This is a genomic window from Streptomyces sp. NPDC001222, assembly GCF_042896945.1.
GTDB classification, from domain to species: domain Bacteria; phylum Actinomycetota; class Actinomycetes; order Streptomycetales; family Streptomycetaceae; genus Streptomyces; species Streptomyces gibsoniae.
On sequence record NZ_JBIAXT010000034.1, the window covers coordinates 1 to 56,469 of the forward strand.

At 71.0% G+C, this 56,469-nt stretch carries 48 protein-coding genes and 4 pseudogenes (1 of these 52 only partly in view); 33 read left to right on the forward strand and 19 right to left on the reverse strand.

Going from position 1 to position 56,469, the window contains the following annotated elements:
• Positions 1-126: 126 nt before the first annotated feature.
• From ACFY2Z_RS33265 to ACFY2Z_RS33295, 7 genes are all read left to right on the forward strand, one after another.
• Positions 127-4,134: an amino acid adenylation domain-containing protein gene (locus ACFY2Z_RS33265; RefSeq protein WP_390747774.1), complete on the forward strand. Its 4,008-nt coding sequence runs from the start codon at positions 127-129 to the stop codon at positions 4,132-4,134.
• Positions 4,135-4,229: 95 nt separating this feature from the next.
• Positions 4,230-5,237, forward strand: a complete 1,008-nt coding sequence (locus ACFY2Z_RS33270; RefSeq protein ID WP_390747775.1) for a GHMP kinase — start codon at positions 4,230-4,232, stop codon at positions 5,235-5,237.
• Positions 5,212-6,273 carry a pyridoxal-phosphate dependent enzyme gene (locus ACFY2Z_RS33275; protein ID WP_390747776.1) on the forward strand — a complete coding sequence of 354 codons (1,062 nt, stop codon included), beginning with the start codon at positions 5,212-5,214 and terminating at the stop codon, positions 6,271-6,273. The genes ACFY2Z_RS33270 and ACFY2Z_RS33275 overlap by 26 nt, the downstream gene beginning before the upstream one ends.
• Complete coding sequence (locus tag ACFY2Z_RS33280) at positions 6,270-7,502, forward strand: ATP-grasp domain-containing protein (protein WP_390747777.1); 1,233 nt, start codon at positions 6,270-6,272, stop codon at positions 7,500-7,502. The genes ACFY2Z_RS33275 and ACFY2Z_RS33280 overlap by 4 nt, the downstream gene beginning before the upstream one ends.
• A complete protein-coding gene (argH, locus tag ACFY2Z_RS33285; protein ID WP_390747778.1) occupies positions 7,499-9,010 on the forward strand; it encodes an argininosuccinate lyase in 1,512 nt (503 codons plus the stop codon). The genes ACFY2Z_RS33280 and argH overlap by 4 nt, the downstream gene beginning before the upstream one ends.
• Positions 9,003-10,088, forward strand: a complete 1,086-nt coding sequence (locus ACFY2Z_RS33290) for a GntG family PLP-dependent aldolase (RefSeq protein WP_390747779.1) — start codon at positions 9,003-9,005, stop codon at positions 10,086-10,088. The genes argH and ACFY2Z_RS33290 overlap by 8 nt, the downstream gene beginning before the upstream one ends.
• Before the next feature lie 57 nt (positions 10,089-10,145).
• Positions 10,146-10,358 (forward strand): MbtH family protein, encoded by a 213-nt coding sequence (locus ACFY2Z_RS33295; protein ID WP_390747780.1) that lies wholly within the window; start codon positions 10,146-10,148, stop codon positions 10,356-10,358.
• A 392-nt stretch (positions 10,359-10,750) separates the two neighbouring features.
• Here ACFY2Z_RS33295 and ACFY2Z_RS33300 read toward each other — a convergent pair whose 3' ends face one another.
• On the reverse strand, positions 10,751-12,106 hold the full coding sequence (locus tag ACFY2Z_RS33300; protein ID WP_390747781.1) for a helix-turn-helix domain-containing protein: 1,356 nt from the start codon (positions 12,104-12,106) through the stop codon (positions 10,751-10,753).
• Positions 12,107-12,920: 814 nt separating this feature from the next.
• A complete protein-coding gene (locus ACFY2Z_RS33305) occupies positions 12,921-13,763 on the reverse strand; it encodes an RNA polymerase sigma factor SigF (RefSeq protein WP_390747841.1) in 843 nt (280 codons plus the stop codon).
• Between the two features lie 436 nt (positions 13,764-14,199).
• Here ACFY2Z_RS33305 and ACFY2Z_RS33310 point away from each other — a divergent pair, with 436 nt between their 5' ends.
• From ACFY2Z_RS33310 to ACFY2Z_RS33335, 6 genes are all read left to right on the forward strand, one after another.
• Positions 14,200-14,478: a hypothetical protein gene (locus ACFY2Z_RS33310; protein ID WP_390747782.1), complete on the forward strand. Its 279-nt coding sequence runs from the start codon at positions 14,200-14,202 to the stop codon at positions 14,476-14,478.
• Positions 14,479-14,653: 175 nt separating this feature from the next.
• Complete coding sequence (locus ACFY2Z_RS33315; RefSeq protein WP_390747783.1) at positions 14,654-15,766, forward strand: helix-turn-helix domain-containing protein; 1,113 nt, start codon at positions 14,654-14,656, stop codon at positions 15,764-15,766.
• Positions 15,763-16,311, forward strand: coding sequence for a hypothetical protein (locus ACFY2Z_RS33320; RefSeq protein WP_390747784.1), 549 nt, complete (start codon positions 15,763-15,765; stop codon positions 16,309-16,311). Before ACFY2Z_RS33315 ends, ACFY2Z_RS33320 begins: the two co-directional genes overlap by 4 nt.
• Before the next feature lie 130 nt (positions 16,312-16,441).
• Positions 16,442-17,374, forward strand: coding sequence for an NADP-dependent oxidoreductase (locus ACFY2Z_RS33325; RefSeq protein WP_390747785.1), 933 nt, complete (start codon positions 16,442-16,444; stop codon positions 17,372-17,374).
• A 194-nt stretch (positions 17,375-17,568) separates the two neighbouring features.
• On the forward strand, positions 17,569-18,339 hold the full coding sequence (locus tag ACFY2Z_RS33330) for a DUF4328 domain-containing protein (RefSeq protein WP_390747786.1): 771 nt from the start codon (positions 17,569-17,571) through the stop codon (positions 18,337-18,339).
• Positions 18,340-18,544: 205 nt separating this feature from the next.
• Positions 18,545-19,375 carry a maleylpyruvate isomerase family mycothiol-dependent enzyme gene (locus ACFY2Z_RS33335; protein WP_390747787.1) on the forward strand — a complete coding sequence of 277 codons (831 nt, stop codon included), beginning with the start codon at positions 18,545-18,547 and terminating at the stop codon, positions 19,373-19,375.
• 93 nt (positions 19,376-19,468) lie between these two features.
• Here ACFY2Z_RS33335 and ACFY2Z_RS33340 read toward each other — a convergent pair whose 3' ends face one another.
• Positions 19,469-19,867, reverse strand: a complete 399-nt coding sequence (locus tag ACFY2Z_RS33340) for a hypothetical protein (protein WP_390747788.1) — start codon at positions 19,865-19,867, stop codon at positions 19,469-19,471.
• 826 nt (positions 19,868-20,693) lie between these two features.
• On the opposite strand from ACFY2Z_RS33340, the gene ACFY2Z_RS33345 reads away from it, so the two are divergent.
• The 3 genes from ACFY2Z_RS33345 to ACFY2Z_RS33355 all read left to right on the forward strand — a co-directional run bounded on the left by ACFY2Z_RS33345 (position 20,694) and on the right by ACFY2Z_RS33355 (position 23,417).
• Positions 20,694-21,344, forward strand: coding sequence for a hypothetical protein (locus tag ACFY2Z_RS33345; RefSeq protein ID WP_390747789.1), 651 nt, complete (start codon positions 20,694-20,696; stop codon positions 21,342-21,344).
• 131 nt (positions 21,345-21,475) lie between these two features.
• Positions 21,476-22,672, forward strand: coding sequence for a DUF6545 domain-containing protein (locus ACFY2Z_RS33350; protein WP_390747790.1), 1,197 nt, complete (start codon positions 21,476-21,478; stop codon positions 22,670-22,672).
• A 61-nt stretch (positions 22,673-22,733) separates the two neighbouring features.
• On the forward strand, positions 22,734-23,417 hold the full coding sequence (locus tag ACFY2Z_RS33355; protein ID WP_390747791.1) for a formylglycine-generating enzyme family protein: 684 nt from the start codon (positions 22,734-22,736) through the stop codon (positions 23,415-23,417).
• Positions 23,418-23,467: 50 nt separating this feature from the next.
• Here the strand turns inward: ACFY2Z_RS33355 and ACFY2Z_RS33360 are convergent, their stop codons facing one another.
• Positions 23,468-24,919: an NAD(P)/FAD-dependent oxidoreductase gene (locus tag ACFY2Z_RS33360; protein ID WP_390747792.1), complete on the reverse strand. Its 1,452-nt coding sequence runs from the start codon at positions 24,917-24,919 to the stop codon at positions 23,468-23,470.
• A 137-nt stretch (positions 24,920-25,056) separates the two neighbouring features.
• A complete protein-coding gene (locus ACFY2Z_RS33365; RefSeq protein WP_390747793.1) occupies positions 25,057-25,956 on the reverse strand; it encodes an aminoglycoside phosphotransferase family protein in 900 nt (299 codons plus the stop codon).
• A gap of 122 nt (positions 25,957-26,078) precedes the next feature.
• On the opposite strand from ACFY2Z_RS33365, the pseudogene ACFY2Z_RS33370 reads away from it, so the two are divergent.
• The 9 genes and pseudogenes from ACFY2Z_RS33370 to ACFY2Z_RS33410 form a co-directional block, all read left to right on the forward strand.
• Positions 26,079-26,243 (forward strand): annotated as a pseudogene (locus tag ACFY2Z_RS33370) (inositol monophosphatase); the annotation flags it as partial.
• A gap of 74 nt (positions 26,244-26,317) precedes the next feature.
• A pseudogene (locus ACFY2Z_RS33375) lies at positions 26,318-26,419 on the forward strand (inositol monophosphatase); the annotation flags it as partial.
• 53 nt (positions 26,420-26,472) lie between these two features.
• Positions 26,473-26,799: pseudogene (locus tag ACFY2Z_RS33380) on the forward strand (hypothetical protein); the annotation flags it as partial.
• Positions 26,800-27,017: 218 nt separating this feature from the next.
• Positions 27,018-27,189: pseudogene (locus tag ACFY2Z_RS33385) on the forward strand (histidine-type phosphatase); the annotation flags it as partial.
• Between the two features lie 358 nt (positions 27,190-27,547).
• Positions 27,548-27,760, forward strand: coding sequence for a hypothetical protein (locus ACFY2Z_RS33390; RefSeq protein WP_390747794.1), 213 nt, complete (start codon positions 27,548-27,550; stop codon positions 27,758-27,760).
• 123 nt (positions 27,761-27,883) lie between these two features.
• Entirely contained in the window at positions 27,884-28,555 is a 672-nt protein-coding gene (lexA, locus tag ACFY2Z_RS33395; RefSeq protein ID WP_390747795.1) for a transcriptional repressor LexA, read from the forward strand.
• Positions 28,556-29,536: 981 nt separating this feature from the next.
• Positions 29,537-30,541: a helix-turn-helix domain-containing protein gene (locus ACFY2Z_RS33400; RefSeq protein ID WP_390747796.1), complete on the forward strand. Its 1,005-nt coding sequence runs from the start codon at positions 29,537-29,539 to the stop codon at positions 30,539-30,541.
• A 685-nt stretch (positions 30,542-31,226) separates the two neighbouring features.
• Positions 31,227-32,444, forward strand: a complete 1,218-nt coding sequence (locus tag ACFY2Z_RS33405; RefSeq protein WP_390747797.1) for a hypothetical protein — start codon at positions 31,227-31,229, stop codon at positions 32,442-32,444.
• Positions 32,441-34,537, forward strand: coding sequence for a tetratricopeptide repeat protein (locus tag ACFY2Z_RS33410; protein WP_390747798.1), 2,097 nt, complete (start codon positions 32,441-32,443; stop codon positions 34,535-34,537). The genes ACFY2Z_RS33405 and ACFY2Z_RS33410 overlap by 4 nt, the downstream gene beginning before the upstream one ends.
• A gap of 312 nt (positions 34,538-34,849) precedes the next feature.
• Here ACFY2Z_RS33410 and ACFY2Z_RS33415 read toward each other — a convergent pair whose 3' ends face one another.
• Complete coding sequence (locus tag ACFY2Z_RS33415; protein ID WP_390747799.1) at positions 34,850-35,626, reverse strand: hypothetical protein; 777 nt, start codon at positions 35,624-35,626, stop codon at positions 34,850-34,852.
• Positions 35,627-35,970: 344 nt separating this feature from the next.
• Positions 35,971-37,029, reverse strand: a complete 1,059-nt coding sequence (locus ACFY2Z_RS33420; protein WP_390747800.1) for a medium chain dehydrogenase/reductase family protein — start codon at positions 37,027-37,029, stop codon at positions 35,971-35,973.
• Positions 37,030-37,221: 192 nt separating this feature from the next.
• On the opposite strand from ACFY2Z_RS33420, the gene ACFY2Z_RS33425 reads away from it, so the two are divergent.
• Positions 37,222-37,476 carry a hypothetical protein gene (locus ACFY2Z_RS33425; protein WP_390747801.1) on the forward strand — a complete coding sequence of 85 codons (255 nt, stop codon included), beginning with the start codon at positions 37,222-37,224 and terminating at the stop codon, positions 37,474-37,476.
• A gap of 89 nt (positions 37,477-37,565) precedes the next feature.
• Here the strand turns inward: ACFY2Z_RS33425 and ACFY2Z_RS33430 are convergent, their stop codons facing one another.
• The 3 genes from ACFY2Z_RS33430 to ACFY2Z_RS33440 all read right to left on the reverse strand — a co-directional run bounded on the left by ACFY2Z_RS33430 (position 37,566) and on the right by ACFY2Z_RS33440 (position 39,455).
• Positions 37,566-37,979 (reverse strand): SRPBCC family protein, encoded by a 414-nt coding sequence (locus tag ACFY2Z_RS33430; RefSeq protein WP_390747802.1) that lies wholly within the window; start codon positions 37,977-37,979, stop codon positions 37,566-37,568.
• A 148-nt stretch (positions 37,980-38,127) separates the two neighbouring features.
• Positions 38,128-38,925 (reverse strand): polysaccharide deacetylase family protein, encoded by a 798-nt coding sequence (locus tag ACFY2Z_RS33435; RefSeq protein ID WP_390747803.1) that lies wholly within the window; start codon positions 38,923-38,925, stop codon positions 38,128-38,130.
• 185 nt (positions 38,926-39,110) lie between these two features.
• Positions 39,111-39,455, reverse strand: a complete 345-nt coding sequence (locus tag ACFY2Z_RS33440; protein WP_390747804.1) for a cupin domain-containing protein — start codon at positions 39,453-39,455, stop codon at positions 39,111-39,113.
• 310 nt (positions 39,456-39,765) lie between these two features.
• Here ACFY2Z_RS33440 and ACFY2Z_RS33445 point away from each other — a divergent pair, with 310 nt between their 5' ends.
• A complete protein-coding gene (locus ACFY2Z_RS33445) occupies positions 39,766-40,647 on the forward strand; it encodes a polysaccharide deacetylase family protein (RefSeq protein WP_390747805.1) in 882 nt (293 codons plus the stop codon).
• Positions 40,648-40,740: 93 nt separating this feature from the next.
• Here the strand turns inward: ACFY2Z_RS33445 and ACFY2Z_RS33450 are convergent, their stop codons facing one another.
• Positions 40,741-41,508 (reverse strand): GNAT family N-acetyltransferase, encoded by a 768-nt coding sequence (locus ACFY2Z_RS33450; protein WP_390747842.1) that lies wholly within the window; start codon positions 41,506-41,508, stop codon positions 40,741-40,743.
• Positions 41,509-42,096: 588 nt separating this feature from the next.
• On the opposite strand from ACFY2Z_RS33450, the gene ACFY2Z_RS33455 reads away from it, so the two are divergent.
• Positions 42,097-43,041: a GNAT family N-acetyltransferase gene (locus ACFY2Z_RS33455; protein ID WP_390747806.1), complete on the forward strand. Its 945-nt coding sequence runs from the start codon at positions 42,097-42,099 to the stop codon at positions 43,039-43,041.
• Positions 43,042-43,401: 360 nt separating this feature from the next.
• Here the strand turns inward: ACFY2Z_RS33455 and ACFY2Z_RS33460 are convergent, their stop codons facing one another.
• Complete coding sequence (locus tag ACFY2Z_RS33460) at positions 43,402-43,944, reverse strand: AAA family ATPase (protein ID WP_390747807.1); 543 nt, start codon at positions 43,942-43,944, stop codon at positions 43,402-43,404.
• Positions 43,945-44,126: 182 nt separating this feature from the next.
• Between ACFY2Z_RS33460 and ACFY2Z_RS33465 the strand changes: the two genes are divergently transcribed.
• Positions 44,127-44,477, forward strand: a complete 351-nt coding sequence (locus tag ACFY2Z_RS33465; protein WP_390747808.1) for a DUF1330 domain-containing protein — start codon at positions 44,127-44,129, stop codon at positions 44,475-44,477.
• 32 nt (positions 44,478-44,509) lie between these two features.
• Here ACFY2Z_RS33465 and ACFY2Z_RS33470 read toward each other — a convergent pair whose 3' ends face one another.
• The 4 genes from ACFY2Z_RS33470 to ACFY2Z_RS33485 form a co-directional block, all read right to left on the reverse strand.
• Positions 44,510-45,502, reverse strand: coding sequence for a phospholipase D-like domain-containing protein (locus tag ACFY2Z_RS33470; protein WP_390747809.1), 993 nt, complete (start codon positions 45,500-45,502; stop codon positions 44,510-44,512).
• A gap of 321 nt (positions 45,503-45,823) precedes the next feature.
• Entirely contained in the window at positions 45,824-46,393 is a 570-nt protein-coding gene (locus tag ACFY2Z_RS33475; protein WP_390747810.1) for a TetR/AcrR family transcriptional regulator, read from the reverse strand.
• An 81-nt stretch (positions 46,394-46,474) separates the two neighbouring features.
• Positions 46,475-47,212, reverse strand: a complete 738-nt coding sequence (locus tag ACFY2Z_RS33480; RefSeq protein ID WP_390747811.1) for a glucose 1-dehydrogenase — start codon at positions 47,210-47,212, stop codon at positions 46,475-46,477.
• Between the two features lie 147 nt (positions 47,213-47,359).
• Positions 47,360-47,503, reverse strand: a complete 144-nt coding sequence (locus ACFY2Z_RS33485; protein ID WP_390747812.1) for a hypothetical protein — start codon at positions 47,501-47,503, stop codon at positions 47,360-47,362.
• A gap of 475 nt (positions 47,504-47,978) precedes the next feature.
• Between ACFY2Z_RS33485 and ACFY2Z_RS33490 the strand changes: the two genes are divergently transcribed.
• The 4 genes from ACFY2Z_RS33490 (at position 47,979) to ACFY2Z_RS33505 (ending at position 51,550) form a co-directional block, all read left to right on the forward strand.
• A complete protein-coding gene (locus tag ACFY2Z_RS33490) occupies positions 47,979-48,785 on the forward strand; it encodes an inositol monophosphatase family protein (RefSeq protein WP_390747813.1) in 807 nt (268 codons plus the stop codon).
• A gap of 276 nt (positions 48,786-49,061) precedes the next feature.
• Entirely contained in the window at positions 49,062-49,403 is a 342-nt protein-coding gene (locus ACFY2Z_RS33495; RefSeq protein ID WP_390747845.1) for a LysE family transporter, read from the forward strand.
• Positions 49,404-49,488: 85 nt separating this feature from the next.
• Positions 49,489-50,673, forward strand: a complete 1,185-nt coding sequence (locus tag ACFY2Z_RS33500; RefSeq protein ID WP_390747814.1) for an ArgE/DapE family deacylase — start codon at positions 49,489-49,491, stop codon at positions 50,671-50,673.
• A gap of 97 nt (positions 50,674-50,770) precedes the next feature.
• Positions 50,771-51,550: an Fpg/Nei family DNA glycosylase gene (locus tag ACFY2Z_RS33505; protein ID WP_390747815.1), complete on the forward strand. Its 780-nt coding sequence runs from the start codon at positions 50,771-50,773 to the stop codon at positions 51,548-51,550.
• A gap of 53 nt (positions 51,551-51,603) precedes the next feature.
• On the opposite strand, the gene ACFY2Z_RS33510 is transcribed toward ACFY2Z_RS33505, so the two are convergent.
• The 3 genes in view from ACFY2Z_RS33510 to ACFY2Z_RS33520 are tightly spaced (at most 30 nt apart) and all read right to left on the reverse strand, a layout consistent with a single transcriptional unit that may run on beyond the window.
• Complete coding sequence (locus tag ACFY2Z_RS33510) at positions 51,604-52,713, reverse strand: enolase C-terminal domain-like protein (protein WP_390747816.1); 1,110 nt, start codon at positions 52,711-52,713, stop codon at positions 51,604-51,606.
• Positions 52,710-54,512, reverse strand: coding sequence for a thiamine pyrophosphate-requiring protein (locus ACFY2Z_RS33515; protein ID WP_390747817.1), 1,803 nt, complete (start codon positions 54,510-54,512; stop codon positions 52,710-52,712). Before ACFY2Z_RS33515 ends, ACFY2Z_RS33510 begins: the two co-directional genes overlap by 4 nt.
• Before the next feature lie 30 nt (positions 54,513-54,542).
• Positions 54,543-56,469, reverse strand: the 3' portion of a protein-coding gene (locus ACFY2Z_RS33520; RefSeq protein ID WP_390747818.1) for an FAD-binding and (Fe-S)-binding domain-containing protein. Its footprint extends 1,127 nt past the window's final position; 1,927 of the gene's 3,054 nt are visible here — the last part of the coding sequence; its start codon lies beyond the right edge, outside the window; it ends in the stop codon at positions 54,543-54,545.

Sequence of the window (56,469 nt, forward strand, 5' to 3'; positions counted from 1 at the left end):
GCGCAGCGCGCTGTCCGCCGAGATCCCCCTCGCCGTGATCTTCGACAACCCCACCATCCAGACCATGGCCATCGCCATCGAGAACATCCTGCTCGCACGAGACGCGGCCGGGGAGGGGAGGCGCTCATGACCATGAGCCCGAGCATCGAACGGAATCTGGGCGGCGAGGGACAGGCGATCACGGAGGGCGCGGTCGCGGATGCCCCGCTGTCGGCGGCACAACGACGGCTGTGGTTCCTCGAACAGCTCCGCCCCGAACTCGTCGAGTACAACATGGCGCAGGTCCTGGAGCTGTCCGGGGCACTCGACGCCGAGGCGCTCGACGCGGCGCTGGCTCTTGTCGTGGACCGCCACAGCATCCTGCGCTCCCGCGTCGTACAGGACACCGACGGCACCCCGCGTCTGCACGTCGAACCGTCGGCCGTGGTCCCCCTCCGGCGCACCGACCTGCGGCATCTCCCCGCCGACGAGGCACACGCCGAAGCGCTGCGGCTGAGCCGCGGCGACACCGAGCGGCCGTTCGACCTGAGCGAGGCCCCCTGGCTGCGCGCACGCCTCGCCGAACTGCCCGGCCGGCGCTACCTGTTCACCGTCGTCGTGCATCACATCGCGGTGGACGCCGCCTCGATGCAGATCCTGTGGTCCGAGCTCTCGCAGGCGTACACCGCCTTCGTGTCGGGAGGCCGTCCCGAACTGCCCGCGCTGCCGATGCAGTTCGCCGACTACGCCTCCTGGGCCGCCCGGCACCTCGACGCCGAGAGCATGGCCGGTGAGCTGAGCCACTGGAAGCGGACGCTGGCCGGTGCCGACGCGACCGAACTTCGTACCGACCACCCGAGGCCGGCGGTCCGCAGCGGCCAGGGGGCGCGACTGTCCCACGTGGTCGACCCGTCGGTCGCCCGCGGGGTCCGTGAACTCGCCCACTCGCACCACACGACGCCGTTCATGGTGCTGTTCGCGGCGTTCGCGGCGCTGGTGTCCCGGCACACGGGCAGCCGGGACGTCACGGTCGGCATCCCGATCTCCGGCCGGATGCGCGAGGAGACGGAGCGGCTGATCGGCTTCTTCGTCAACACCGTGCTGCTGCGCACCGACCTGGGCGGCGACCCGACGTTCACCGAACTGCTCACCCGGGTCCGCGGCACCACGCTGGACGCCTACGAACACCAGGAGCTGCCGTTCGACCTCCTGGTCGACGAACTGCGGCCGGAACGCGATCTGAGCCGCAACCCCCTGTTCCAGCTGATGTTCAACCTGGTCGAGGAGCAGACCTCCCGGCTGGAACTGCCCGGGGTCTCGGTCCGGTCCCTGCCGGTCGAGACGGACACCGCCCGCTTCGACCTCGATATCACCGTGGTCACCCAGGGGGAGCGGATGGAGGTGCTGCTCTCCTACGCCACCGAGATCTTCGAGGCGGAGACAGTCGCCCGGTTCGCCGAACACTATCGGCAGGTCCTCGCCCAGGTGGTGGCGCGACCCGACACCCGGCTGGGCGACCTGGAGGTGCTCACCCCGGGGGAGCGGCAACTGCTCCGCCACGACTGGAACGACAGCGCACAGCCGGAACCGGATCGCTTCGTCCACGAACTCGTCGACGAGCACGCCGAGCGCACCCCCGACGCGATCGCCCTGGTCGGAGCCGACGGGGAACAGGTGACCTACGCCCAGCTCGCGGAGCGGTCCGCCGCACTCGCGGCCACGCTGCGCGCGGCAGGCGCGGGACAGCAGGCGCCCGTGGGCGTACTCATCGAGCGGTCCCCGGAGACGGTGGTGGCCCTGCTCGCGATCCTCAAGGCGGGCGCGGCCTATCTGCCCCTCGAACCGACCTATCCGCGTGACCGGCTCCAGTTCATGCTGGCCGACAGCGGAGCCGGGCTTCTGCTGACCCGGCCGACACTCGCGGCCTCGCTCGGGCTCGGTGCGGGCCTTCGCGTCATCGACGTGGGCGAGCCGCCGTCCGCCGCTCCGGCGCGGGAGGCACCCGCTTCGGGGCGGGTCGACCGGGACGACCTCGCGTACGTCATCTACACCTCGGGCTCGACCGGGCGCCCCAAGGGGGTCATGGTCACCCACCGCGGATTGGCGAACTTCGCCCAGGACATGGTCCGCAACCTCGGACTGTCCGGCCGGGACGTGCTCTGCACGGTCACCACGATCGCTTTCGACGCCTCCGTGCTGGAGCTGTTCGTCCCCCTCAGCTGCGGTGCTCGCCTGGTGATCGTCGACCGCGCGACCGCGTCGGACGGGGCGGGCCTGGCGCGGCTGCTCGCGGCACAGGATGCGACGGTGCTCGCGGCGACCCCCGCCACCTGGCATCTGCTGTTGCTCAGCGGCTGGGAAGGCGCCGGCCTCCAGGCCGTCTCCGGCGGCGAGGCGATGTCCACGCAGCTGGCCGCCGAGCTGGCACCGAAGGTGTCCCGGCTGTGGAACCTCTACGGCCCGACCGAGACCACCGTCTACTCGACGCTGCACCAGGTCACCCCTGACAACCCGGCGGGTTCGGTGCCCATCGGCCGGCCGCTCGCCAACACCCGGCTGTACGTGGTCGACGACCAGCTGCGGCTGGTACCGGTCGGCGCGGTCGGTGAACTGCTCATCGGCGGCGCGGGCCTCACCCGCGGCTACGCGGGCCGGCCCGGGCTCACCGCCGAGCGGTTCGTACCGGATCCGTTCGGTACCGGCGAGCGGCTCTACCGGACCGGCGACCTCGCACGTTGGCGCCCCGACGGGACGCTGGAGTACATCGGCCGTGAGGACACCCAGGTGAAGATCCGGGGCTACCGGATCGAGCTGGGCGAGATCGAGTCGGTGCTCCAGCGGTACCCGGCAGTGGCCCGCGCCGCGGTGACCACCGCCGGGGACGGGATGGGCCGCCGGATCGTCGGCTACGTATCCTGGCGCGACCGGCCCGACGAGGCAGGTCTGCGCAGCTTCGTACAGGACCGCCTGCCGCAGTACATGGCCCCGGCCGCTCTCGTCGGCCTGGCCGAGATGCCGATGACGCCGAACGGCAAGGTGGACCGCAAGCGGCTGCCCGAGCCCGACCGGTCGGGAGACACGGCACCGGTCAATCCCCGGGACGTTCTCGAACTGCGGGTGACCTCGATCTGCGAACGGGTTCTCGGCCGCACGCCCGTGGGCGTCCGGGACGACTTCTTCGCCGCCGGCGGCAACTCGCTCACCGCCTTCGAACTGGTCGAGGCGGTACGGCGGGAGCTGGGCGTGAGCGTGCCCCTCAGCACGTTCTTCCGGGAACCGACGATCGAGGGACTCTGCTCGGCGCTGCCGGACGTGTCCGCCGTCGCCGACCAGCTGCTCGTGCCGCTCGCGACCGGCCCCGACCGCTCCGGCCCCCCGCTGTTCCTGGTCCACCCGCACGGCGGCGGCGTCAGCTCCTATGTGAGCCTCGGCCGGGAGCTGGACGGCGAACTGACCGTCCACGGTATCGAGGCGGTCGGCTACAACACCGACACGGACCCCTTGAACACGGTCGAGGACATTGCCGAGCGCTACCTCCGCGACATCCGGACCGTCGCCCCGGAGGGTCCCCGCCTGCTGGCCGGCTGGTCCTTCGGTGGTGTCGTCGCCTACGAGATGGCGGTCCGGCTCGAACGGGTCGGCCGGCCCGTCGAGGCGCTGATTCTGCTGGACTCGCCGGTCCCGGGCTCGGCGGACCTCGTAGGCGACGAGGACGTGCTGTCCCGGTTCGGGGCCGACGCGGGACTCGCGGCGGAGGAGATGGAGTCGCTCGACGACGAGCAGCTCATCGCCGCACTGGTCCGTCAGTCGCACCAGGCGGGCAGACTGCCCGGCCGCGTCGAGTCGACGGCGGTGCGCCGCATGGTGGCCGTGGCCCGGGCGAACGCCGTCGCGGCCGGCCGCTACCGGCCCGGGGCGACGATCGGCGCGGACGTTCACCTGCTGACCGTCTCCGAGAGCCATCCGACGCTGAAGAGCCCCGACGTCGACCCGGTCGCCTGGCAGGCGCTCACCCATGGCCATGTCCACCGGGTGCCGGTGCCCGGCAACCACCACGACATGGTGCACCCGCCCCACGTCGGCGAACTGGCGGCCCGCATCGCCGAGATCGCCCGGTCCCTCCACGGCACCGCGACGACCGGGAACCCCCGATGAGCGCCGCCACGCACGTCCAGGAGGTACGCGCCCGGCAGCACCGCCGCGCGGTCGGCGACCTCGACCCCACGACCCGCACCACCGAGGAGGCGTAGGTGGAGATCGGCCTGAAGAGTCAGGACCTCCTGGCATCACCGGGCAGCCACGAGCGGACACCGCCGGAACAGGCACCCGGAGCACTCGAACACGGCACGCTCCTGGGCACGGGCACCGCCCCCAGCCACCATGGCGAGCTGCTGCAAGGTGTGTTCGAGGACGACGGCAGACTGCGCCGCGGTCTGGTCACCCTGCCCTGTGCCCTGTTCGCCAGCAACGCCACGGTACGGCTGAGCCCTTGGGAACCCGAGCTGACCGTCACGCCCTCCTGGAAGACCAAGGCGCTGAACGCGGCCCGTAGCACCCTGGACGTCCTCGGCATGAGCGCCTACGGCGGACAACTGGAACTGCGCGGCGACGTCGCCGTCGGCCGCGGGCTCGGCTCGTCGACCAGCGATGTGACGGCGGCGATCCTCGCCGTGCTCAACGCGGCCGGCCGGCATCTCCCGCCGGAGACGATCGCCCGGATCGCGGTCGGCGCCGAGGCCGCCACCGATCCGCTGATCTACTCCGATCGCATGCTGCTGTTCGCGCAGCGAGAGGGCGCGGTGATCGAGGACTTCCACCGGCCCGCACTGCCGATGGAGGTGCTCGGCTTCTCCTCCGTCGACAAGGAGATCGACACACTGGCCCTGCCCCCCGCGCGGTACAACGCCTGGGAGATCGAGTGCTTCCGTGCGCTGCGCGGCCTGATGCGGCGCGCGGTCGGCCGGGGCGACATCACCGAGCTGGGACGCATCGCCACGGCGAGCGCCCGTGTCAACCAGCGTTTCCTGCCCGTGCCGCACTTCCACCGCCTGCTGGAGATCGCCGAGGAGACGGAGGCACTGGGGATGCAGGTGGCGCACAGCGGCTCGGTGGCGGGCCTGCTCTTCGACCCCTACCGACCCCGGCTCGAAGGGCAGTTGGCCCTCGCCGCCCGTCGGCTTGCCGAACTGCGATTGACGAACCATTGGCGCTACACCGCCGGGAGCGACAGCCATGTCACTTACGCACGCGAGTCGTAAACCCTTCACCAGCGTGGTCGACGGCCACGTCCTGCCCAAGGTCATCCGCCTTGAGGACGACCTGTACGCGGCCGCCTTCCATCTGATGAAGCTGCTGCCCGCTCACTTCATTCTCCGCAGCGCGGCCGAGACGGGTGCCCTGGCCCCGGACGCCACGGTCGTGGAGACGACCTCCGGCACCTTCGGGCTCGGGCTCGCCATGGTGTGCCGGCTCAAGGACATCCCGTTGATCCTCGTCGGCGACCCGGCGATCGACCCGCCGCTGCGCCGCCGGCTCCAGGCCCTGGGCGCCCGCGTGAGCATCGTGTCCGGCCCGGAACTGCACGCCAAGGGTGTGCAGCAGGCACGCCTCGACCGGGTGGCCCGTATCCAGTCCCGGTTGGACTCGTACTTCACCCCCGGGCAGTACGACAACCCGCTCAACCCGGTCTCGTACGGCGCGGTCGCCGAACTGCTGCTGGAGAGCCTGGGCAGCCTCGACGCCCTCGTCTGCCCGGTGGGTTCCGGTGGCTCCTCGTCCGGAATCGGATCGTTCCTGCGCGCCCTGAACCCGCGGATGAGGCTCATCGGAGTGGACACGCCGGGCAGCGTGCTCTTCGGCGCGCCCGCCGGCCCCCGGCAACTGCGGGGCCTCGGGAACGGACTGGTTCCCCCAGTGCTGGACCACACACTGTTCGACGAGGTGCACTGGCTGGACGCACCCGTCGCGTTCGCGGCGACCCGGCGACTGCACTCCGACCACTGCCTCTACATGGGTCCGACGAGCGGCGCCGCACACCATGTCGCACGGTGGTACGCCCGACGCCATCCCGGCCTCAGGGTCGTGGCCCTGTTCCCCGACGAGGGCCACCGCTACACGAGCACCGTCTACAACGACGCGTGGATGCGCCGCAACGACCTGCTCACCCCCTCGATCCCCGACGGCCCGCGCACCCTGGACCATCCCGCCCAGGTGGCCGGCTCCTGGTCGCGGTTCGCCTGGGACAGGCGGCCGCGCGAGGACGTCGTCGCCCTGATGGACGGAGCCACGCCATGACCCAGGAACTCCTCCTCCTCGTGGAGAGCAACACCACGGGCACCGGACGGCTGTTCCCACAGGCCGCCCGCGCCCTCGGACTGCACCCCGTCCTGCTGGCGTCCGACTCGGCCCGCTACTCCTGGGCCGGCGACGTCGAAGTCGTCCACGCCGAGACGGACAGTACCGAGGCCGTGGTGGACGCCTCCCGGTGCCTGGCGGCCACCCGGCCGATCGCGGGCATCACCACCAGCTCCGACCACTTCGTCGGGACCGCCGCCGCCGCGGCCTCCGCGCTGGGCCTGCCGGCCCACGCACCGGAGGCGATCGCCGCGGTCCGCGACAAGGGAGTCCAGCGACGTCTGCTCGCCGAACAAGGCGTGCGGGTACCACGGTTCACCGTGGCCGGCAGCGTGGACGAGGCTCTGGAGGCGGCCGAGTCGATCGGATACCCGGTCGTCGTCAAGCCGGTCACCGGCAGCGGAAGTCTGGGCGTGCGACTGTGCGCGGAGCCCGCGGAGACCTCCCGGCATGCGGCCCTGGTGCTGGCGCGCGGGCACAACGAGCGGGGCGTTCCCGTGCCGCGCCGCCTGACCGTCGAGGAGTTCATGACCGGCGAGGAGTACTCGGCCGAGGTCCTGAACGGCAGCGTGGTCGGCGTGACGCACAAGCATCTGGGGGCGCTGCCCCTGTTCGTGGAGACCGGGCACGACTTTCCGGCGCGGCTCGCGCCCGCCGTGCACGACGCGCTGTCAGGGGCCGCCGAGGCCGCGGTCCGGGCGCTCGGCCTCACCCTCGGCCCGGCCCATGTGGAACTGCGGGTCGACCGTGACGGGCCCGTCCTCATCGAGGTGAACCCCAGACTGGCCGGTGGTTGGATCCCGAGGCTCGTGCACGAGGCGACCGGGATCGATCTGATCCTGGATACGGTCAAGGCGTTCTGCGGCCGGGCGTCGACGCTCGACGCGACCGCCCGCGGCGGGGCCGCGATCCGCTTCGTGCTCGCCCCGGACAACGGAGTGCTCTCCCACCTCGACGGCGTGATCGAGGCGCGCACGGTGCCGGGCGTGACCGATGTCGAGATCTACCGGGAGCCGGGCGCCGACATCACCGTCGCCGGTGACTTCCGGGACAGGATCGGCCATGTGCTGGCCCGCGCCGACTCCCCGGCCGCGGCCGCCGCGGCCGCGACCGAGGGCGTGGGCCTGATCCGTCCGGTGCTGGTCACCGGGATGGAGGTGCCGGCATGACGAACTCCGGACGTCTGCGGTCGGCGGCCTCGCCCGAGATACGGCAGATGCTGCTGGAACGCCGTGACCCGCCGCGACCCGCCTGGAAAGCGGAACTCGACCGCATCTCGCACGTCGACCTCGCTCATGTCGTCATGCTGAGCGAGCGCGGCATCACGGACGAGGAGACGGCATCGGCCCTGCTCTCGGCGATCCGGGACCTGCGCGAGAAGGACTACGAGCCGCTCGAGACCCGCCCCACCCCACGTGGCCTCTACCTCGCGTACGAGGGCTATCTGATCGAGACACTCGGCGACGAGGTCGGCGGCGTACTGCAGACCGGACGCTCCCGCAACGATCTCGGCGTCACCTGCCTGCACCTGGCGCTGCGCGAGCCCTTCCGCCGCCTGTCCGCCGAACTGAGCGGCCTGGGCACCGTGCTGACCGAGCAGGCAGGGCGGTACCGCGAGGTACTGATGCCCGCCTACACGCACTTCCAGGCCGCCGTGCCCATCACCTACGGTCACTACCTGCTGGGACTGGCCCAGGCCCTGGAACGTGACGCCGCAGCGCTGGCGCAGGCGGGCCGGACGCTCGACCGGTGCCCCCTCGGAGCGGGCTCCATCGGCGGGACCACCGTTGCGATCGACCCCTCCCGTACGGCCGAACTCCTCGGCTTCGGCGAACCGGTACACAACTCGGTCGACGCGATCGCCACCCGCGACACCGCGCTACGGCTGCTGTCCGCCGCGGCGGTGCTGGGGGTCACGCTCGACCGTGCGGCCCTCGATCTGCTGATGTGGTCCAGCGCCGAGTTCGGCCTGGTGACCATCCCCGACGGGCTGGTCGGGTCGAGCTCGATGATGCCGCAGAAGCGCAACGCGTTCGTACTGGAGCATGTGCAGGGCAAGTCCGCCGCCGCGCTCGGCGGATTCATGGCGGCGGCGAGTGCGATGCGGGGGACACCCTTCACGAACTCCATCGCCGTCGGAACCGAGGCCATGAGCCATGTCAGGCCGGCCCTGGACGCGACGATCGACGCGGTACGGATCCTTCGGCTGGCCCATGAGGGAGCGGAACCCGTCCCGGAGGCGATGGCGGCGCGGGCCACGGAGGGACTGACCGACGCGACCGCGACGGCGGAGTGGCTGGTTCGGCGCGGCGTGCCGTTCCGACGCGCCCACCACCAGGTGGGGGAGGCCGCCCTGGCCGTGGTGGAGGGCCGGGCCGGCTCGCTGTGGTCGGCCCTGGCCGACCAGGGGCACGTTCCGGCCGAGTCGCGGCAGGAGGTGCGCCCCGAGACCGTGTGGCGGGCCGCGGAGTTCGGTGGCGGCCCGGGCCTGCCCGCCTTCGAGCGGTGCGTGGAACCCCTCGTATCACGGTGGCAGGAGCACGGCAGGAGGCTCACCGGATGGACCACCCGCTGGCGGGACGCGGACGAGCGACTGCGCGATGCGGTCACAGCGCTCACGAGCCGGGCCGGCGCGGATGCCGTGCCCACTTCACGAGAGGAGAACACCCATGGCTAGCACCGGTCCCTCGGACGTGGTGGAGCTGCGCAGCGACACGTTCACCCTGCCGACGCCGGAGATGATTCAGGCGATGACGACCGCGGCACTCGGCGACGACGTGTACGGCGAGGACCCCACGGCGCGGGAACTGGAGCTGCTCGCGGCGTCGTTGCTCGGCAAGGAGGACGCCTGCTTCATGCCCAGCGGCACCATGGGCAACCTCGCCGCCCTTCTCGCCCACTGCCCGCGCGGCACCAAGGCCCTGGCCGGCGCCGAGTCTGACATCTACATCTACGAGGCGGGCGGTGCCTCCTACTGCGGAGGCGTGATCGTCGAACCCGTGGCCAACGCCGCCGACGGAACGATGGCACTCGCCGACATCGAGGCGGCCTTTCCCGCGGATCCCGACGACCCGCAGTTCGCGCTGCCCGCCCTCCTGTGCCTGGAGAACCCGCAGAACCGCACCGGGGGACGGGTGCTGCCGCTGGAGTACCTCGCCGAGGTCGCCGCGCTGGCACGGTCCCGCGGTGTGGCGGTCCATCTCGACGGCGCGCGGATCTTCAACGCCGCGCTCGTCACGGGAGTACCGGTGCGCGTCATCGCCGCGCACGCGGACTCGGTGCAGTTCTGCCTGTCCAAGGGGCTGTCCGCGCCGGTGGGGTCCATCGTCGCCGGCAGCGCCGACTTCATCACCTCCGTGCGCCGCATCCGCAAGATGCTCGGCGGCGGTATGCGCCAAGTGGGGGTGCTGGCCGCCGCGGGGCTCGTCGCCCTGCGGGAGATGACGGTCCGGCTGGAGGACGACCACCGCACCGCCCGGCGGCTCGCCGAAGGGCTCACCGCGCTTCCCGGGGTCACGGCGGAGCCCGTCGAGACGAACATGGTCTTCTTCCGGGTCGAGAACCCCGGCCTGTCGCAGGCGGAGTTCATGAAGCTCGCCTGGGCCGAGGGCATCCACCTCGCCGAGCTCGGCCGCGGCCGGATCCGCGCGGTCACCCATGCCGGGGTGAGCGAGGCGGACATCGACCGGGCGCTGGCCGTCTTCCGGCGGATCCTCGCCCCGGCCCCCCTGGTCGCCGCCTCGCACCAGTCCTGATCCACCGTTCCACACGTTCCGTCCGCAGTGACCATCCCCATCGAATGGAGAACCGACATGCAGCAGCTCACCCGTCAGTGGCTCGTCGTCGTCAACGAGGAGGAGCAGTACTCGGTCTGGTCGGCCGACCGTGACGTCCCGCAGGGCTGGCGCGCCGTCGGCGTGACCGGCTCGAAGGAGGAGTGCCTCGACCACATCGAGCGGACCTGGACCGACATGCGGCCCCTGAGCCTGCGGCGCGCCATGGCGGAGCGCGGCGTCGCGGCCTGACAGCTCACGCAGGGGTGCGTCCCGTACCGGTGTTCCAGTACGGGACGCACCCCTGCGTGTGGCCGAGAGGCGCCAGGGGGTGTCTGACAATTCGCGCCGGATCAGCGCGCGGCGTCTGGCGGGAATTTTCAGACACCCCCATGAGCCTTCTTGGGCCTGTCGTCAAACTCCCGCCTGCCCTGCGACGCCATGCACGCGCGCTCCCCCACGCTCGGCTTCGCTCGCGCGGGCGGTGCCTCCACCGCCGCACCGGGCGAAACCCCACGTACATCCAGTACGAGGGCTTCCGCCCGGGACTCCCCCAGGCTCTTCGAGCAGGGGGTGCCCCCAGAGCACGCACCTGACGCCGCAGGGCCGCCCTTCGGGCGACGACGCGAGCTTGACGACAGCCCCTAGGCGTCGCCGACGGCGACCGCACGGCCGCGGTTGTCCGCGTGCGAACGGTGCACCACGAGGGGGTGCAGCTTCCGGGACAGGTGACGCTGGCCGGTGGCCGGTAATGAGGGGCCGTGCAGGTGCCGTACCTGGTGCAGAACGGAGAAGCGGGGTTCCGTACCGTCGTGGTGCTCGGTTCGGACCAGGCCGTACGTCACTAGGGTGAAGACGATCGCGGCGGCTTCGGCGTCCGACGTCCCCGCCGCACGTGCCGCCTCCGCGATCGACCAACTCGTCCGGCTCCGGGCCGTGGTCGCGAGGAGGGACCCGGCGGGCCGCGGCAGCCGGTCGAGCGTCTGACGGAGCCGGGAGGCGGGGTCGGGCGGATGGGAGCCCGCCGTCGGGGGCGCGGTGAGACTGAACGGATCACGGCTGACCTCGGCCAGCAGCTGTTCCGGGGAGCGGACCAGGCACCAGTCCCCGGCGAACTCCAGGGCCCGGGGGAGACCGTCGAGCCGGCGGCACAGCTCCGCGACGATCGCGGAGTTGGAGCCGTCCAGGCCGAACGCCGGCTGGTGGCAGTGGATCTGGGCGCAGAGCAACCGGACGGAGGCGACCTCGGCGAGTCTCTCCGGGAGGCGGTCCATCGCCCGGTCGGGCACGGCCAGGGGGGACAGCGGCAGCACCTGCTCGCCCGGGATGCCGCACGGCCCGGGCGCCGTGAGCAGGATCTGCGGTCTGAGTGGATGTTGCAGGAGAGATGCGATCCGGCCGAGGCCCGGACGCGAGAGGTCGGCGTCGTCCAGTACCAGGAGCACCCGAGGTGCCGACGGGTCCTGTGCGAGGTCGTCGAGGAGGGCCGTATCGCCCCGCGACAGCCACCGCACCGTGACCGCGCCGACGGTGGGCTGGAAGCGGGCGGCCTCGGCGGCCAGGCGGGACTTGCCGACTCCAGGCACGCCGACCACGCTGACGAGCCGACGCCCCGGCATGTGCAGCAGCCTTGTCAGGGAGCAGAGTTCGGCCTCTCTCCCGACCAGGAAGTTGGGCGTGTTCCACGGAGTTGTGAAGCCGTCGTCGTCCCCCATGCCCGTGGTGGCGAACCGTGCGGCCAGCGCCGCCTCGATCAGCGCGTCCCGCTCGGTCGTGCGCAGGCCGAGACCGTCCGCGAGCAGCCGGACGGTCTCCGGCCGGGGAGAGGAGACCTTGCCCAGCTCCAGATTCCTTATGGCACGGACGCTCACGGTGGCCAGATCAGCGAGATGACGCTGGGTGAGACCTGCCCGTCGACGATGATTTCTGAGAAGGAGACCGAAGTCCCGGTGCGTTCGACTGTCGCTCATGATCTCTCTCGGAAAAGGATCGCGTGGCATGCCTGTCAACAAGTCCCATAAGGGGCTTGACATCGTTGCCAAGGCTCATCACACCCAACGCGGCTACGGTGTCCGGCGGGATACGCGACGCGTTCGACGGCCACTGGTGGATTGTCAACCTGACTACAGTGACTCAAATATTGACTAGCTTGTCAAGTCGCGTCGGAGGCGCTCATCTTGCCCGCGGTCGTGTGGAAGGGGGGCGACGGCGGATGCCGTCGCCCCCCTTGTGTGCGCGCCGAGGATCAGCAGCAGAGCGGCAGGTCAGGGCCCTGCCCATGCATCGATCTAAGAGCCTGAGGGGCCGCGTCGTAGGCGAGCTGAACCGTTCCCGTCGAGGTGTGCCCCGACAGTATTTCGTGTGCCGCCGCTTCCCCGGGTACGGAGAGACATAACAGCACCGTAGTGACGAGCGCGAAGCATCGCGTGCGCACCTGTTTCATGAAGTTTCTCTCCTGAAGGATTTCTCTGTCGCGGCAGAGGGAGTCGCTTCCAAGCCAACCCGTCCTTTTTGCGGTCGACTTGGGTGCCGCAGGAAAGATTGACAGGCCATGACTGACGCAGTCAATGCCGACACGACGGATGCCGTATGTCTTCGGTGCTGGACCGTATGCCATTCGCCCGTTATGTCCCTGGGGTGCAAATGCCCGTGCAGGGGACAAAAGGTCCTGGAGAGATGTTTCCGTGCCCGATGAGGAGGGCCACCCAGGTCAGAGGTGTGACAGGTAGTCAAGACCTCTACGCGCGAAAGCGCCTCGGGGCGCACAGGCGTGCACCCCGAGGCGCTTTCGCGCGCCGCCCCTGAGGGCGAGTGTCAGTGGGAGCTGAGCAGTCCCTCGCGCAGCCGGGCCAGCATGCGGGACAGCAGTCGCGAGACATGCATCTGGGAGACCCCGAGGCGCTCGCCGATCTGGGCCTGGGTGAGTTCCTCGACGAACCGCATATGGATGATCTGCCGGTCACGCTCGTCCAGCTCGGCGATCATCGGAGCCAGTGCGTGGAAGTCCTCCACCAACTCCAGTGCTGCGTCCTCGGTGCCGATGAAGTCCGCCAGCGCGGTCTCGCCGTCCTCGTCGGTGCTGATCGCGGCGTCAAGGGAGGAGGAGTTGTACCCGTTGGAGGCCAGCCTCGCCTCGGTGACCTCCTCCTCCGAGAGGCACATCAGCTCCGCCAGCTCCTTCGTGGTCGGGACACGGCCCAGTCGGCTGCGCAGCTCCTCCGTCGCCTTCGCCAGTTGTACCCGCGCCTCCTGGAGCCGGCGCGGTACATGCACGGCCCAGGAGGTGTCGCGGAAGAACCGCTTGATCTCGCCGACGATGTACGGCACGGCGAACGAGGTGAACTCCACCTCGCGCGAGAGCTCGAACCGGTCGATGGCCTTGATGAGGCCGATCATGCCGACCTGGACGATGTCCTCCATCTCCTCCGGTCCCCGGCTGCGGAACCGGGCGGCCGCGAACCGGACCAGGGACATGTTCATCTCGATCAGGGTGTTGCGTGCGTACTGGTACTCGGGCGTGCCCTCGTCCAGCGAGCTCAGTTGGTCGAAGAACAGCTTCGACAGCTCGCGGGCGTCCCGCGGGGCAACCCGCGACGGGTCGGCGACCTCCGGCAGTGCAGCTGTGCCCGCCTCCGCCGCTGTCGTCATCGCCGACATCATGTTCCCTCCCGGATCGACTACGTGCGTGTGAGCCCGTTTCGGGCTGACGACACTCCGCCTGCCCCGAGGCCGGGAGGGTATGCCTGACGATCCGTGTCCCCGCCGCCGGTCGGCGCGTGGCGGCTGCCGTGCGCCCGACTACAGCATGTGAGGTGTGCGAGGCGGCCGTGACTCCGGCTCGTTGTGGTGTCGCAGTGAGGGGCCTGCTCGCCATCGAGGCACTCGGGACCGGTATTGACCAAGATGCGACGGAATTTGTCCGATCTGGGTGGTCGAACGCGCCGGTAACCGCAATCATGCCATTTACGCACCGTAGCGGTAGGCATTCGTTTGAGTGAGCGGGTAGCGTCCCGACACACACGAGCGGGCCCCGGCACGGCGGGATACCAGACCGGGGCCCAACTCAACTCTGTTCAACGATCGAGGAGAAGACATGCCTCCTGACCGAAACAACCACTTCGGCCGGCCACTCGAGCGGAGCCGGTCGGAGCGGTTCGACCGTAACATCCCGCACGCGGGCGCGGTTGAAACCCGCGACCTGCGTGACAGGGAAGTCAACATGCAGGTAGGGGCGTTCGTCGCCGCCCCGGTCCTGGGCATCGTGCTGGTCCTGCGGCCCGAGCTGTACCAGCTCGCCGCAGCGGCGGTCTGCATGCTGCTGGCCGCAACCCGTCGCTCACAGCTGCGCTACCGGCGGGTTCGCATCGCCTGACGGCCGGTCGGCCGCCCCCGGGCAGCTCGAACTGCCCGGGCGGCGGCCGCCCGACCGGCGGCACACCGTCACCCACCCATGGAGCCGGCCCGAGTCCGGCTGACGGCTTCTGCGGAATCTCTCAATTTCCGTGCCCGGCCCCGGTAGCACCTGCCCGCAAAGGACACCCGATCCCATGACGCCCAAGGACCCAGGCCCCGCCTACTGCCTGAACCCCGACTGCGGTAAGCCGATTGACCGCAGCGGCGGCTCCGGCAGGCCGCGCCACTACTGCAACGACGTCTGCGGTCGCGCGTACCGCCGGGCGCGGGAGAAGCACCCGACCCCGGACGCGGTCGCCCACAATCTCTTCGCCGACGAGGTCGCCGACGACATGGCACGCGGCGTCGAGCATCTGCGGCGACTGACCCGTACTCGCCAGCCGCTGGCGGCCCTGAGCCTGCTGCGCATCGTGGAGCGCGATCTGGAGGACCTCAAGGCCGCCCTGGTGCAACAGGCCCGCGACCAGCGGGAGAAGAACGCCGAGATCGCCCGTTCCCTGAGTCTGCCGCCCGAGCAGCTCACCCGGAAACTCTCCTCGGAGGCCGTCCGCCGGCGGATGGTCAACCGCCGGCAGCGCCCCCGCACCGTACCGGCCCGCCCCGCGGAATCGGAGGCCGCCGCCTCGGCACCCGTCATCAGCATCCCGCGCCAGCGCCGACCCCCGGCCCGGCCGGGCGGCGCCACGCCCTTCCGGGCCAGGGAGCCGAACCGGCACCCCGCGGGGCCGGCCGCGGTCCTCGCCCGCGCCCTGTCCCAGCTTCAGCGCGTCAGCACCAAGTCCTTCCGCCGGCTCGCCGAGGACACCCACATATCCGCCTCCTACGTCTCCCGGGTCCTCAGCGGCGAGCGGTGCCCTTCCTGGAAGGTCACGCGTGCGCTCACGCTCGCCTGCGGGGGAGACCCGGCGGAGATCCAGCCCCTGTGGGCGGCTGCCCGCGGACAGACGCCGAGCCAGCGCGGCAGTCTGCACGAGGCTCTGCGCGGACTGCACCTGTCCGCCGCGCGGCCCGCCACGGCCGACCTCGGCGCGCGCAGCGGCCTGAGTCCCCGAGCCGTCACCGGCATGCTCAGCGGTAGCACGCTGCCCGCCTGGGAGGACGTCGAGGAACTGGCCCACGCACTGGGCGCCGAGGCCCCGCCCCTACGGCCGTTGTGGAACGCCGCACGCGCCGCGGCGGCCGGGCCCCCCGAACCGCCGCCCGCCGACCCGCTCGCCCTCCGTTCACTCGCCGAGGTCCTCGGATGACTCCACACACCCTCAGGCAACCCGTCCGCACCCCCGCGGCCCGTTCCCGACTGTCGTATCCGCCGTCACGCGCACGCGTCGTCCCGCCCTGCCGGCAGGCTTCGCTCACTCCCGCGCTGCCGCCCGCGTTCGAGGCGTTCTGCGCGCTGCACCGCGACCGATACCTCGACTACGCGCGCGTCCATCTGCCGGACGACGAGGCACACAGCTTCGTCCGCGGCGTCCTGGGGGAACTGGCGGTCCGCTGGCCGTATGTCGTCAGCCATCCCAATCCCGCCGCGCGGGCCTGGACCCTGCTGAGCGCCCGGATCCGGGCCCGGCGACCCCTGCCCGCCCCCCTCGACACCTGTCCGGCACCGCAGTACGACGCCCTCGTGCTGCACTGCCTGCTGGAGTACAGCAGCACGGCCGCCGCCGAGACGATGGGCGTGGAGCCGAGCAAGATCCGCTACCTGGTCTGCTCCGCGTCCGCCGCCTCCCGCAGGGCCGCCCGCCTACTGCGCCCCGATCCGCCATCAGGACCTGCGCATGGGCGACGAGCTTGAACTCGGCCCCCGGAGCCCGAACCGACGGCCGGGGTCGGCCCGGGCCGAGGACGTCGTCGTAGATCCAGGAACCGTGGGTCACGGCCGGAACCCTCGGGACGGATGTGTTCCGGGGGCTACCATGTCCGTTATGCGCGCAATTACCGTCAATCGCTATGGTGGTCCGGAGACCCTGGAACTGACGGAGGTCGACGACCCCAAGGTCGGTCCCGACTCGGTGCTCGTGCGGGTGAAGGCCGCGGGGGTGAACCCGGTCGACTGGAAGATCGTCGCCGGATACCTCGACTCGATCATGTACATCCACTTCCCCCTCGTCCCCGGCTGGGATGTCGCGGGCGTCGTCGAGGCGGTCGGTCTGGACGCCTCCGAGTTCTCGGTCGGCGACGAGGTCTTCGGCTATGTCCGCAAGGACGAGGTGCAGCACGGCACTTACGCGGAACTCGTCGCCGCGCCCGTACGCACCCTCGCCCGCAAGCCCGCGTCGCTGACCTGGCAGCAGGCGGCCGGGGTGCCCCTGGCAGGGCTCACCGCCTGGCAGTCGCTGGCCCGGGTGGGGGTGGCCGCGGGCGACACGGTCCTGGTCCATGCGGCGGCCGGCGGCGTCGGGGCCTTCGCCGTGCAGATCGCCGTGGCGAGGGGGGCCCGGGTGATCGGTACGGCGAGTGAACGCAACCACGACTTCCTTCGCTCCCTGGGCGCCGAACCCGTGACCTACGGCGACGGCCTGGCCGATCGGGTGCGGTGGCTCGCACCGGAGGGAATCGACGCGGCAGTGGACTACGTGGGCGGGGACGCGGTCGCCGTGTCCCAGGAACTGCTGAAGGACCGCTCTCGTATCGCCTCGATCGTCAACCCCGAGGTAACCGAGCGCGGTGGTCACCACGTGTGGGTTCGTCCGGACTCCGCGGGCCTCGCGGAACTGGCCCGCCTGGCCGACGCCGGCAAGCTCGGCGTCCATGTCGGGCAGGCCCTGCCGCTGGCCGAGGCAGCCGAGGCGTTCGACCGCAGCAAGAGCGGGCGGACCCGCGGCAAGATCGTGCTCGAGGTCGGACACGTCGACTGACGACAGGCCGGCCCGTTGCCGAGGGCCGGTGGGGGAGCCTGGCGCCTGCCGATCGGGCGCCGCTCCGCCGGCCGCCGGGCGTCAACCAAGTGGACTGCGGGGCCTACGTGATCGTATGTTGCGCATGCCGCCCGTGAGGTTCCGGGGAGGAACGGCGTCCGGCGTTTCGACCACACCTCGGGGGACGCTCCACCATGATCTGTTACCGCTGCCATCAGTTCGCCGCTGCAGCGGGCGGCACCCTGTGCGCCCAGTGTGCCGCCGCTCCGGCACCGACGGCCCAGCCGGCCGCGACCGTGCCCGGGGCCTTTCTGCGCTCGCCCGTGGGGCTGGGACGCGCGACGGCCGTGCTGCTCGGACTGGTCGCCGTCACCGATCTGTTCGCGATCGGGGCCGACGTCGTCATGTACAACGTGTCGGGCGATCTGGCCGACGGCGCCGTCGGGGACGCCGTGAGCCGCCGGGCCGACCGCGCGGACGCGCTCTACGCCGCAGCCGGCATCGCCCAGACCGCCGCGATGCTGGCCTGCATGGTCGTGTTCCTGTGCTGGTTCTACCGAGTACGGGTCAACGCCGAGGTGTTTGAGCCGTACGGGCACCAGAAGAAGCGTGGCTGGGCGATCGGCGGTTGGTTCACGCCGGTCGTGAACCTCTGGTTCCCACGCCGGATCACACTGGACATCTGGGACGCGAGCGGCCCGTCGGGTGCGCGCCGGTCGCACGGACTCGTCAACGCCTGGTGGGCGCTGTGGATCGTCTCGATCCTCGCCGAGCGGTCCGGCTTCTCCGCCTACCGTCGAGCCGACACCGCTCAGGAGCTGTACAGCGCCGTCCCGCAGGTGGTCTTCGCGGACGTCACCGACATGGCCGCCGCGCTGCTCGCGGTCCTCGTCGTAGTGCGGCTCACGCGTAGGCAGCACGAGAAGGCGCTGCAGGGCGCGGTGCTGCCGCCGGTCGCGGTCTGACGCCCCGAGTCCTCATGTCGCCGGGCTACCGGGTCGCCGAATCGCCAAGTGACCAAGTCGCCAGGTCCATGGCCGGTCGATGTCGTCCGAACCGTTGTCACCGGCCGTTTCTTCCTGGTTGGGTGTCCCGTCGGCACGTGACGGGCGTGGCGGGCCCGGCGGCTGAGCGCGACCGGCGCGGCGGGCCGATGAGGGAGTGGGTGCGATGGCGGCGGAGACACGGGCGATGGACGACGGGAAGACCCTGCCCGACGGGCTCGGACAGGCGATCCGTGAGACGGCCGCCGACATCGCGGGGCTGTTGCGAGCGGCGGCCGACACGACGGCCGCCGTGCCCGACTCGGAGTGGACCGTGGGCGAGGCGGCGGCCCATCTGGCGGTGGCCAACGAGCTGATGGCCGACCTCGCAGCCGGCCGTGAACGCCCCTACGGGGACGGCACGCCGCAGAGCCTGGCCGCGGCCAACGCGCGGTCCCTGGCCGCGTTCGAGGAGCGCGGGGCAGAGCCGCTGGCGGCGATGATCGTGGCACAGGCGGAGGGCTTCCTCGACGCCGTCGCCCGGGCCACGGCGGACAGCACCGCGGACCGGACGCTTGTCACACCGCTGGGCCCCATGGACCGGTCCGTGCTTGCCTCGTATCTACTGACCCACATGCTGGGCCACGGCTACGACCTCGCCCGCGCGCTCGGCCGGCCGCACATGATCGACCGCGCTCGGGTCGGACTGTGCCTGCCGTTCCTGCTGACCGCCATGCCGCACGTCGCCGTCGCCGGTGCCGGGGTCACGGCTCGCTACCGGCTCCGGGTTTGGGGCGGGGCGGAGTTCGGTGTCACCTTCACCGACGGCGACGTGGACGTGACGGCTGCGGCACCGGACCGTCCGGACTGCACGATCCTCACGGAGCCGGTGACGTTCCTGCTCATCGCCCTGGGCCGCTGCAATCCGTGGCGGGCCATGGCGAGCGGCCGGGTGCTCGCCTGGGGGCGCAAGCCCTGGCTCGCGGCGCGCTTTCCGACGCTTTTCATGGCGCCCTGAACCGTGTCGGTGGCCGCGCGCGGGGGAGGTCGTCCACTCGGCGGACCGACCCGCGTGGCGGTTCCGCGCCGGGGAAGGGCGTCCGTCTCCGTCTCAGCAACCGATGTCGGCCGCGTCGAAGAAGTGGTCGAGGGGCGCCCGGTACGCCGCGGGATGGAAGCCGAGCTCCCATTGGGGATGACCGGCCCACTCCATGAAGGCGACCCAGCGCAGTAACCACCCGAGTGCGTTCGTGGTGGTCGCCTGCTCGCAGTCGCCTCCGTCGCCCGCCACCTCACGCAGGGCCAGCCACTCCTGGAACAAGTCCGTGACATCGGCCGCGGTCCGGCGCTCCGCGGCGCTGCCGCACAGTTCCGCATCGGCGAGCCGTCCCCCGAAGAACCGGGCGAACCGCTGGTCGCGTGCGGAGGCCCATCGATCGTCCGCTGCCTCGGCCGCGCCACCCGGCTGGGCGCGGTACGGAAAGGCGGGTTCCGGCCGGGGGGCGGTCACGGCAGGCTCGGAACGCGAGACGGTGCCGCTGTGGCCAGGGGCTCGGGTCTATGGGCCGCGCGGGTTGCGCGCCGGGGAGGGAGAAACGCAGGGACGGCCGTCACGTAATCCTCCGACAAGGAGCGAGGTGGGGGCATAAGAGCTCCGTACACAGGGGGCGCCCGGCTCGCGACGGCGTCCGGTGCTGACCGGGCTCCCGCTGTGTTCGGAGCTCCAGGCCCCGGAAGCATGGCTGGTTGCGCCGTCTCGCCGCGCCGTGACCGGCCGGGAAGCGATGAGCGGAGCCCAGGGCTGTCGGTCGGTGTCGCGGGCGGGGAAGGCGGAGCGACGCGTCATCTGTACCGCGGGCGTCTGGAGGCCGCGGCCGGGACGACTGGTGCGGGGAGAGCGGGCGGCACCGTCTGACGTCCACGGTTCTGGCCTCCCCACGTCCGAGTGCCCGGGTGGTCCGCGTCGGCTCGCCGACCGCCCGCCACCCGGCTCGTTCCTTCGGCACGTCGTGTCCGTCCCCGCTGAGGCAAGGCCTCCGAGGCACACCTCTGCACCCTTGAACCGTGCGTGGGGGTGGCCCGGACAGGTGCACGCCGGAGCGAACGCAGGCGCGACCGCATTCCGCAATCACGGAGCGAACGCGACGGAGTCCGCCGGGTGCTGACTGGCAGTCAGTCACCTGGTGATGCTGCAATCCAAGAGCATGTGATGTCAACTGTTGTATCCACCCTTGGCAATTGGAGTATCGCTGACCTGGTTGCTTGGCCGGGGAGCGGTTATCGTCTCGTCATCAATGCGCAGTCCGCGCCGCCACCGGACGTGAGGAGATGCGTCGGTGAGAGATCCGCGCCAATCGCTCGCCGAGACCCTCAGGGCCATCGACTCTCTTCTGGGCGACGGGCAGAGCCGTGACGACGTCCTCGACGTGCAGCAGTTGTCCGTCAACTGCGGCGTACCGCAGGACGTCGTGGAGATGCTGCTGAACGGCAGACAGGCGCCCGCGGAGACCATCACCGACCGGATCATCCGCCGGATCGCTCATCTGCGGGAGACGCGACGGCGCCCCGACGGCTCGCGCCACTCCTACGACGAGATCGCCTCGTCGTTCGGGGCCACCCGGGCCTCCCTGTCCAACCTCGTCAACGGCCGCAGAAGCCCGAGGGAGACCATGCAGCCGGCCCGGGACGTACGGCGGCGCACGGCCCGCTCCGGCGGCCCACTGGCCTCCACCCAGGCAGGCGTCGAGCGCTTCTTCTTCGGGGAGCCGACCGGATGGCTCAGCGCCGAGCCGGAGTCGGCCCTCAACGAGGTGCTCCAGCCCGTTCTCGAAGGGCTGCGCGCGGCCGTCGACAACGACTGCAGCGGCAGCCGCGCCACGGCGTTGCGCACGGCCGCGGCCCTGCCGGACGACGAGTGGGAACTGGTCGAGCGTTTCATCAACACCCTGGTGCGCCAGGTCCGGGAGGAACGCGGTCAGCACGGCTGACCCTGGCCCGAACACGCCTCCGACAGGCCGCCGTCAGGATGCGCCGCATCAGGAACACACCCGCGACGCGTCCGCGATAGCCTGCCACAGCGACTGCGCCCAGCAACGTTCCCGGAGGCCGTGCCCATCCCATGAACGGCGACTCACCACCACTGGACGGCGACTTACCCTTCTACGTCTCCAGCGGGCTGATGCTCCTGGCCTGTCTGCTGAAGCTGCCGGCGCTCGTGCGCGCCCGAGGCCGGGACTGGCTGCTGTCCTCCATCTGCGCCCTGCTCTTCCTCGGCGCCGGAGTCCTTTTCACCACCGCCCAGACCACGATCGCCCTCGTCAACCGCGGCACCGGTGTGCCCAATGTCGCCGCCCCGATCGTCTACATGCTGCTGGTCGCCTTCTCCGGGGCCTCGATCGTGCTGGTCCTGAACTGGCGCGGCGACACCGGGACGGCCAAGCCCCGCCGCCTCTCCCGTGTCACGCTCGCCGCGTACGGCGTGACCGTCCTCCTCATCGCGGTCCTCTTCTCCCTGGGCGACGCGCCGGTCGAGCAACGGACCCGGTTCGACCTCTACTACGCGACCACGCCCTTCATCAGGGAGATGGTCCTTCTCTGTCTCACCGCGCACGCGGTGGCCTCCCTGACCGTCGGCCATCTGTGCCGACGCTGGTCAGGGGAGGTGCACGGGACGCTGCGCACCGGTCTGCGCGTGCTGGCCACCGCGTATCTGATGCACTTCGTCGGCTACGACCTCATGACGGCCGCGGCGGTGATCGGCCGCTGGAGCGGCCACACCTGGGACCCTCTCATCGTGATCGCGCGCACGACGATCGCGCCCAGCGCGGTCCTGGGGGCGGCGGGCTTCGTTCTCCCCCTGATCGGCGGGAGCACCACCGTCCGCTACTGGCAGCTGGCACCGCTGGCCCGCACGGTGCGCCCCGTGCGAGGCGCGCCAGGGCCCACACCGCTGCCCCTGCCATGGTGGAAGCCCAGTGTGCACCTGCGGCTGACGCGACGTCAGACCTACATCTCCGACCGGATCCTGGCCTGCCGCGACCACTCCGACCCGCGGACCCGGGACGAGGCACACCGGCTGGCCCTGGCCCGCAACGCCACCGGGGAGGAGGCCGCCGCCATCGCCGAGGCCGCGCTGATCGTCGCGGCGGTCGAGGTCCACTACGCCCGCGGCAGCCATGGCACGCCCCCTGGGCGTCGCGTGAACGCGGACGAGCGCACGGTCTCCAGCAACGACCTGGTCCATATCTCCCGGGCGCTGCGCTCCCGTATCGTCAAGGACGTCCGCACACGGACCCGTAACCACCGAAGACCCTGACACGAACGGCGTGGCCTGCATCGCGGCAGCGCACGCACCGGTGTCGGTAGGGTGGCTTGTCATGAACGCGAGCTCCGGAATCGAGATGGTCTCCGTCCCGCCGGGGCGTGTGACGCTGTCGGACCGCCGGACGCGGCGTAGCTGGCCGGTGGAGGTCGCTCCGTTCCGGCTGTCCGCGTTCCCGGTCACTCAGGCCAGGTACGCGCGGATCACCGGCCGGTGGCCGAGTACCGGTCAGGGGGACGGGCGGCCCGTCGAGGGCGTCTCGTGGTGGGACGCGATCCGGTTCTGCAACGCCTTGTCCCGGCACGAAGGGCTGCCGTCGGCGTACCGCTTGAACGCCGACGAGGACGCCGTCGAGTGGGACGCCTCCGTCGACGGGTACCGGCTCCCGACCGAGGCCGAGTGGGAGCACGCCTGCCGAGCCGGCAGCAGCGGACCGCGTTACGGCCCGCTCGACGACATCGCCTGGTACCGCGGGAACTCGGACGGCACGATCCACGACGTGGGGGGCAAGCAGCCCAACGCATGGGGTCTGTACGACATGCTGGGCAACACATGGGACTGGTGCTGGGACGTCTACGACGCCGAGGTGTACGGCACCTACCGGGTGCTCCGTGGCGGCGGTTGGTCCGACGAGCACTGGAGCTGCCGGGCCTCGGTGCGGCGCCGCAGCCATCCGACCTTCCGCATCGACGACGTGGGCTTCCGCGTGGCGCGCACCCCACGCCCGTCACGGCCGTGACGTCGCCCGAGCCCTGACCACCACATGCGCTCGACGTTCGGGACCACGCCTCAGCCGGACGAGCGGATGCGGCCGTCCGTGCCCGCCCCTGTCCCTCCCACCGCTCCTCCCGTTCGGTCGAGGCCATGGAGGATCGCTCGCTCGGCAGCCGTCAGGGGCGGTCCGGCCAGCGGAGGCAGCACAGGGCCGTTCAGCGTGGCGAGCAGCAGCGAGGGGCGCAGCAGACGGCTGCCGTCCTCCTGCAACGTGGTGACGTTGCACATGGCGGTGGACACCCGGTAGGAGCTGGTCGCCACCTTCGTCATACGCCGGACATAGCGGGTGAGCACACGGTCGGCGAACGTGGGACTGTCGCCGAGCACTCCGGGGAACCACCGGTCCTGGGAACTGCTCAGCGACCACGCCGCGTCCACCGACTTGGCGGCGGCGCGCTGGATGCGGCGCGCCACCCCCCGCGCGGCGACATCGGTCGCGGCGAGTTCCCGGCGAAGCTCCTGGGCGCCCAGCGCGGCCACTGACATGCCCTGCCCGTAGACCGGGTTGAACGCGGCGGCGGCATCACCCAGCACCACAAGGCCCTCGGGCCAGACCGCGGCGCTCTCGAAGTGGCGGCGGACATTGCGGGTGCTGCGGCTGAGCGCCACATCGGACAGGGGCTCGGCACCGGAGAGGAGCCGGCCCACCAGAGGATCCCGTAGCCCGAGGGCGAAGCGGACGAACCCCGCGGGGTCGCTGGTGGGCTCGGCACCTCGGGTGCCGCTCAGACTGGCCAGCCAGCGTCCCCCCTCGATGGGGATGAGAGCCGCCGCGCGCCCGGGCGTTGTGTCGAGAGGGTCGGGCTGCACCAGGATCAGGGGGAACTCCTCCGCCCCTTCAGGCATCCGGTAGAGGCGGCTCGCGTACACGACCCCCGAGTCGACGACCTCCTCACGGATCCCCGTGATGCCGAGCGCGCCGAGCCACTGCAGGGCACGTGACCCACGCCCGCTCGCATCGACGACCAGGTCCGCGCGCAGGTCCTCCTCGGCGCCCTCCGCGTCGCTGACGCGTACGCCCGTGACACGCTCCGCCGATCCCAGCAGCAAGACGGCTTCAGCGCGCCGCAGTCCGGTACGGGGACGGTCCAGGACCGCCTCGCGCAGGACGGCGTCCAGTAGGTCCCTGCTGCAGGTGAGCAGTGGATGGCTGTCGTGGCGCCATCGCCGGAACCATCCCTCCGGACCCAGCATCACCGCGCCGGAGGTGAGCGAGATCTCGCGGCCCCCTGCGGCGAGCACCCGCTGCCGCAGCCGCAGGCCGGGCAGAAGAGCCTCGATCGCGTTCAGCCCACTGGTCAACAGGATGTGGCCATGGCGGCCCTGGGGTAAACCCTTGCGCGGCGCCGGCCCCTCCGGCAGCACATCCCGCTCGAGTACGGTCACCTCGTCGACCACGTCGGACAGGGCCGCGGCGGCCAGCAGCCCGGCCACGCTCGCACCAACGACGATTGCTCTACGCGCCATCCGCCCCCCGATCGCAGCCCCGGACGCCCTCACCGTACCGTCGGGCGTGACGATCACCACAGCAGATCCGGCCATAACCGGCCAGGCGACACGGCGATGACTCGCCTACGAGCCGCGGCACCGGGGGCCGGGACTTCTCACCTCTCGCCCAGCACCGCACCGATCACGTGCCGGGCGTTCCTCGCCATCGACGGATTCGTCTCCCGGTAGTAGGGCAGTGCGATCAGCGCCTGCGAGAGGGTCCGCCCCCGGCCGCGGATCCAGGTCGCCTCGTCCACGTCGAGTGCCTCGCGGAAGATCTCCCTGGCCCCGGCCGGCAGCAGATTCCACGCCGGGAACAGATCGCAGGCCGGATCGCCCACCCCCGTACACCCGAAGTCGATCACGGAGGCCAGCCTGTCACCGTCCACCAGCAGATTGCCCGGCATCAGATCGGCATGCAGCCACACCGGCGGCCCGTCCCAGCCCGGCGCCCGCAGCGCGTCCTCCCACACGGCGGTCGCGGCATCGCAGTCGACGTCCTCCTGCGGGATCCGGCGCAGTTCGTCGATCGCCGACCGGGTCTCCACGTCGAGCGCGGCCACCGGCCCGCCGCGGTGGGCCCGAGGTGCTCCCGGCAGGCCGACGCTCCGCATCGCTGCGACGAATCCGGCCAGGTCCTTGGCGAGCAGTCCGGGTTCGGCCAGCGAGTCCGGATCGGGGTTCCGCCCCGCCAGCCACCCGTACACCGACCACGGCCACGGATACCCCTCCGCGGGTCTCCCGGCTCCGAGCACCTCGGGAACGGGCGTGGGCAGCAGGGGTGCGAGGCGGGGCAGCCACTCCCGCTCCGACGTCACGTCCCCCGCTCCGCCCTCGATCAGCGGCAGCCGTACGACCATGCTGTCGCCCAGCCGGTACATGGCGTTGACCGTGCCGCCCGAGGGAAACCGCGCCACCGCCAGTCCCGCCCACTGCGGGAACTGCCCGGCGATCAGCCGCCGTACGAGGTCGTCGTCGACGGGGTGCATGCCCGGGTGCAACTGCCCTGCGCTCATGGGAGCCATCCGATCGCGGGACGGCGGCGAGCGTCAAACAACTTTCGGACGCATGGGGGACGTGACGCAAGGTCAATTCCCGTCCCCACGTGCCGACGTAGTCCGGCGGGCAGAATCCGTTCATGACGGAGTCGGCAGACACGGCACCGGCCCATCACCTGGCCGACCTGGCGGATGCCGTCGCGCGTCGCCGTCTCGCGGCCCCTGACCTCGCCGTCCACACCAAGAACGACGGGAGCCCGGTCACCGACGCCGACCAGGAGATCGAAGACCTCCTGCGCTCCGAGATCCGCCGGCACCGTCCCGGCGACGCCTTTGTCGGCGAGGAGTCCGGCACCCGGGCACGGGCCGTCGCCGCTGGATCGTCGACGGCACCGACGGCACCGCGAGTTACCTCGCGGGGGAGCCGGAGTGGAGCACCCTGGTGGCCGTCGAGGAGGACGGCGGCATCGCCCTGGGCATGGTTTCCGCCCCGACGCCGGGCCGCCGCTGGTGGGCGGCGCCGGACGCCGGCGCATGGGCCGGACCGTGCCCTTCCCGATCGCCGATGCGGGCCCGTCGACTGTCGATCGCCCAAGGTGGCCGTACGCCGCACGACATCACGCTCGGCATCTGGCCGCCCCCGGCCAGACTGAGCGCATCGGAACGGGCCGTCGCCGGGCGCCTGGCGGCACATGTCGCGCGGACCTGCCCCGCCCTCGACTGTCCTCGGCGGACCCGGCCACGCCCCTGCCCCGCAAACCGTCGACCGGATCCGGCACGTGTCACGGCGCTCTCCTCGTCGCGACCGGTCAGCTGGACGCCTTCCTTCTACTGGGAGCCGGGTCCTGGGACATCGCCGCTCTGATCCCCGTCGTAGAGGAGGCCGGTGGCCTCTTCAGCGACCTCGGGGGCCGGCGCCGCGCCGACACGGGGGCCGCGCTGTTCGCCGTACCCGGGCTCCACCGACCACTCCTGGACATCGTCCGGCTTCTCCCCGCCGCCCTTGCCGGCGACAAGTCGGCCTGTTCCGCTGCCGGTTCGGGCCCCGCGCGACGGCTACCGACCCAGGGGATCCCGCCATGGCCGCGAACATCCAATGGGATGTCTTCCGCAAGGGCGACACCTATCTCGTGCGGATGCTCTACAACGAGAAGGAGATCCGTTCAGGCAGGGCTCCGACCGACAGCCAGGGGCAGCTACTTCTACGACCTCGCCGAACTGGAGCGCTGCTTCGGCCGAACGACCGGGTGAGCCGACGAAGGCCGAGCGGGTGAGGCGTGGGGCGTGAGGCCCTGAGGTGCCGGTGCCGGTGCCGGTGCCAGCCGAACGACCGGGTGAGCCGACGAAGGCCGAGCGGGTGAGGCGTGGGGCGTGAGGCCCTGAGGTGCCGGTGCCGGTGCCCGTGTGCCCCTGCCGGGCCGGGCTCCGACCCCATGGCACGGCGGCCGACTCCCTTGGCGCGGCGAGTCGGCCGCCGTATGGGTCCCTGCTCACCTGTGACGGGGCGGGGCGCTCCACCTGGATTCAGCATGCACGGAGTGCCGGCCGACGGCGACTCGGATGCCGCCGTCCCGGTGAGCGTCCGTCGGCCGCGGGTAGGGTCCGCGTCATGAAACGGAAGCAGACCGCGCCCGAGGTGCCGGTGCCGGCGGTGGAGTTCCTGGCCTCTCAGGAGATCACCCAGACGCAGTGCCGCAAGTGCGGCAGCGAGGTCGCCGGGGTGAACGGGCGATACGCCTGCGGGGTGTGCGGATGGGTCAACCACTGGAGCGAGGGACACAACGCCCTGCCGACCGCCGCGGACGACGACATCGAGGGGTAAAACGGGACAAGAGATGCGGAGCGGGCGGGCCGTCGGGGTGACCGAAGGCGAATGAGTGTTTCATTTTTAGGGGCCGCCGGGTTAGGGTCACGCTCTGCGAGATCTTGTACGGAGGTGCCCAAAATGGAGAACAGCGAGCCGGTACGCCGGGGGCGGCCGCCGGGCATCCGGACGGTCGAGGGCGGGCTGACCAATCGCCAGCAGGACATCGTCCGGTTCATCTCCGACAGCGTCCAGCGGCAGGGCTACCCGCCCTCGATGCGGGAGATCGGCCAGGCGGTGAACCTCGCGAGCACCTCCTCCGTCGCCCATCAGCTGATGGCGCTGGAACGCAAGGGGGTCCTGTATCGCGACCCGAACCGGCCGCGCGCCTATCGCGTACGTTCGTCCGGGGCCCCCGACCTGGACCGCAGCCCGTCCGCCGCGGTGGACGTGCCACTGATCGGCCGCATCGCCGCAGGCGCGCCCCTGCTCGCCCAGGAGATGGTCGAGGACGTCTACACGCTGCCGCGCCAGCTGGTCGGCGACGGCGACCTCTTCGCCCTGACCGTGTCCGGCGACAGCATGATCGAGGCGGCGATCTGTGACGGCGACATCGTCACCGTCCGCCGCCAGGACAGTGCCGACCACGGTGACATCGTGGCCGCCCTCCTGGAGGACGAGGCCACCGTCAAACAGCTGCGCCGGCAGGACGGTCAGGTGTGGCTCATGCCCCGCAACCGGGCGTACGAGCCGATCCCCGGCGACCAGGCGAAGATCCTCGGCAAGGTCGTGGGAGTCCTGCGCGCGCTCTGACCGGGTCCGGACCCGTCTCGCCTCGCAGCCGCGCCCAAGGGCAGGCCGCCAGGGCCTGAGGTGAAGGCGCCGTGGCCCTCCAGGGCCTGTCGTCAGACTCCCGCCTGCCCCGCGACGCCATGCACGCTCCCCCACGCTCGGCTTCGCTCGCGCGGGCGGTGCCCCCACCGCCGCACCGGGCTCGGACCCGAGTACGTCCGGTACGAGGGCTTCCGCCCGGCACTCCCCCGAGCTCTTCGAGCAGGGCGTACCCCCAGAGCACGCACCTGACGCCGCAGGGCCGCCCTTGGGGCGACGACGCGAGTTTGACGACAGGCCCCAGGGGTGTCTGATATTTCGCGCCGGATTTCAGCGCGCGGCGTCTGGCGCAGGGGGCACCTCCCAGCGGTAGCCGGGGGAGCATCGCAAGGCGGAGGATCATCCGCTGGCGCAGGGGGCACCTCCCGGCGGTAGCTGGGGGAGCATCGCAAGGCGGTGGATCATCCGCGTACCGGACGTACTCGGGTGATCCGGCAACGCGGCGAGGTGGCGTGCCTGAGGCACCTCCCAGCCGCCAGGCCGGGGGAGTCGCGCGCCCGGCGGGAATTGTCAGACACCCCTAAGCCGACACCCCCTGGCGCCAGGCGCAGCCCGAGGATCTCCCCCTGGATTCCTCGGGCTGCGCCTGGCCGGTGCGGGAGATCCGCGGTCGCCCCCGCGGTCCTCCCGATGTCGCCGACGGGCCTATCCTCACCGCCCCGGACTCCACGGGTCATTGACGGACAGCGCAGAAACAGTTGACCTTCCGTGCACCCCCGGAGGGGGAGTTCCGCACCGAAATCAGCCACCGGAGGCCCCGCTGCGGCCGTCGTACGGGCCGCCGCTGTCCTTGACGCATAAACCACCTTCCGGGACCGTTCACGGTGTACGACCATGCACAGGTGGCGGAATCGGCACCTCGCCGCCCTGCTGTGGCGACTGCCGAGAAGGGAGGGCCGAACGATGATCACGCTCTCCAGCCGGGACCTGCCGGCCGCCGACCGGTTCAGCTGGTTCTGCGATCTGGTGGCCCGCGACATGGCCCCGCACAACATCGTCACCGAACACGTCTCGGACTTCCCGGCCTCGGCGAGGCTGCTGTCGCTGGGCGACCGGGTCGGTGTCTCCAGCGTCGCCTTCCCCACCATGCAGTCGATCCGCACCCCACGCCTCATCCGGCGATCCGACCCGGAACTGTGGGTGCTGGCCCTGGTCGTCCGGGGCGCCATGCAACGGGAGCAGGGCGGCAATCACGTCAACCCGCGCCCGGGCGACCTGGCGCTCTACGACACCTCACGGCCGTACTGGGCGTCGGTCGCCACCGACGACGTGGCCCAGTGCATTGTGCTGCATCTGCCCCGGCGGGCGGTGCCCGTTCCGGAGCAGGCGCTGCGCCGGCTGGTGGCGACCGAACTGCCGTCCCGGACGGGCATCGGTGCCCTGCTGAGCGAGCTGCTCGCCGGCATCGTCAGGCAGGGACCGACGGTCGAGGCCGGTCAGATCCCCCGGCTGGCATCTGCCGTGGGCGACCTGACCACCGCGTTCCTGGCGAGCCTGTGCGACGCCGACGGGGCCGCGACCGCCGAGGCGCGGAAGGCGGCGCAACTGCACCAGATCAAGTCCTTCATCCGGGCCCGGCTCGGCGAGCCGGGCCTCACTCCCACAGCCGTCGCCGCCGCCCACCACATCTCGCTGCGCGCCTTGCAGTACCTGTTCCGGGAGGACGGCGGAACGGTCGGGGCGTTCATCCGTGAGCAACGCCTGGAGCGCTGCCGAGCCGACCTCATCGACCCGCTGCTGGCGGATCGGAGCGTCGCCGCGCTCGCGAGCCGCGCCGGCTTCTCCGATGCCGCCGCCTTCAGCCGGGTCTTCAAGGCGCACTACGGAATGCCGCCCGGCGAATACCGCCACAGCCACGGAGTGTCACAAAGACGGAACCGAGCCGGGCAGCCGGACGGAGAGCTCTGAGCTCCGAGGCCTGTAGGCCTGCCGGGACCGGTACCAGGCCGTCCGTTTGCCGTCGGTCCGCGAGGAGTTCGCCGGCGGCTGGACGGTGGCGATGCATACAGCGCCGGTCGTCATGCCGGGCGTTTCCGAAAGCGGTGTCCGCTGACAAACGGAATCCGGTGACGATGCGTTCCGCGGCGGCACAGCGAGCGGATTCTCGGCTTCCGTACCGGATCAGTGGTCCTGTGATGTGGGACGAGAGCTGTCCTCGCGCCTTGGCAACGATGTCGGCGGTAGGGCGGCGACGGAATCCGTCGTCCATCACGGGATTCCTTTCCGTACCCGGTCGTTGAATCGTTTCTCGGCATCGTTGTCTTTCGTCGGCAACGTGGCGCGGCTGCCGAATGGCGCGAACACAACCTTGTATTTGCGGGCCGGGGGCAACACTTTTGATTGCCGTCGACCGCCGGTCGGCGAACATCCGATGAGAGGGGATCCGAGATGAAGTCGACTGTCGCCATGGGCAAGAAGGCCGGGGTCAAGAAGATTGCCGTACGTCGCACCGGTGACGTGCGGCTGACGTCGGCCGCCTGTCAGTGCCCGTACAGCGCCGCCGCGTAACACGTTCGACGCTCCATGAGTTGCACCCGGGTGCGCCGGCCCACGGCGCACCCGGGTTGCCCGCGCCGGACGTAGGGGAGGGGTTGTGGCCGATGGCGGCCTGTTGTTGCACGAGTTGAGTTTCGTACCCGAAGGCGACGACGTCGTGGTCGGCCGTCTCGACACCGGCTCCTACGCGGTGTTCCCGGCCGACGGAGCGGAACTGCTGAAACGGCTCGCGCGGGGCATGCCGCTCAGTGCGGCCGCCGACTGGTACGAATCGGCTTTCGACGAGCCGGTCGATCTGGACGACTTCGTGGAGACGCTGCGGGAACTCGGCTTCGTCCGCGAGGGAGAGGGACAGCCGGAAGGTGCTCCCCCGCGGCCGGTGCGCCTGCGCCGGCTGGGCCGCGCCGCCTTCTCCCCGCCCGCGTGGGCGTGCTACCTGGCCGTGGTCGGCAGCTGGGCCTGGGCCGTGGCCCGCCATACGGACCTGGCCCCCCACCCGTCCCAGATCTTCTTCGTACGCTCCCTGCTCGTGGTCCAGTTGGTGATCACCTTCGGGCAGGTGCCACTTCTGCTGCTCCACGAGGGCTTCCACATCCTCGCCGGACGCCGCCTGGGGCTGCCCACCCGGCTGCGGCTGAGTAATCGCCTGACCTACATCGTGGCCGAGACGCAGATCAACGGGCTGCTCAGCGTTCCGCGCGCGAAACGCTATCTTCCGTTTCTCGCGGGCATCGTCTGCGACGGCGTGGTCCTGGGCGCGCTGGGACTCGTCGCCGACGCGACCCGGAACCCCGACGGTTCCTTCTCCCTCACTGCGCGCGTCTGTCTCGCTCTCGCGTTCACGGTGATGGTCCGCGTTCTCTGGCAGTTTCAGCTCTATTTGCGTACCGACCTGTACTATGTGGCGGCCACCGCATGGAACTGTTATGACCTGCACGACGCCGGAATGGTGCTCCTGAAGAACCGTATGTGGCGTCTGCTGGGGCGCTCGCACCGCGTCGTGGACGAGGAACAGTGGACACCGCGAGACCGGCGCGTCGGGAAATTCTACGGCCCTTTCATCGTGCTCGGATACGCCACGCTGGCCGGCATCACCGTTTTCGTCAGTGTCCCGGTGACGATCCAATATTTCAGCATTGCCCGGCAAGCCATCGCCTCCGGTCACGTCAATGCGGCCTTCTGGGACGCCGTGCTGTCCCTGTGCATGAACGCCGCTCAAGTGGCCGCACTCGTCGTGCTGTCCGGGAGAAAACGCCGGGAGAAAAAGCTCTCCACACCCCAGACATCCCCTTCGGCGGAGGTTGAACTCGCATGATGGGCCATCTCCGGATCGTGGGCGACCGGCGCGCAGACCGCCTCCGCCTCATCCGCACCCGTACCAGCAGGGCACTGGTGGTCCGCTGTCACCAGCGTCTCCGCGGCCCCTACACCGGCATCGACACCGTGCTGCGCTCCGTGCTCCCCGAGGCCGGACGGCGCTGGCCCGAGCTCGTCGAAGCCCACCGGGTGGAACTCCTTTACGGGATGCCGGAGTTGGCGCAGCTCATCGGTCCGCCCCCGCGGACGCTCGCCGACGAGGCCTCGTTCAAGGAACGCACCCGCTTCTTCGGCTCCGGAATGATCCGCTGTATGAGCCAGGGGATCGTCACCTTCCTCCTCGGCTACGCGGACCGGATCCACGCCGACACCGGCTCCGCCCTGGAGTTGGCCTTCGAGGAGGTCCACGCCGCGGAGGCGACCACCCAGGAACTGCTGGCCCTCCTGGTGCGCCGGGCCGATCCACGTCTGCTCCGGGTGGTGATCTCCACGACCGCCGAGGCGCTGCCCGACGAACTGGTGGCCGCGCTCGCCGCGACGGCCGGCACCCTTCACGCGCCCGCGGGCGACCCGACGCCGGAAACGCCCCGGAGCGCGCTCGAGTGGGCGGCCGTGTACGTCGACAGCGACGGCACCGACGACGACCCGCAAGCGCTGCGCGGCTACCGGGAGGCCGACCCGCAGGAGGTCGCCCGGCTGCACGACCGGCGCGCCGACAGCCTTGAGGGAACGGCGAGCTGGGGCGTACGGATGGGCGCGATCGCCTACCACCGCGAGCGTGGCAGCGACCCCGGGGGAGCGGGGCGGACCGCTCTGCTCGCGGCCCAGCGCCACGCGGTCGCCACCGGATTCTCCGCCGCCGTGGTGGACCTGGGTCTGCGCGGCCGAGGCGTGAGCGATCCCGGCAGCCATGAGCACGACCACTGGGAGTTCACCCGGGAGGCGGCGGCGGCGTGCATCCCGATCGGGCGGCTGGCCCAGTCCATGGAGCTGTACCAGGCCCTGCTGCGCCGCTTCACCAACCCCAAGATCCACATGATGACCAGCTACGCGATCGCCATGCTGCACACCCGCTTCCTGCGGCCACGCGACCATGAACTCGCGCTGCAGTGGCAGCACAACGCGGTCGCCATCGCGGGCATCCTGCCGGACCCGGCCGAACGCCTGACCTTCAGTGTCTTCCACGACAACGGCCTGGCCCTCATCGAGATGCACCGCGGCAACCGGGCCCGCGCCCTCGATCTCGTTCAGTCGTGCATCGCCCGGCTCGATAAGGAGATGGGCGACGACCAGTGGGTCCTGCACCGCTCCCAGCTGCTGTACAACCGGGCCCGTCTGCTGGTCGCGCTGGGACGGCCGGACGAGGCGTACGCCGACTACACCCGGCTCGTCGACCTGGACCCCTATTACACCGACTATCTCTCGGAACGGGCGCGGATCTCCCGTGACCGCGGTGACTTCGACGCGGCCCTCGCCGACTACGACCGGGCCGTGCAACTGGCGCCACCCTTTCCGGAGTTGTACTACAACCGCGGCACGGCCCGGATCCGGACCGGCGACCTGCGAGGTGCGCTCGACGACTTCGCCTACGTACTGGAGATGGAGCCCTCGGACCTCGACACCCGGATCGCCCGGGCGGAACTCCTACTGGAGACGGGCGACCTCGACGGCGCGGAGACCGACGCGGACGCCGGGCTGGCCCTCCACCCCGACGAGGTGCAACTGCTGTGTCTGAAGGGCACCGTGCTGCTCCAGCGCGAGGACTTCGACCAGGCGCTCATCGCGTTCGACGCCGCCCTGGAACGGGACCCGCGCTACCCTGCCGCACTGATCAACCGGGCCGTCGTGCACTTCCACCGGTCCCGGCACGGCAGGGCCGTCGCGGACCTGACGACCGCACTCGACATCGTCGGCAACGACCCGGACGTCCTCCTCAACCGGGGCATCGCCCATCTCGCCGACGGCCGGACGGACCTGGCGCGCGCGGACTTCGACCACGCACTCACGCTCCCCGACGCCGACATCCCCGAACTCCACCGCCACCGGGAGTTGTGCGACGCGTCGGCAGGGCCCCTCAAGTCGCAGCTCTAGGGCGTGAACGGAGCGTCGTCCGCCCGAAGGGCGGGGCCCGCGGCGTCCGGTGCGGCGCGTCGCAAGGCGGAGGGTCGTCCGCGTACTTGGGCGTACGCGGACGATCCCGACAACGCGGCGAGGTGCCGTACCAGACGCCGCGGGCCAGGCGGGAATTTCGAAACACGCCCAGGCGTGCGGGACGGCGGCGCGCCGAGTCCTGCCCGGCGTGGTCGGCCCGTACAGCCCGGCACGGCGGAAGCCGCGGGCACTGTCGCTTGTCGTGGAGCGACAGTGCCCGCGGCCGCATGAGTGCCGGCGGGGGTGAGCCGGTCAGATTCCCGCGGTGCCGCGGCGGCGGAGCATGAAGGCGCCCGCTCCGAGGCCGCCGAGGAGCAGGATCGATCCTGCGGCCAGGCCGCTGGTGCTGGTGGACTGGGCGAGGAAGCCGCCGCCGGCGTGGACGCCGCCGCGGGGCGCCTGGCGGGCGTCCTCGTGGGGGCGGGCGCCGTGGCCCTCGTTGCCGGAGGCGTTGTCCTCGCCGGCACCGGCGGTGTCGCCGCCGGCCTGCGCGTCCTGGTCGGTTGCGCCGTCCTGGGCGTCGGCCTGGGGGCCGCCCTGGGCGTCCTCCTGGCCCTCGTCCTGGCCTTCCTCGCGGGCTTCGTGGCGGCCCTCGTGGTGGTCGCCGTGGTGGTCCCTGGTCAGGGCGAGGAAGCCGCCGCCGGCGTGGACGCCGCCGCGAGGTGCCTGGTGGGCCTGCTGCCCGGCTTCCGGCCGGCCTTCCTCGTGGTGGCGGCCGCCGTGCTCGCCGTGCTCGCCGTGCTCGCTGTGCTCGCCGTGCTCGGAGTCGCCGTCCTCGGCGCCGCCCAGGGCCGGGGCGTCGCTGTCGGCCTCGGGTCCGCCCTGCGACTCGTCCTGGGCGTCCTCGCCCTCTTCGTGGTGCCTGCCGTGCTGGTGGTCGCCGTCGGGGTCGTGCTCGTGGGTGGCGTAGGAGGTACCGCCGTCCGCGACCCGATGCCCGGCCAGCGACACGGCGTGCGCGGCGGGAGCGGAAAACGCGACGGCCGCGGCAACTGCCGCGGAGGCGAACATGGTCCGGGTCACTCGCATGAGGTCGTCCTTTCGCCGCCGCCGCGAAGGCCGGCACCACGCCGGCACAGCGGGACCGCAGCAGCAACGTGATTACCCTCAACCCGACCCCCGCCCCGCAGGCCTGCACGACACGGCAAGGGAGCGAGACCGTACTCCCTCCGAGTGCCTCCAGACTGAAAAGTAACCCGATCGGCCTCACCCCGATCGCCACGCCGAATCACCATGTCGGCGGGCTCTCGGGGGTGCTCTCCGGTGGCATCGGCACCACCCGTCGATCGTCGGGGCACGGTGCTGGGCCCGCGCGCCCCGACGATCGGTCAGGTCCGATCTCTTCACGTGGCCGGCCCGGACGGGCGGGCACGTCATCGGGCAGGGCCGCTGCCGAGTCCGGTGCCCGGGGCGATGACGACCTTGCCGACGACCTGCCCGGATTCGGCGTACCGGAGTGCCTCGGCGGCCTGCTCCAGCGGATAGACCCGGTCGATCCGCGCGGTGATGGCTCCGCTGTGCAGGAGTGAGAAGACCTGGGCCAGGTCGTCGCGCAGCTGAGTGCGGTAGTGCTGGGGACGCCGGCTCTTGCCCGCCCACAGGTTGAAGAAGTGGGCGCCGCGACGGTTGGGCAGAAGGTTCCACAGCGCGAGCTGGGCGACGAGCTTGAGGACGGTGACGGTGCCGTTGCCGGCCTGGTCGCGGGTCGAGGCGCTGCCGTAGGACACGAGCGTGCCGCCGGGGGCGAGCATGCGCCAGGAGTCCTTGATGCCCTCACCACCGACGTGGTCGAAGACGGCGGCCACGCCGTCGGGGGCCAGTTCGCGGACCCGGGCGGGGATGTCGCCGCGGTAGTCCACGGGGACGGCGCCCAGGGCGCGGACGGCTTCCTGGTTACGGGCCGAGGCGGTGCCGATCACATGGATGCCGCCCGCGCGGGCCAGCTGCACCAGGACGCTGCCCACGCCGCCGTTGGCGCCGTGGACGACGACGGTGTCGCCGCGCTTCACCTTCGCGGTGCGGTGCAGCATGCGCCAGGCGGTGGCGCCGTTGGTGACCAGGGTCTCCGCGTCGGCGGCGGCCACACCGTCGGGGACGGGCACGAGGTCGGCGGCGTCGAGCAGTACATGGTCCGCCCAGCCGCCGGTCTTCGTCAGCGCGGCGACCCGCTGCCCGACCGCCGGCCGGGGCTCGCCCGGAACCGGAGCGCCCAGCGCCGCCACGACGCCGACGAGGTCGTAGCCCGGCACGAAGGGGAAGGCGGGCATGTCGTAGTACTTGCCGCGCCGCATCTGCTGTTCGGCGAAGGTGACACCACTGGCCTCCACGCGGACCACCGCCTGACCGGGCCCCGGCTCGGGCAGCTGCCGCACGCGTACCTGGAGGGACTCGGGCTCGCCGATGGAGGGAAGGACCATCTCGGTGGTCTGCATGGCTGGGCTCCTAGGTGGAATGGGCTGAGTGTCCGAGAGGGTGAGTGATTGGTCGCTCACTCGCCACGGCGGCCTTCTTGGTATGGCGTTCCGTGTATGAGTAATTAACCACTCACACCTTGGGGCTGTCAACCGCCGCCGCCCCGGGAATGCGGCCCAGGCGGGCCGCCGCTCCGTCAAGGTCCCCATCAGGTGCCCGACGACCTGTTCGCCACGGTCCGCCACGAGCAGGAGTCTGCTGGGGTCGTCCATGGCGGCGGCGAAGCGTGCGGGCCCGAAGTCGCGCGGCCGGCCCACGTGGATGCTCGGATCCCTGGTGTCCGCGTCCTCGGCGAACAGGGCGTTGCTGCACGCGACCAGCCCCTCCAGATCGGTCTGCCGGGCGCGGCGGACGACGGTTTCAAGGTGCTGGTCGCTCACCCGGAGTTGATCACTCATGCCAAGTGACGCAAGCTCAACCCACTGACAACCGAGCCGAGTTCACCTCGCTGAGCCCGTCGCCCGCAGTGCGGGTGCTGTCGGCCCGGTCCGGCGGCTCAGCCGGACGCGTTCTCGGTGCGCAGCCGTACCAGGTCCTCCAGGCGCCGGAGACTGCTGTCGAGCGCTTCGGTCACCGGCCGCTCGCCGGGGTCATGGCGATCGTCGAAGAACGACAGGTGCACGGTCACCTCGCTCGCCCCGCTGCCGATGCCGGCGACCTGGAGCCACCCGGAGTAGGAGCCCTCGTCACGGGTGCCCCACTCGATCCGCATCTGCTCCGGGCGGGGGCTGAGCAGCGCCGACATGTCCTGCTCGGTGTGATCGTCGTGCACGGTGACGGCAGGCGGGGTCTCGGGGTGCACGTGCAGTGCGCTCGGCAGCCAGCCGTTCAGCTGGTCGACGCTGGCGGCCTGGTCGAAGACGTGCTCGGGCAGCGCCGCCATGGTGCGCGAACGTTCGTACTCGGTCATCGGGTCCCTCCTCGCCTCGGCGGTGTACACGTGGCGTACACAGGGACGGGTGCCCGTTTTGCGGCCTTCGAAGTTCGGGCGAGGGGTCGTCGAGCGGCCGAGGCCCCGCGGCCGCCCCGCGGGGCTCGTGCCGCCGGTCGAGCCGTGCTCAGTGCACGGGGAAGCCGAAGGAGTACCCCTGCTGCTTCAGCCACGGCAGGACCTCGCGCAGGGCGGCCACGGTCTGGGAGCGGTCCCCGCCCGCGTCGTGGAAGAGGACGGTCGGGCCGTTGGCGATCTCGCGCTGGACGGTGGTGACGACGGCGTCCGTGCCGGGGCGCTCGAAGTCCTTGGAGTCGACGTTCCAGCCCAGCGGGCGCATTCCGTGGGAGGCGGCGAGCTGACGGCTGTACGGGGTGAACGCCCCGCCCGGGGCCCGGTAGTACATCGGCCGCACGCCCCCGGACGCCTTGGTGATCATGCGTTCGGCGTTGAGGATCTCCTGCGCCTGGTAGGCCTCGGGCTTCTTGTCCATGGTGGTGTCGTGCGACACCGTGTGGTCGCACAGCCGGTGCCCGGCGGCCACGACCGCCTTGACGAGGTCCGGGTGGGCCTGGGCCTGCGTTCCCACCATGCAGAACGTGGCCTTCACGCCGTTGTCCCGCAGTACCTGCAGCACCTGAGGCGTCCAGACGGGGTCCGGTCCGTCATCGATGGTGATGTTGACGCCTCGGGCACCGTGGTCCGAGGCGTGGGCTATGACCGCGGAGACCGGCGCACCCGCTCGGCTCTGGGAGTGGGTGCCGGGAGCGGAGGAGGAGGGGACCGAGGCGCTCCCGTGGGTCCCTGGACGCTCGACGGGCCCGGCCTGCGCGGTCCACACCGACGTTGCGGCGGCCACCGCCGTCACCCCGACCGCCGCCGCGAGCATCCGGCCGTACCATCCCTGTCCTCCGCGCCTCACCATGTCAGTCCCGTTCCTTGCCGTCTCCGTGGGTTGCGTGCACCCGTCAGGACGGAGCAGGACGGCCGGGGGATCCGTCCGTTACGGATCACGGACAATTCCGCGGGGATTCAGGGACAGGCAAAGGGTGAAACAGGGACACATCGGGCGCATCGGTCCAGGCGGCGAGCGCGCGAAGTCACCGCCGTTCAGAGGCTGATCGCGTACGCCTTGCGGAGCGTCTCGTGCACCGTCCAGGTCGTACGGTCGCCCTCGCGCAGCACCGCCATGTCGCCCGGCCCGACGTGGAGCGTGGGGCCGGCCTCGACATCGATCGTCGCGGAACCGCTGATCACCACGAACAGTTCGTTCACCTCGGTGTCGGTCACGACGCCGGGTGTGATCTGCCAGATGCCCCGCACCTGTCGGCCGTCCTCCGACTCCCAGATCACCTTGCCGGTCACCTCCGGCGTACCGGACACGATCTGCGCCGGCTCGAGCGGCTCCGGTTCGAGGTCTGCGTCGGGGATGTGCACTACGAAGCTTTGGGTCATGGCGCGACCCTAGCGGGGCCCTGCACGGCTCATCCGCCGACACTGTGTCGCCTGTCGGCCCCGATCGGCGGACACATCGCCTGCCATCTGAACCCGTGGTCGGGTTTGCGTTCCAGCGGGGCAACTGGCCTGGTGGCACGGGGAGAAGAGGTCCGCTCCAGGGCGGGCGCGGGGCTCAGCAAATGATCCACAAAGGATCGTTGGTGATCTCTTGTCCGTCCCCTTCCCGGTCGCGGCCCGTCCACACCGTACGGTTGCCGAGGCGGGTGTCGGTTCCCGTCGATCGGCCTTCTACCAAGTGGGGGAGTGGATGACACCCAGGCGCCGGGCCCTGCTGGCCGCCCTGGCGGGAAGCGCGCTCGCGGGCTGCTCGGGCCCGAGCAAGAGCACATCCGGGGCCACGAGTCCCGCGTCCGGCTCACCCACCACCCCCACCGCGCCCGCCACGGGCACCCCCTCCTCCCGCCCGTCGGCGACGGCACCCGCGGTCACCCGCGCGGAGATCGTCGCCCGATACGGCCACGCCGTACCCCACACCTGGGGCTTCGAGGCGCCCGGAGTGGTGCACGCGCTCCCCACCGGCAAACGCGCCATCGCGCTGACCTTCGACGCCTGCGGCGGACCCGGCGGCAGCGGCTACGACCGGGCACTGATCGACTTCCTCCGCGAGCGGAAGGTACCGGCCACCCTCTTTCTCAACTCCCGCTGGATCGACGCCAACCCGTCGGTCTTCCACCAGCTGGCGGCCGACCCGCTGTTCGAGATCGCCAACCACGGCACCCGGCACCGCCCGCTGTCGGTGACCGGTCGCTCCGCCTACGGCATCCCCGGCACGCGCAACGCCGCCGAGGTGTACGACGAGATCGCGGGAAACCAGGCCAGGCTGACCGGGCTGCTGGGCGCTCCGCCGCGCTTCTTCCGGTCCGGCACCGCGTACTGCGACGACGTCGCGGCACGGATCGTGACCGACTTCGAAGAGCGCTTCGTCAGCTTTTCCGTCAACGGTGACGGGGGCGCCACCTTCACCCCGGAACAGGTCCACACCACCGTCGGGGCCGCTCACGACGGATCCATCGTCCTGTGCCATATGAACCACCCGAAGGGCGGCACCGCCCGGGGGATCGCCGCCGCCGTCCCCCACCTGCTGGCCACCGGCCACACCTTCGTCCGCCTCTCGGACGCGTTGGCCTGACGTCCGCCGTGAGTCAGACGGCGGACTCCGCCGTGCGTGCCACGTCGACCGTGACCGGCCGAGGCCTGCCCGGTCGACGTCGCACGTTCCACGTCATCCTTCGAGTGCCAGGTACAGACGCGTGCCCCGAGGCCGGAAGCCGACGCGTTCGTAGACCCGGCGCGATCCCTCGCCCGAGTATTCCAGCCACACCGATCGCGCTCCTCGGGCGAACACGGCCTCGCTCAGCGCGGCCGTGACCGAGGCGGCGATGCCCCGCCCGCGGTAGGCAGGGCGGGTCCCCACGCCCGCCAGCTCCGAGGTGCCGACCGCCGGAGCCGAGCAGGAGGCCGCTCCGGCGCATCCGCCGTCGGGAGCCCGGACGAACCGGACGGCCCCGCCGTTGTCCTGGGTGCGCCGCAGCCGGGCCGCTCCCTCCGGGGACGAGGCGAAGACACCCGCGAACGCCTCGGAGAGCGCGGCGTCGATCGCCGCGTAGTCCTCGTCGGTGTGCGGGGTCTCCACGCCAGGGGTGGCCGCCGACCGTTCGCCGAGGGGCGGCGACATCAGGGTGGTGGGAGTGCAGGCCATGTACTCGTGCACCGCCTCCGTGGCGAACCCCGCGTTGCGCAGCGCCGGTTCCACCGCAGGTGCGGCGTCCGGGGCGAACTCCAACCGGGGCTTGAGGCCGCGTTCGCGGAACGCCGCGATCAGCGCGGTCACATCGCCGCCGGTCGGCCGGGCGCCGGGCACAGGGGTCGCGTAGTTGAGGTAGGGGCTGGTTGTCGCGGGATCGAATCCGGCGACGAATCCGCCGATCTCGACCGCCAGGGGGCGGCGGCGCAGATTGGCGACGGCAAAGCTCTGGACGTCGGTGTCCACGGTGATGACCTCACGTAGATGGCAGGCGAAACGCGTTCCCACCGCATGAGCGGATCGGGATCTCGCGCGGGCTGTCGGCCGGGCCGCAGCCGGGAACCACCTCTGCGGAGAGAGGCGAGGGCGGTGCGAGGGCACCGCTTCGTGGGGCCGCCGTGAGGAGATGCGAGCGGCACCTGAGTTCGCTGCCTCGGGGCAGACGGCTCAGTGCCGACGGCGGCCGCTGGGGGACGCCGGGATCAATGGCTTCAGTCCTTCGCCGACTTCGTGCGCACCTGTTGAGAACCCGTGAACCGTCCCACACGGCACGGGCGGAGAGCAACCTCGAAACCCACGGCGATGGTCGACGGCGCTGACAACAGAGCCCTCGGCATCCTCGGGGTCCTGGCGGCGGAAAAGGGATTGCCCGCAGGCGCCGTTGTCGGATAGCTCTGATCCCTGGATCCGCGGCGCCGTGGCCGCAGGACCAGGACGACGAGAGGAGGGGCAAGCTGATGACCGCCCAGATCACCGCGCTTGCCTCCGCCCGGGGCGCGCACCGCGTCTGACCCCGGAGCGGACGGGCGCCCTTCACCGGAGAGTGTCTCGACCGTGGAACTCAACACCCTGACCACGCGTCCGATCACCGGACGCGAAGAACTCGACCTCTTCTCTCAACTGCCGTACTTCCTCAACGAGGAACTGGCGGACGACCTCGTCCAGGGCCGGCGCCGGCCGGGCTGGATGTGGTTGGCCCTGCACGGTGACCGGCTGCTCGCCAGGGTGGCCTGGTGGAGCCGGCCGGGAGACGCCACGCCGGTCCTCCTGGACATCCTGGATGTCGACGACGGCCTCCCCGCCGCCGACCGGGTGGAGATCGGTGTGCGGCTCCTGCGCACCGCCATGTCCGCCACCCTCCCGAGCGGATCACCGACGCCCGAGTACGGCCGCGCGACCCCGCCCGACTGGCGCGACAGGGATGACACAAGACGCGTCGTCCAGGACCGTATGACCGTCCTGGAGCGCACCGGCGCCACACTGTTCGTCGAGCGGCTCCGCCTCGAATGGCGTCCGGGAACCCCGATTCCCGAGCCCAGCGGACGTCTGGCCTTCCGGAGTCCTCGTGACGGTGCCGAACTCCAGGACCTCATGACCCGGGTCCTGGACGGCACCCTGGACGCACACAGCCGTCACGACCTGACCGAGATGTCTCCCCGCGCAGCGGCCACCCGGCACTACGAGGAAGAACTCGCGCGCTACACCAGCCCCAGGCACTGGTGGCGCATCGCGGTGCTGCCCGACGGGGAACCGGTGGGCTTCGTCGTCCCGGCGCACAACGGGTACAACCCGATCATCGCCTACCTCGCCGTGCTCCCCGAGCACCGCGGCAACGGCCACATCGACGACATCCTCGCCGAGGGCACCCGCATCCTCGCCCGGCAGGGCGTCCCCCGTGTCCGAGCGGCCACGGACCTCGGCAACGTACCGATGGCCGACGCGTTCCGGCGGGCCGGATACGTCAACTTCGGACGGGAGATCAACATGACCTGGACGTGAGGGGTGACGGCCGAAGGGTTCCCCGGCGACTGCGCAGGCGGCGAAGCGGCTGTCGTGCTCAACGGGGCTGCGGTGAAGGCCCGTTGGAGTGCCTGGTGCTCGACGCTACGGGGGAGCGAATGTACGTACTGTCCCTGGCGGCTCTGCTCGAAGAAGCCGCGGCCGACGTCCGGAAGACCAGACCGGGAACATCCGGGCCCTGAACGAGCGGGACCGGCTGCACGAGGCGGGAGGCCGAAGGGGTCAGCGCCTCGCGGGAAGCGCCGACGGCCCTCACGGCCCAGACACCGACGGGCCCTCACGGCAGAGACAGACGACAGCGGCCGGCACGACAGCGGACCGGGGCGAGACTCGCGGCCTTCAGCGGACGGCCGGTGGCGTCGCCTGGGGCGTCAGACCGGCGGTCCGCATCACCAGGTCGATCGTGTCGGACAAGCCGCTGGCGGCGGGGACCACGGCTTCGACAGCGCCGGGCGGCAGATCCAACGGCCGGTACCACGAGCGCAGTTGACCCTCGCCGACCTCGTGGGCGATCGGCTTCGTGGCATGCCGGAGCAGGGTCTCCTCGAAGGGGACGTCCAGGTAGAAGCAGTGGGTACGGCCGGGATGGTCGGCCAGCAGCCCGGCGAGCATCACGCCGTAGTGGGCGACGTACAGCATGCCTTCAAGGACGGTGTGGAAGCCGTGCTCCAGGGCGTGGCGGACCGTCAGGTCGATGAGGCCGATGTTCGCTCCGCCGGGGACGTCGCGTTCACGCAGCACGTCGCGGCGCAGGGTGTCCTGGCTGACCAGCGCGATGCCGCGCCCGTATCGCGCTCGCAGACCGGCGGCCACCGAACTCTTGCCGGACGCGCTGTTGCCCCGAAGGATCACGAGCTGTGTGGGAGGGGAGTTGGTCGTCATCCCGTACACGCTAGGGGCTTTCGCCGTCGAGCCGTCGTACCGGACCTGGGCCGGATGTCGGGGCGGCCCGCCCGCTCGTACTCTGCGCCGGTCGCCCTTACCTGAGAGGTCATCGACCCGGGCACGACCGCGTGCCACGATCGTCGGCGTACGGAGACCGACCAAACGACCGGGAGGACATCATGTCTGCCTACGCCATCGCGCACCTTCGGGAGGCCGCCCCGCACCCCGAGATCGCCGAGTACATCGAGCGCATCACCGCCACCTTCGAGCCGTACGGCGGCCGTTTCCTCGTCCATGGGACGGAGCACGAGGTGAAGGAGGGCAGCTGGCCCGGGCATGTCGTGGTGATCGGCTTCCCGGGAATCGCCGAGGCGCGAGCCTGGTGGGGCTCCCCGGCGTACCAGGAGATCGCCCCCCTGCGCTCACGGCACATCGGGGGCGACATCGTCCTGGTCGGCGGTGTTCCGGAGGGGTACGACCCGGCCGTCACCGCGAAGTCCGTACGGGAGGCCGTGCCCGCCGAGCGGTGATCTCGACGGGCTTCCGGGTCACCGGTACCGCGTCACGCGCGAGTGCCGCCCGCGTAGTCGCTGTTGAACGTGGTCTCGACGGTGGTGGCCACGGCCTCGGCCACCCCGGTGCCCGTGAGAATGAGGCCCAACTCCCGGTTGCTGCTCAGCGAGTTGCTGCTGATGTTCATGGAACCCGCCTCCACCTGCTGGGTGGAGAGACCGTAGTCCGCGACCATCGCCTTGGCGTGGATGTAGAAGCCGTTGGGGTCGGAGTACCCCGCTACGGTGCCGCCCGCCGCCTTGATCGCGGAGACCTCGCTGGAGTAACTGGACGGGGACTCCAGGACCACCCGTACGGCCACGCCCGCCTTCGCCCGCGCCACGATGGCGTTGACGACGGTGCTGTCGCTGAGTTCCAGCTCCTCCACGTCGAGCTTCTTGGTGGCGCCGTTGATCACGGACAGCAGGCGGCTGCGGGAGTCGGTGGGGGACCAGAGCAGATGGTCGCCGTCGGTCGGGGTGACGGAGGTGCCGGCGTAGTCCGCGTTGAAGACCTTCTCGATCGAGGCGACGTCCCGGCTGTCGTCGTCGAACACCCCGTAGTCACGGCTGGTCGTGTAGTACTGGGAGGTGAGGTTGCCGGTCAGGATCAGGGACTTGGCGTGGTCCACCGTGATGGTCTTCTGGTGGGTGTAGACGAACGCGGACGGCGACCACACCACTCCCACGCCTGCGTTCTTGAGGGAGTTGTACGCCGAGCCGTTGGCGCTCTGGTGCTGGCGGTCCAGGACGACCCGTACGGTGACGCCCTTGTTCTTCAGGGCTATGAGGTCGTTGACGGCCGTGGTGTCCTCGAGCTCGTACATCGTCATGTCGAGCGAGCTGGTGGCCGAGTTGATGAAGTCGTAGACGGTGGGCTGGCTCCCGCTCTGCGAGAACGCGAAGGCGGAGTACTCGGCGGCGTTCGCGGGGACGGCGGTGGCGAGTGCGACGGCACCGGCCGCCAGGGCGACGCCTGCACGTCCCAGAACCTTCGACAGCATGCGTGACTCCTCGTCATGGGGACGCTCACCGGGGAGGGGGTGGTGAGCGCGTGCATGACACCACGCGCGTAGACCTGTGAGGAAGGGCGATGCGGTGAACGCGGCATGACCGATGAACCGGAGGAGCGGGCATAGCGGACGTCGCGCAGATGGGAGGCGGTTCGAGTGATTCCCCAGAACCGGCAAAGGCTTCGTATCCGCCGCTCTGGGAGCTGTCCGCCCCGCCGTGGAGCTCACGGCCGTCGAGGGCCTTGTCCTACGCGGGCGGCTCGGTGAACCGGGCAGTGCCGGGAGGCACTTGGCGCGGTACGGTGTCGGCCGTCAGGCCGAGTTCCGGCTGCGCAGCAGGGCGTCGAGGGAATCCACGATCCAGGACCAGGACTCCTGCGGGTCGACGGCGGTGTGGCTGAAGCCTCCGCTCAGCTCCAGGCTGACGTAGCCGTGAAAGACGCTGCCGAGCATCCGGACCGCGTGCGTCTGGTCCGGCTCCGTCAGGTCGTAGCCCCGGAGGATCGCCCGCGTCATCTGCGCATGCCTGACGCCGGCGCTGGCGGCCGCCGTCTCGGGGTCGAGACTGAAGCGGGCGGCGTCGTAGCGGCCCGGGTGCTGCCGGGCGTAGTCGCGGTAGGCGTCGGCGAACGCCGCGAGTGCGTCCTTGCCGGCACGTCCGGCGAGGGCGTCGGCGACTCGGTCGGCGAGTTCCTCCAGCGCGAGCAGGGCGATCCTGGTCTTGAGGTCGTGAGAGCTCTTCACGTGGGAGTACAGGCTCGCGACCTTGACATCGAATCGGCGGGCGAGCGCCGAGACGGTCACCTGGTCGAAGCCGACCTCGTCGGCCAGCTCTGCCCCGGCCCGAGTCAGACGTTCGGTGGTCAGCCCTGCTCGAACCATGGCTCTCCTCCTGTTCGCGGCACTCATTATGCATTTACCTAAAATCTTTAGGCAAATGAGGAGGAAGGGCCGAGGCCGGGCTCAGCCCAGTCCGCCCGTCGCCCGCAGGTTCTGACCGGTGATCCAGCGGCCGTCCGGGCCGACGAGAAATGCGACGACATCGGCCACGTCGGACGGCTGTCCCAGTCGGCCGAGAGGGGTCATGTCGACGACCGTCTGAAGGGCCTGCGGAGGATTCGTTCCATGCAGCAGCTCGGTGTCGGTCGCCCCGGGCGAGACGGTGTTGACCGTGATGCCGCGTGGCCCGAGCTCCCGGGCGGCGACCGCGGTGAGCTGCTCGATCGCGCCCTTGCTGGCCGCGTACGGCGCGATGCCCGCGGCGGGGCGCACGGTGTTCAGGGAGGAGATGTTCACGATCCGGCCGTTGTCCCGCATCACTCTGGCGGCATGACGCATCGTCAGGAACACCGATCTCGCGTTGACCGTCATCACACTGTCGAACACCTCCGCGTCGGTGTGGGCGAGCGGGGCAGGGGTGAACGGCATCGCCGCGTTGTTCACCAGGATGTCCAGGCCGCCGAGATGTGCCTGGGCGGCTTGCATGAGCTGATCGGGCCCGTCCGGCTCCCTCAGATCGACGCGCAGCGCCCGCACCTTGCCGCCGGCCGTCTCTACGACGCGGACGACCTCGGCCGCGGCTTCATCGCTGGTGGCGTAGTTGAAGACCACGTCCGCTCCGTCGCGGCACAGACGCTCGACGATCGCCCGGCCGATACCCCGGGATCCACCCGTGACCACGGCAGTCGTACCTTTCAGCACAGTCCCTCCTCGTCGACGAGAAGTTGATCTGGGACATCCGAACGTACTGACGCCGATGCTCTTGCACGGCATGTTTCGCCGAACGCGATACGGACGATCAACCGGACGGCCGCGACGTGTGTTCGGGCGCTGCGGAGCCGTGGGGCTTCACGACGTGTGTTCGGCGGCTGCGGAGGTCGCGTGGAGTTCGGAACACAGCACGTCGAACGCCTGGAGTGCCGCCGAGGCGACCGCGTCGCGGGCGTGCTCGGGCGACTCGGCGGACATGATGCGTCGTCGGAGCTCACGCACGGCTGCCCGGTGCGTTCCGGCGACGGCGCCCGCCATGAGCGCGGGCAACGCCGGGTCGGCGGCCCCGGCGTGCCGGCGCTGCCCGGCGGATGTTCCGCCAGGGCGGCCGTCAAGGCGGCCTCGGCATGTTCGCCGATCTCGCGTTCCCGTGCGCGCAGCGCGGGGCTGTCATGAATGACCTGCCAGAACCTGAGTGCGCCGGGGTGGAGTCCGAGCATGGGTTCGTTCCGTCGCAGGGCGGCGAGAAGGTCGTCGCGAACGGCCTCCACCGGGCAGCTGCCGGGGGGCGGTCGCGTACCACAGCGGTGAGATGTCCCTCCACCTCTTCCACCGCTTCGGCCTCCTGCGTGACGACTACAGCCCCAAGGCGGCGTTCGAGACGTACCGCCGGCTCATCGATGAACTGGGCAACCCGCCGACCGAGGCTTGAAGGTGACTCCTTCGGCCCCTGTCATCCGCCGATACGCTGCACGTTGTGATCAACTCGCTTGAGGGCCTTGATGACATGGGCGTCGCGATAGCCGCCGCATGCGCCGGGGCCGATGTGGTGCGCGGCATGTACGGTCGTCGGCTGACTCGCATCGACAAGGGCGCCGGGGACTTCGCCACCGCCGCCGACGTGGAGGCCGAGCGGCAGATCCTCGACGTCATCCGTGCCGCTCGGCCCGATGACGGGGTGCTCGGGGAGGAGAGCGGCCGGCAGGGCGCCTCCGACGCCGTACGCCAGTGGATGGTGGATCCCCTGTGCGGCACGCTGAACTACGGCGTGGGCAGCATGCTGGTGGCCGTCAACGTGGCGCTGCGCGACGGGGCGGCGGCGGTGGCCGACCCGTTCAGTGGCGACGTCTTCTGCACCGACGGTGCGACGGCCTGGGGACGGCAGGACGGGGCCGATGTCCGGCTGGCCCCCACCCCCGCCACCCGGTTGGTGGACGTCAACCTGGATCCGCCCTTCCCGAACGCTCCCGGATTCCGGGCCGTGGACCTGCTGGCCCACCGCGCGTTCGTGGACCGGTTCCGGCCACGAGTCGTCTCCACCACACTGGCGTTGGCGTGGGTGGCGGCGGGCAAGCGCGCCGCGTACGTCACCGACGGCGGCGACCTCAGTGCGAGCGTGCACTTCGCCGCGGGCATCGCGCTGTGCAGGGCCGCCGGCTGTACGGTGACGGGGATCGACGGCGCTCCGCTCGGACCGGAGGGCCGCGGACTGGTCGCGGCCGCCGACGCCGAGACCCACGGACAGCTGATGTCGATGATCCACAGCCAGGAGCAGCAGCTTTAGGGCGTTTTCGAATGTCCCGTCTGGCCCGCGACTCCCCCAGCCTGGCGGCTGGGAGGTGCCCCCAGGTACGGCACCTCGCCGCGTTGTCGGGGTCGTGCGCGTACGCCCAGTACGCGGACGACCCTCCGCCTTGCGATGCGCCGCACCGGACGCCGCGGGCCCCGCCCTTCGGGCGGACGACGCTGCTTTCGAAACACGCCCTGGTTGTCCTCGTACCAGACGCCGCCGATCGGGCCGCGCCCGTCACCAAGGCCGGCCGATGAGCACGAGTGGGACTTGGGGCCGGACGGCGCGCACGGCCTCAGCGCGCAGGAACGGGACGCGATCCGATTCGGGGTGGCACAGGGCATCACCGGCCGTGCCGGGAACGCTCCGAGAGGGTGGCGGCGGTGGGCGGAGGAGGCGCTCCACCCACCGCGGCCGTGGCGGGAGCTGCTGCTCCTGGTCCTCCTGCACACCACCCTGACCGTCGTCTGGCTGGGCGGCTATGCGCTTCTGCTGTCCAAGGCCCGGCGCGTCCTCGAAGGCCCGCGCACCCGCCGTGCGTTCGAGCGCACGACGGGCGTCGTACTGATCGGCTTCGGCCTCGCGCTCGTGACCGCCGGTGGCAGCCCCTGACGGACCTCGCTCGAATTCGGCGTGCCCGCGGACATCGTCCGGACTTTTCGATGACCATCACTCATCAGCACTCCGGAAGGCCCCCATGCTCCCTGAGACCCCCTCGACGCCAGCGGTGCCCGACCCCCTGGACACGGACCCCGCCCGCCTGCTGGCCAGACTGATCTCCATCGACTCGGTGAACCCGGACCTCGTTCCCGGCGGGGCGGGCGAGTCCCACATCGCCGACTTCTGCGGCGCATGGCTGGGCGCCCGCGGCTTCGAGGTCCACCGCCTGGAGAAGCGCCCCGGCCGGCCCTCGCTCGTCGCGATCGCCCGCGGCACCGGTGGCGGCCGGTCCCTCATGATCAACGGCCATCTCGACACGGTCGGCCTCCTGGGCTACGACGGCGATCCGCTCGACCCACAGATCCGTGACGGCAGGATGTACGGCCGCGGCACCTTCGACATGAAGGGCGGTATCGCGGCCATGATGGCCGCAGCCGCCCGCGCCACCGCCCGCACATCCCTGCGCGGCGATGTCATCCTCGCCTGTGTCGCCGACGAGGAACACGCAAGCGCGGGCACCGAGGAAGTGCTGGAGCGCTTCACGGCCGACGCGGCGATCGTCACCGAGCCGAGCCATCTCGAAGTCACCCTCGCCCACAAGGGCTTCGCCTGGTTCGACGTGGAGATCGAAGGGCGTGCGGCGCACGGCTCGCGCCCCGAACTCGGCATCGACGCCATCACCAGAGCGGGACACTTCCTCGTCGCTCTGGAAGCACTGGGACAGCGCCTCGCGCAGGGCCCGGCGCACCCCCGCCTGGGCACCGGCACCGTACACGCCTCCCTCATCCACGGCGGCGAGGAACCCTCCACCTACCCGGCGCACTGCCGTATCACCCTGGAGCGTCGCACCGTTCCCGGCGAGAGCGCGGACAGTGTCGAGCGGGAGCTGACCCTCGTACTCGACCGTCTTGCCGAGACGCTTCCCGACTTCCGGTACCGGCTCACCCGGGGCCTGCACCGCGACCCCTTCGAAGCCGACCCGGAGGCACTCGTCGTCCGCACCCTCACCCGCCGTGCCGAGCAGGTCCTGGGCCGCTCGCCCACGGTGCGCGCCGAGCCCTTCTGGACCGACTGCGCTCTCCTGGACCGGGCCGGCATCCCCTGTCTGCTCTTCGGCGTCGACGGCGCGGGCGCGCATGCGGCGACCGAGTATGTCGACCTCGGCTCCCTGGACCGCCTCACCGCGATTCTCACCGCCACCGTCGCCGACTTCTGTTCCTGAACCCGCGGCCGGTACGGATCCTTGGTTCCGGATGCGATCAGCGCTGTGGCGGGGTGCGATGGACGTGTGCCGCACGACGGGAGACCGGGAAGCACTCATGCCCGAACTGCCGGATGTCGAAGGATTCCGCGAGGTGCTCATGGCCTGCGGCCGGCGCCGGTGCATCACGGACGTCGAGGTGCGGGACGCCGGGGTTCTGCGGGGTGTCACCGTGCGACGGCTGCGGAGGGAACTGAAGGGCAGGCGTCTCGGGGAGGCGTGGCGCCACGGAAAGTGGTTGTTCGTGCCGACGGACGGCGGCCTCACCCTGGTCTGCCACTTCGGTATGACAGGAGCACTGCTGTGCTGTGCCCCGGACGACCCGATCGCCCCGCACGACCGCATCGTGCTGACACTCGACCACACTCGTCATCTGCGCTACCGCGATCAACGCAAGCTGCAGGGCGTGCAGTTGGCCGATGACGCCGAGGTCGCACGGATCACCGGCCGACTGGGCCCCGACGCCTCGACCGTGAGCGGACCGGAGTTCCGGGAACTGCTGTCGGGGCGTCGAGGTGCCGTGAAGAGCGCCCTGATGGACCAGTCCGTGATCGCGGGTCTCGGGAATCTCCTGTGCGACGAGATCCTCTGGCGGGCTCACGTCCACCCGCGGACTCCGGCGCGGAACCTGAGCGAGACGGCGCTGCGGCGTATCCATACGAGGATGGGCCGCGTCCTGGAGACGTCCGTGCGTGCCGGGTGCGTGCCACCGCGACGCTCCTGGCTCACCGGGCGCAGGGACGACAGCGACCCGCTGTGTCCCCGGTGCCGTCGGTCCCTGTGCTCCAGCCGGATGGGCGGACGCCGTACGGTCTGGTGCCCCGATTGCCAGACCTGAACGACCGGGCGTCCGCCGTTCCGCAGGTGCCGTCCGGGCGGGCGATCGTGCTGTCAGCCGGTTCTGAAGGGACGTGCCCGCTCGGCGTCGAGGCTCAGGCCCAGTCCGGGTGCGGCGTCATGGCCTATGCGCAGGGCACCCCCGTGAGGATCCAGGGCGCCGTCGAAGAGGAGGCGTTCGATGCGGACGTGGTCGTGGAACCACTCCAGGTGCCGCAGGTTCGGCACCGAGGCAGCCGCATGGGCGTGTGCCTGCGGGGCGCAGTGTCCGGAGATCTCCAGGCCGTGGCTCAGCGCCAGCGCGGCGACGCGCAGCCAGACGGTGATGCCGCCGCAGCGGGTGACGTCGGCCTGGAGACAGTCGACGGCATCCGCGGCGAGCATGGACCGGAAGTAGGGCAGCGTGTAGCCGTACTCCCCGGCCGTGACGTCCGCCATGACGCGGCTGCGGATCGCGGCGAGGGAACCGAGACGGTCCGAGGAGACAGGCTCCTCGAACCAGGTGACGCCCTCGTCGTCGAACGCGGCGGCCATGCGCAGGGCCTGCTTGGCGCCGTAGGCGCCGTTGGCGTCCACGTACAACTCGGCCGCCTCGCCGATGCTCGCGCGGGCTCGGGCCGCGCGCCGACGGTCCCGTGTCTCGCACCGGCCCCAGGACTCACCGATCTTGATCTTGACTCGGGGGATGCCCTCGTCCTCGACCCAGCCGCGCAGTTGCCGGTCCTGCCGCTGGTCGTCGTAGGTGGTGAAGCCACCGCTGCCATAGACGGGCACGTCGTCGCGGGCCGCGCCCAGGAGCCGGGCGAGGGGGAGGCCGAGCAGGCGTGCCTTGGCGTCCCAGAGGGCGATGTCGACGGCGGAGATCGCCTGGGCCGCGACACCGGGCAAGCCGGCGTTGCGTACGGCGCGTTGCATGGCCTCGTTCATACGCGGGACGTCGAAGGCGGCGGTGCCGGTGACCACGTCGGCGAGCAGGTCGTCGATGACACGTGCGGTCGCCGCCGGGGCGTAGGTGTAGCCGAGTCCGGTGATGTCCCCGCTGCGGACGGTGGCCAGGACGAGCGTGGTGCTGTCCCAGGCGAGAGTGCCGTCCGCCTCGGGGGCGTCCGTGGGCACGGTGTAGACGGCGCTGTCCACCCGCTCCACGACCTGCTCACCGGTCATCGCTGTCCCACGTGGTGGCGGTGCGGCAGGAACTCCTGGACCTTGGCCTTGAAGCCCTGGCGGACCATGGCCGCACGGTCGCTGTCGCCCTTGAGGACGGAGGCCGCGGCGGCCTCGATCTGGTCGAGGGTGGCGTGCGGCGGGATGGGCGGTACGGCGGGATCGGTCACGAAGTCGAGCACGCACGGCCGCTCGGCGGCAAGCGCGGTCCGCCAGGCGCCCGCCACGTCGTCCGGCTTCTCGATGCGCATGCCCGTCAGGCCGAGCGAGCGGGCGAAGTCGGCGTAGGCGACATCGGGAATCGACTGCGACGGCAGGAACTGCGGGGCTCCTTCCATGGCCCGCATCTCCCAGGTGACCTGGTTCAGGTCCCGGTTGTTGAAGACGGCGACGATCAGGCGCGGGTCCTCCCAGTCCTGCCAGTACTTGGCGACCGTGATCAGCTCGGCCATGCCGTTCATCTGCATCGCGCCGTCGCCCACCAGCGCGATGGCCGGCCGGTCGCCGTGGGCGAACTTGGCGCCGATGGCGTAGGGGACACCCGGCCCCATGGTGGCGAGGGTGCCCGACAGCGAGCCGCGCATGGCGCCGCGCAGCTTCAGATGACGGGCGTACCAGTTGGCGGCCGACCCGGAGTCCGAGCTCAGGACCACGTTCTCCGGCAGTACGCCGTTCAGCGCGTGGGCGACGTGCTCGGGGTTGATCGGGTCGGCGGTGACGGCGGCCCGCCGTTCCATGACCTTCCACCAGCGTGCGACGTCGTCCTCGATCTTCTTGCGCCAGGTGGGATTCTCGGCCTGCTCCAGCAGCGGCAGCAGCCGGCGCAGGGTCCGGGTGGCGTCGCCGACGAGATTGACCTCGAAGGGATAGCGCAGGCCGACCATGTGCGGATCGATGTCGATCTGCACGGCCCGAGCCTTGCCGAACTCCGGCAGGAACTGCGTGTAGGGGAAGGACGAGCCGATGACGAGCAGGGTGTCGCAGTCGCGCATCATCTCGTACGACGGCCGGGTGCCCAACAGGCCGATCGCGCCCGTCACATAGGGCAGGTCGTCGTCCAGGGCGTCCTTGCCCAGCAGGGCCTTCGCGACACCGGCGCCGAGCCGCTCGGCGACCGCGGTCACCTCCGTCCGGGCCGCCCGCGCACCCTGCCCGATCAGTATGGCGGTCTTCTTGCCGGAGTTGAGCACGTCGGCGGCCCGTTGCAGGTCGTCGTCGTCCGGGACCGGCGCGTAGTGCGGCAGACCGAGGCTGGAGGGCACCATCTTGAAGGCGTGCTCGGGCGGTGAGTAGTCGAGTTCCTGTACGTCGGCGGGGACGATCACGGCGGTCACCGAACGCCGCGCGACGGCGGTGCGCAGGGCCCGGTCGAGCACGTTCGGCAGTTGTTCGGGGACGGTGACCATCTCACAGAAGTCCGAGGCGACGTCCTTGTACAGGCTGAGGAGATCGACTTCCTGCTGGTACGAGCCGCCCATGGCGCTGCGGTTGGTCTGCCCCACGATCGCGACCACGGGCACATGGTCGAGCTTGGCGTCGTACAGGCCGTTGAGGAGATGGATGGCGCCGGGCCCGGAGGTGGCCGCGCAGACGCCGACACGGCCGGAGAACTTGGCGTAGCCGACGGCCTCGAAGGCGGACATCTCCTCGTGGCGCGACTGGATGAACCGGGGCTTGTTCTCCGCCCGTCCCCACGCCGCGAGGAGACCGTTGATGCCGTCTCCGGGGTAGGCGAAGACGTGCTCCACATCCCACTCGCGCAGTCGCTGGAGAATGTAGTCGGATACCTTCGTCGACATGTTCTGATCCTTTCCGCACGTGGCGTGCGACTACGGGTGGCGTGAATGCCGCAGAGCCCTCCGGCCCACCGCTGCCGCCGCTGTCGCCGCGAGTGCGGTGGTGGCCCAGCGGGCCGTACGGGAGGGTGGTTCCGGCCGTCGGGCCAGACGTTCGGGCCGATCACTCGGCAGGGGGCCCTTCAGACCGAGGGCGAGGGCTTCGGCCAGGTGCAGGGCGCGCCGTCCGGTGCCGCCCTGTTCGATCTGGGTACGGCAGCTGAACCCGTCGGCCAGCACCAGGGAGTCGGGGGCGGCACTGCGGACGGAGGGCAGGACTCCGAGCTCCCCGACCGCCAGCGACACCTCGTGGTGGCCGCGTTCGAAGCCGAAGTTGCCGGCCAGTCCGCAGCACCCCTCGGCGAGGACGTCGGCGTCCAGGTGGGCGCGGCGCATGAGTTCGCGGTCGGCCTCGGACTTCAGGACCGCGTGCTGGTGGCAGTGGGTCTGCACGGTCGCCTGCCGGGCCAGCTGTGGGGGCCGCCAGTCGTCGGGGGCATGGTGGACGAGCTGCTCCGCGAACGTGCGCACCTGCCCGGACAGCCGTCGTACGTCCTCGTCGTCCGGAAGCAACTCGGGTGCGTCGGAGCGGAAGACGGCCGTACAGGAGGGCTCCAGGCCGATGACGGGCGTGCCCGCATCCAGGTACGGACGCAGGACACCGAGAGTGCGCCGCAACACCCCCTTGGCGATGGCCAGTTGCCCGGTCGAGATCCAGGTCAGACCGCAGCATACGGGCGTGGTCGGTACGGCGACGCGGAATCCCGCGTCCTCCAGGACCCGTACGGCCGAGAGCGCCACCGACGGATGGAAGAAGTTGCTGAAGGTGTCCGGCCAGACGACCACGGTCGCCGGATCCGACGGGTCCGGCTGCTCGGCGCGCCGGCCGCGCCACCACCGTACGAAGGACGTCGCGGCGAACACCGGTGGCCTGCGTGCGGTGTCCACCCCGGCCATCCATTGCCCGGCCCGGCCGAGCAGCGGAGTGTGCAGCGCGCCGTTCACCAAGGACGGTGCATGACTTGCCAGTTGGGCCCACACCGGCAGCCAGCCCATCGAGTAGTGTGCAGCGGGGCGCAGCCGCCCGGCGTAGTGGTGGGCGAGGAACTCCGCCTTGTACGTGGCCATGTCCACGCCCGTCGGACAGTCCGACTTGCAGCCCTTGCAGGCCAGGCACAGATCGAGGGCGTCGCGGACCTCCGTCGAGCGCCAGCCGTCGGTGACCGCCGAGTCGGGGTGCCCGTCGAGCATCTCGAACAGCAGCCGGGCACGACCACGGGTGGAGTGCTCCTCCTCCTGGGTGGCTCGGTACGAGGGACACATCACCCCGCCCTCGTGGGTACGGCAGTTGCCGATGCCCACGCAGCGCAGCACCGCCCGCGTGAAGGAGCGGTCGTCCTCGGGATAACCGAAGTGGGTGTCGTGGGTCGCCGGCCGCCAGGCGGCCCCCAGCCGCAGCTGCCCGTCGACGGGATTTGGGTTCACGGCCTTGCCCGGGTTCATCCGATTGCCCGGATCGAACAGGGCTTTGAGCTCGCCGAAGGCGGCCACCAGCCGTTCACCGAACATCCGGGTCAGCAGTTCGCCCCGGGCCTGGCCGTCGCCGTGCTCGCCGGACAGCGAGCCGTCGTAGGAGGCGACGAGGTCGGCGGCGCGTTCCAGGAAGCGGCGGAAGTCCGCGACCCCCTGCGCCGTGGTCATCCCGAACGGGATCCGTGTGTGCACGCACCCCTGCCCGAAGTGGCCGTAGAGGGAAGGATGGTCGTAGTCGAACTCCTCGAACAGCCGCTTCAGATCACGGAGATAGTCACCGAGGCGCTCGGGCGGGACGGCGGAGTCCTCCCAGCCTTCCCAGGTCTCCCGGTCGTCCGGCGGGCGCGCGGTCACGCCGAGCCCCGCCTCCCGGGCCCGCAGCATCTTC

What these genes read in the sequence shown, in the direction of transcription:
- ACFY2Z_RS33265 (WP_390747774.1), top strand. Translation starts at nt 127, where the DNA reads ATGACCATGAGCCCGAGCATCGAACGGAATCTGGGCGGCGAGGGACAG.
- ACFY2Z_RS33275 (WP_390747776.1), top strand. Translation starts at nt 5,212, where the DNA reads ATGTCACTTACGCACGCGAGTCGTAAACCCTTCACCAGCGTGGTCGAC.
- ACFY2Z_RS33280 (WP_390747777.1), top strand. Translation starts at nt 6,270, where the DNA reads ATGACCCAGGAACTCCTCCTCCTCGTGGAGAGCAACACCACGGGCACC.
- argH (WP_390747778.1), top strand. Translation starts at nt 7,499, where the DNA reads ATGACGAACTCCGGACGTCTGCGGTCGGCGGCCTCGCCCGAGATACGG.
- ACFY2Z_RS33290 (WP_390747779.1), top strand. Translation starts at nt 9,003, where the DNA reads ATGGCTAGCACCGGTCCCTCGGACGTGGTGGAGCTGCGCAGCGACACG.
- ACFY2Z_RS33295 (WP_390747780.1), top strand. Translation starts at nt 10,146, where the DNA reads ATGCAGCAGCTCACCCGTCAGTGGCTCGTCGTCGTCAACGAGGAGGAG.
- ACFY2Z_RS33300 (WP_390747781.1), bottom strand. Translation starts at nt 12,106, where the DNA reads ATGCCACGCGATCCTTTTCCGAGAGAGATCATGAGCGACAGTCGAACG.
- ACFY2Z_RS33305 (WP_390747841.1), bottom strand. Translation starts at nt 13,763, where the DNA reads ATGTCGGCGATGACGACAGCGGCGGAGGCGGGCACAGCTGCACTGCCG.
- ACFY2Z_RS33310 (WP_390747782.1), top strand. Translation starts at nt 14,200, where the DNA reads ATGCCTCCTGACCGAAACAACCACTTCGGCCGGCCACTCGAGCGGAGC.
- ACFY2Z_RS33315 (WP_390747783.1), top strand. Translation starts at nt 14,654, where the DNA reads ATGACGCCCAAGGACCCAGGCCCCGCCTACTGCCTGAACCCCGACTGC.
- ACFY2Z_RS33320 (WP_390747784.1), top strand. Translation starts at nt 15,763, where the DNA reads ATGACTCCACACACCCTCAGGCAACCCGTCCGCACCCCCGCGGCCCGT.
- ACFY2Z_RS33325 (WP_390747785.1), top strand. Translation starts at nt 16,442, where the DNA reads ATGCGCGCAATTACCGTCAATCGCTATGGTGGTCCGGAGACCCTGGAA.
- ACFY2Z_RS33330 (WP_390747786.1), top strand. Translation starts at nt 17,569, where the DNA reads ATGATCTGTTACCGCTGCCATCAGTTCGCCGCTGCAGCGGGCGGCACC.
- ACFY2Z_RS33335 (WP_390747787.1), top strand. Translation starts at nt 18,545, where the DNA reads ATGGCGGCGGAGACACGGGCGATGGACGACGGGAAGACCCTGCCCGAC.
- ACFY2Z_RS33350 (WP_390747790.1), top strand. Translation starts at nt 21,476, where the DNA reads ATGAACGGCGACTCACCACCACTGGACGGCGACTTACCCTTCTACGTC.
- ACFY2Z_RS33355 (WP_390747791.1), top strand. Translation starts at nt 22,734, where the DNA reads ATGAACGCGAGCTCCGGAATCGAGATGGTCTCCGTCCCGCCGGGGCGT.
- ACFY2Z_RS33360 (WP_390747792.1), bottom strand. Translation starts at nt 24,919, where the DNA reads ATGGCGCGTAGAGCAATCGTCGTTGGTGCGAGCGTGGCCGGGCTGCTG.
- ACFY2Z_RS33365 (WP_390747793.1), bottom strand. Translation starts at nt 25,956, where the DNA reads ATGAGCGCAGGGCAGTTGCACCCGGGCATGCACCCCGTCGACGACGAC.
- ACFY2Z_RS33390 (WP_390747794.1), top strand. Translation starts at nt 27,548, where the DNA reads ATGAAACGGAAGCAGACCGCGCCCGAGGTGCCGGTGCCGGCGGTGGAG.
- lexA (WP_390747795.1), top strand. Translation starts at nt 27,884, where the DNA reads ATGGAGAACAGCGAGCCGGTACGCCGGGGGCGGCCGCCGGGCATCCGG.
- ACFY2Z_RS33400 (WP_390747796.1), top strand. Translation starts at nt 29,537, where the DNA reads ATGATCACGCTCTCCAGCCGGGACCTGCCGGCCGCCGACCGGTTCAGC.
- ACFY2Z_RS33410 (WP_390747798.1), top strand. Translation starts at nt 32,441, where the DNA reads ATGATGGGCCATCTCCGGATCGTGGGCGACCGGCGCGCAGACCGCCTC.
- ACFY2Z_RS33415 (WP_390747799.1), bottom strand. Translation starts at nt 35,626, where the DNA reads ATGCGAGTGACCCGGACCATGTTCGCCTCCGCGGCAGTTGCCGCGGCC.
- ACFY2Z_RS33420 (WP_390747800.1), bottom strand. Translation starts at nt 37,029, where the DNA reads ATGCAGACCACCGAGATGGTCCTTCCCTCCATCGGCGAGCCCGAGTCC.
- ACFY2Z_RS33430 (WP_390747802.1), bottom strand. Translation starts at nt 37,979, where the DNA reads ATGACCGAGTACGAACGTTCGCGCACCATGGCGGCGCTGCCCGAGCAC.
- ACFY2Z_RS33435 (WP_390747803.1), bottom strand. Translation starts at nt 38,925, where the DNA reads ATGGTGAGGCGCGGAGGACAGGGATGGTACGGCCGGATGCTCGCGGCG.
- ACFY2Z_RS33440 (WP_390747804.1), bottom strand. Translation starts at nt 39,455, where the DNA reads ATGACCCAAAGCTTCGTAGTGCACATCCCCGACGCAGACCTCGAACCG.
- ACFY2Z_RS33445 (WP_390747805.1), top strand. Translation starts at nt 39,766, where the DNA reads ATGACACCCAGGCGCCGGGCCCTGCTGGCCGCCCTGGCGGGAAGCGCG.
- ACFY2Z_RS33460 (WP_390747807.1), bottom strand. Translation starts at nt 43,944, where the DNA reads ATGACGACCAACTCCCCTCCCACACAGCTCGTGATCCTTCGGGGCAAC.
- ACFY2Z_RS33465 (WP_390747808.1), top strand. Translation starts at nt 44,127, where the DNA reads ATGTCTGCCTACGCCATCGCGCACCTTCGGGAGGCCGCCCCGCACCCC.
- ACFY2Z_RS33470 (WP_390747809.1), bottom strand. Translation starts at nt 45,502, where the DNA reads ATGCTGTCGAAGGTTCTGGGACGTGCAGGCGTCGCCCTGGCGGCCGGT.
- ACFY2Z_RS33475 (WP_390747810.1), bottom strand. Translation starts at nt 46,393, where the DNA reads ATGGTTCGAGCAGGGCTGACCACCGAACGTCTGACTCGGGCCGGGGCA.
- ACFY2Z_RS33500 (WP_390747814.1), top strand. Translation starts at nt 49,489, where the DNA reads ATGCTCCCTGAGACCCCCTCGACGCCAGCGGTGCCCGACCCCCTGGAC.
- ACFY2Z_RS33505 (WP_390747815.1), top strand. Translation starts at nt 50,771, where the DNA reads ATGCCCGAACTGCCGGATGTCGAAGGATTCCGCGAGGTGCTCATGGCC.
- ACFY2Z_RS33510 (WP_390747816.1), bottom strand. Translation starts at nt 52,713, where the DNA reads ATGACCGGTGAGCAGGTCGTGGAGCGGGTGGACAGCGCCGTCTACACC.
- ACFY2Z_RS33515 (WP_390747817.1), bottom strand. Translation starts at nt 54,512, where the DNA reads ATGTCGACGAAGGTATCCGACTACATTCTCCAGCGACTGCGCGAGTGG.